The 55,776-nt window shown below is 70.9% G+C and carries 56 protein-coding genes, 1 tRNA gene, 1 pseudogene and 1 riboswitch (1 of these 59 running past the window's edge); of the genes and pseudogenes, 37 read left to right on the top strand and 21 right to left on the bottom strand.

From position 1 onward, the window contains the following. Positions 1-114: 114 nt before the first annotated feature. The 6 genes from BM424_RS08990 to rpmB form a co-directional block, all read right to left on the bottom strand. On the bottom strand, positions 115-1,602 hold the full coding sequence (locus BM424_RS08990; RefSeq protein WP_245775722.1) for a GGDEF domain-containing protein: 1,488 nt from the start codon (positions 1,600-1,602) through the stop codon (positions 115-117). A 59-nt stretch (positions 1,603-1,661) separates the two neighbouring features. Then, a complete protein-coding gene (bluB, locus tag BM424_RS08985) occupies positions 1,662-2,342 on the bottom strand; it encodes a 5,6-dimethylbenzimidazole synthase (RefSeq protein WP_093415738.1) in 681 nt (226 codons plus the stop codon). Between the two features lie 78 nt (positions 2,343-2,420). Then, on the bottom strand, positions 2,421-2,654 hold the full coding sequence (gene rpsR / locus BM424_RS08980; protein ID WP_425441982.1) for a 30S ribosomal protein S18: 234 nt from the start codon (positions 2,652-2,654) through the stop codon (positions 2,421-2,423). Beyond that, positions 2,651-2,956, bottom strand: coding sequence for a 30S ribosomal protein S14 (gene rpsN, locus BM424_RS08975; protein ID WP_093415268.1), 306 nt, complete (start codon positions 2,954-2,956; stop codon positions 2,651-2,653). Before rpsN ends, rpsR begins: the two co-directional genes overlap by 4 nt. A 136-nt stretch (positions 2,957-3,092) precedes the next feature. After that, a complete protein-coding gene (rpmG, locus tag BM424_RS08970) occupies positions 3,093-3,260 on the bottom strand; it encodes a 50S ribosomal protein L33 (protein ID WP_093415267.1) in 168 nt (55 codons plus the stop codon). Further along, complete coding sequence (rpmB, locus tag BM424_RS08965; protein ID WP_093415265.1) at positions 3,260-3,496, bottom strand: 50S ribosomal protein L28; 237 nt, start codon at positions 3,494-3,496, stop codon at positions 3,260-3,262. The genes rpmG and rpmB overlap by 1 nt, the downstream gene beginning before the upstream one ends. 97 nt (positions 3,497-3,593) lie before the next feature. Here rpmB and mrf point away from each other — a divergent pair, with 97 nt between their 5' ends. The 9 genes from mrf to BM424_RS08920 all read left to right on the top strand — a co-directional run bounded on the left by mrf (position 3,594) and on the right by BM424_RS08920 (position 11,829). Next, on the top strand, positions 3,594-4,820 hold the full coding sequence (gene mrf, locus BM424_RS08960) for a ribosome hibernation factor-recruiting GTPase MRF (RefSeq protein ID WP_093415264.1): 1,227 nt from the start codon (positions 3,594-3,596) through the stop codon (positions 4,818-4,820). After that, positions 4,817-5,068, top strand: coding sequence for a type B 50S ribosomal protein L31 (locus tag BM424_RS08955; RefSeq protein WP_093415262.1), 252 nt, complete (start codon positions 4,817-4,819; stop codon positions 5,066-5,068). The genes mrf and BM424_RS08955 overlap by 4 nt, the downstream gene beginning before the upstream one ends. Before the next feature lie 19 nt (positions 5,069-5,087). After that, entirely contained in the window at positions 5,088-5,240 is a 153-nt protein-coding gene (gene rpmF / locus BM424_RS08950) for a 50S ribosomal protein L32 (RefSeq protein ID WP_093415261.1), read from the top strand. 126 nt (positions 5,241-5,366) lie between these two features. Then, positions 5,367-6,062 carry a response regulator transcription factor gene (locus BM424_RS08945; protein ID WP_093415259.1) on the top strand — a complete coding sequence of 232 codons (696 nt, stop codon included), beginning with the start codon at positions 5,367-5,369 and terminating at the stop codon, positions 6,060-6,062. 11 nt (positions 6,063-6,073) lie between these two features. Then, a complete protein-coding gene (locus BM424_RS08940) occupies positions 6,074-7,501 on the top strand; it encodes a sensor histidine kinase (RefSeq protein WP_093415737.1) in 1,428 nt (475 codons plus the stop codon). A gap of 116 nt (positions 7,502-7,617) precedes the next feature. Next, complete coding sequence (locus tag BM424_RS08935) at positions 7,618-8,409, top strand: DeoR/GlpR family DNA-binding transcription regulator (protein WP_093415735.1); 792 nt, start codon at positions 7,618-7,620, stop codon at positions 8,407-8,409. Continuing rightward, positions 8,406-9,479 carry a galactose-1-phosphate uridylyltransferase gene (gene galT / locus BM424_RS08930; RefSeq protein WP_093415258.1) on the top strand — a complete coding sequence of 358 codons (1,074 nt, stop codon included), beginning with the start codon at positions 8,406-8,408 and terminating at the stop codon, positions 9,477-9,479. Before BM424_RS08935 ends, galT begins: the two co-directional genes overlap by 4 nt. 170 nt (positions 9,480-9,649) lie before the next feature. Beyond that, positions 9,650-11,056, top strand: a complete 1,407-nt coding sequence (locus BM424_RS08925) for a S1C family serine protease (protein WP_175547997.1) — start codon at positions 9,650-9,652, stop codon at positions 11,054-11,056. 272 nt (positions 11,057-11,328) lie between these two features. Next, entirely contained in the window at positions 11,329-11,829 is a 501-nt protein-coding gene (locus BM424_RS08920; RefSeq protein WP_093415733.1) for a MogA/MoaB family molybdenum cofactor biosynthesis protein, read from the top strand. An 87-nt stretch (positions 11,830-11,916) separates the two neighbouring features. Here BM424_RS08920 and BM424_RS08915 read toward each other — a convergent pair whose 3' ends face one another. Next, a complete protein-coding gene (locus BM424_RS08915) occupies positions 11,917-12,249 on the bottom strand; it encodes an antitoxin (protein ID WP_093415256.1) in 333 nt (110 codons plus the stop codon). 119 nt (positions 12,250-12,368) lie between these two features. Here BM424_RS08915 and BM424_RS28775 point away from each other — a divergent pair, with 119 nt between their 5' ends. Beyond that, positions 12,369-12,545 (top strand): hypothetical protein, encoded by a 177-nt coding sequence (locus BM424_RS28775; RefSeq protein ID WP_175547996.1) that lies wholly within the window; start codon positions 12,369-12,371, stop codon positions 12,543-12,545. 4 nt (positions 12,546-12,549) lie between these two features. Here the strand turns inward: BM424_RS28775 and mscL are convergent, their stop codons facing one another. The 4 genes from mscL to BM424_RS08895 all read right to left on the bottom strand — a co-directional run bounded on the left by mscL (position 12,550) and on the right by BM424_RS08895 (position 14,590). Continuing rightward, the gene (gene mscL / locus BM424_RS08910; RefSeq protein WP_093415255.1) at positions 12,550-13,020 is read right to left on the bottom strand and encodes a large conductance mechanosensitive channel protein MscL; all 471 of its coding nucleotides are present in this window, start codon (positions 13,018-13,020) and stop codon (positions 12,550-12,552) included. Positions 13,021-13,103: 83 nt separating this feature from the next. Then, positions 13,104-13,355, bottom strand: coding sequence for a hypothetical protein (locus BM424_RS08905; RefSeq protein ID WP_093415253.1), 252 nt, complete (start codon positions 13,353-13,355; stop codon positions 13,104-13,106). Positions 13,356-13,587: 232 nt separating this feature from the next. After that, complete coding sequence (locus tag BM424_RS08900; protein WP_093415252.1) at positions 13,588-13,899, bottom strand: FmdB family zinc ribbon protein; 312 nt, start codon at positions 13,897-13,899, stop codon at positions 13,588-13,590. Positions 13,900-13,996: 97 nt separating this feature from the next. Next, entirely contained in the window at positions 13,997-14,590 is a 594-nt protein-coding gene (locus BM424_RS08895) for a 5-formyltetrahydrofolate cyclo-ligase (protein WP_093415250.1), read from the bottom strand. Positions 14,591-14,627: 37 nt separating this feature from the next. On the opposite strand from BM424_RS08895, the gene BM424_RS08890 reads away from it, so the two are divergent. The 7 genes from BM424_RS08890 (at position 14,628) to BM424_RS08860 (ending at position 21,765) form a co-directional block, all read left to right on the top strand. Next, positions 14,628-15,530, top strand: coding sequence for a UTP--glucose-1-phosphate uridylyltransferase (locus tag BM424_RS08890; protein WP_093415248.1), 903 nt, complete (start codon positions 14,628-14,630; stop codon positions 15,528-15,530). Between the two features lie 61 nt (positions 15,531-15,591). After that, positions 15,592-16,815: a molybdotransferase-like divisome protein Glp gene (glp, locus tag BM424_RS08885; RefSeq protein ID WP_093415247.1), complete on the top strand. Its 1,224-nt coding sequence runs from the start codon at positions 15,592-15,594 to the stop codon at positions 16,813-16,815. Positions 16,816-16,821: 6 nt separating this feature from the next. Next, a complete protein-coding gene (locus BM424_RS08880; protein ID WP_093415245.1) occupies positions 16,822-17,487 on the top strand; it encodes a GNAT family N-acetyltransferase in 666 nt (221 codons plus the stop codon). A gap of 265 nt (positions 17,488-17,752) precedes the next feature. Then, complete coding sequence (locus tag BM424_RS08875; protein WP_093415244.1) at positions 17,753-18,679, top strand: gephyrin-like molybdotransferase receptor GlpR; 927 nt, start codon at positions 17,753-17,755, stop codon at positions 18,677-18,679. Positions 18,680-18,772: 93 nt separating this feature from the next. Continuing rightward, positions 18,773-18,845, top strand: a tRNA-Ala gene (locus BM424_RS08870). A 444-nt stretch (positions 18,846-19,289) separates the two neighbouring features. Then, positions 19,290-20,870, top strand: coding sequence for an FAD-dependent monooxygenase (locus tag BM424_RS08865; protein WP_342742603.1), 1,581 nt, complete (start codon positions 19,290-19,292; stop codon positions 20,868-20,870). 343 nt (positions 20,871-21,213) lie between these two features. Continuing rightward, the gene (locus tag BM424_RS08860) at positions 21,214-21,765 is read left to right on the top strand and encodes a hypothetical protein (RefSeq protein ID WP_093415241.1); all 552 of its coding nucleotides are present in this window, start codon (positions 21,214-21,216) and stop codon (positions 21,763-21,765) included. On the opposite strand, the gene BM424_RS29070 is transcribed toward BM424_RS08860, so the two are convergent. Continuing rightward, positions 21,651-23,564 (bottom strand): hypothetical protein, encoded by a 1,914-nt coding sequence (locus BM424_RS29070; protein WP_217649657.1) that lies wholly within the window; start codon positions 23,562-23,564, stop codon positions 21,651-21,653. The genes BM424_RS08860 and BM424_RS29070 overlap by 115 nt on opposite strands. A gap of 366 nt (positions 23,565-23,930) precedes the next feature. On the opposite strand from BM424_RS29070, the gene BM424_RS29065 reads away from it, so the two are divergent. Next, positions 23,931-24,425, top strand: coding sequence for a hypothetical protein (locus BM424_RS29065; RefSeq protein ID WP_217649656.1), 495 nt, complete (start codon positions 23,931-23,933; stop codon positions 24,423-24,425). A gap of 6 nt (positions 24,426-24,431) precedes the next feature. On the opposite strand, the gene BM424_RS08850 is transcribed toward BM424_RS29065, so the two are convergent. Next, positions 24,432-25,643, bottom strand: coding sequence for a glycosyltransferase (locus tag BM424_RS08850; RefSeq protein ID WP_217649655.1), 1,212 nt, complete (start codon positions 25,641-25,643; stop codon positions 24,432-24,434). Positions 25,644-26,044: 401 nt separating this feature from the next. On the opposite strand from BM424_RS08850, the gene BM424_RS08845 reads away from it, so the two are divergent. After that, positions 26,045-27,238: a glycoside hydrolase family 64 protein gene (locus tag BM424_RS08845; protein ID WP_093415238.1), complete on the top strand. Its 1,194-nt coding sequence runs from the start codon at positions 26,045-26,047 to the stop codon at positions 27,236-27,238. Positions 27,239-27,345: 107 nt separating this feature from the next. Beyond that, complete coding sequence (locus tag BM424_RS08840) at positions 27,346-28,155, top strand: NBR1-Ig-like domain-containing protein (RefSeq protein WP_245775719.1); 810 nt, start codon at positions 27,346-27,348, stop codon at positions 28,153-28,155. A 211-nt stretch (positions 28,156-28,366) separates the two neighbouring features. On the opposite strand, the gene BM424_RS08835 is transcribed toward BM424_RS08840, so the two are convergent. Then, on the bottom strand, positions 28,367-29,218 hold the full coding sequence (locus tag BM424_RS08835) for a helix-turn-helix transcriptional regulator (RefSeq protein WP_093415236.1): 852 nt from the start codon (positions 29,216-29,218) through the stop codon (positions 28,367-28,369). A 128-nt stretch (positions 29,219-29,346) separates the two neighbouring features. Here BM424_RS08835 and BM424_RS08830 point away from each other — a divergent pair, with 128 nt between their 5' ends. Together BM424_RS08830 and BM424_RS08825 are read left to right on the top strand one after the other, a co-directional pair. Then, positions 29,347-30,075, top strand: coding sequence for an SDR family oxidoreductase (locus BM424_RS08830; protein WP_093415235.1), 729 nt, complete (start codon positions 29,347-29,349; stop codon positions 30,073-30,075). Positions 30,076-30,222: 147 nt separating this feature from the next. After that, positions 30,223-31,230 (top strand): SDR family NAD(P)-dependent oxidoreductase, encoded by a 1,008-nt coding sequence (locus BM424_RS08825; protein ID WP_245775718.1) that lies wholly within the window; start codon positions 30,223-30,225, stop codon positions 31,228-31,230. Here BM424_RS08825 and BM424_RS08820 read toward each other — a convergent pair whose 3' ends face one another. Next, positions 31,231-31,773: a TetR/AcrR family transcriptional regulator gene (locus BM424_RS08820; RefSeq protein ID WP_093415233.1), complete on the bottom strand. Its 543-nt coding sequence runs from the start codon at positions 31,771-31,773 to the stop codon at positions 31,231-31,233. It abuts the gene before it with no gap. A gap of 295 nt (positions 31,774-32,068) precedes the next feature. Between BM424_RS08820 and lat the strand changes: the two genes are divergently transcribed. After that, positions 32,069-33,421 (top strand): L-lysine 6-transaminase, encoded by a 1,353-nt coding sequence (lat, locus tag BM424_RS08815; protein ID WP_093415231.1) that lies wholly within the window; start codon positions 32,069-32,071, stop codon positions 33,419-33,421. A gap of 49 nt (positions 33,422-33,470) precedes the next feature. On the opposite strand, the gene BM424_RS08810 is transcribed toward lat, so the two are convergent. Continuing rightward, positions 33,471-34,925: a dolichyl-phosphate-mannose--protein mannosyltransferase gene (locus tag BM424_RS08810; protein ID WP_093415727.1), complete on the bottom strand. Its 1,455-nt coding sequence runs from the start codon at positions 34,923-34,925 to the stop codon at positions 33,471-33,473. A 184-nt stretch (positions 34,926-35,109) separates the two neighbouring features. Here BM424_RS08810 and rsmI point away from each other — a divergent pair, with 184 nt between their 5' ends. The 13 genes and pseudogenes from rsmI to BM424_RS08750 all read left to right on the top strand — a co-directional run bounded on the left by rsmI (position 35,110) and on the right by BM424_RS08750 (position 50,309). Then, positions 35,110-35,946, top strand: coding sequence for a 16S rRNA (cytidine(1402)-2'-O)-methyltransferase (gene rsmI, locus BM424_RS08805; protein WP_093415229.1), 837 nt, complete (start codon positions 35,110-35,112; stop codon positions 35,944-35,946). A 185-nt stretch (positions 35,947-36,131) separates the two neighbouring features. Continuing rightward, entirely contained in the window at positions 36,132-37,928 is a 1,797-nt protein-coding gene (metG, locus tag BM424_RS08800) for a methionine--tRNA ligase (protein WP_093415227.1), read from the top strand. Further along, on the top strand, positions 37,928-38,761 hold the full coding sequence (locus BM424_RS08795; protein ID WP_093415225.1) for a TatD family hydrolase: 834 nt from the start codon (positions 37,928-37,930) through the stop codon (positions 38,759-38,761). The genes metG and BM424_RS08795 overlap by 1 nt, the downstream gene beginning before the upstream one ends. Before the next feature lie 294 nt (positions 38,762-39,055). Continuing rightward, positions 39,056-39,307, top strand: a pseudogene (locus BM424_RS08790) (transglycosylase family protein); the annotation flags it as partial. Between the two features lie 622 nt (positions 39,308-39,929). Further along, positions 39,930-41,426 (top strand): resuscitation-promoting factor, encoded by a 1,497-nt coding sequence (locus tag BM424_RS08785; protein ID WP_093415221.1) that lies wholly within the window; start codon positions 39,930-39,932, stop codon positions 41,424-41,426. Positions 41,427-41,526: 100 nt separating this feature from the next. Then, on the top strand, positions 41,527-42,396 hold the full coding sequence (rsmA, locus tag BM424_RS08780; RefSeq protein WP_175547995.1) for a 16S rRNA (adenine(1518)-N(6)/adenine(1519)-N(6))-dimethyltransferase RsmA: 870 nt from the start codon (positions 41,527-41,529) through the stop codon (positions 42,394-42,396). 174 nt (positions 42,397-42,570) lie between these two features. Further along, a riboswitch (SAM riboswitch) is annotated at positions 42,571-42,660 on the top strand. Between the two features lie 4 nt (positions 42,661-42,664). After that, a complete protein-coding gene (locus tag BM424_RS28770) occupies positions 42,665-42,808 on the top strand; it encodes a hypothetical protein (RefSeq protein ID WP_175547994.1) in 144 nt (47 codons plus the stop codon). Positions 42,809-42,902: 94 nt separating this feature from the next. Continuing rightward, positions 42,903-43,925: a methionine ABC transporter ATP-binding protein gene (locus tag BM424_RS08775; RefSeq protein WP_093415726.1), complete on the top strand. Its 1,023-nt coding sequence runs from the start codon at positions 42,903-42,905 to the stop codon at positions 43,923-43,925. Then, complete coding sequence (locus tag BM424_RS08770; protein WP_175547993.1) at positions 43,922-44,605, top strand: methionine ABC transporter permease; 684 nt, start codon at positions 43,922-43,924, stop codon at positions 44,603-44,605. Before BM424_RS08775 ends, BM424_RS08770 begins: the two co-directional genes overlap by 4 nt. 91 nt (positions 44,606-44,696) lie before the next feature. Continuing rightward, a complete protein-coding gene (locus tag BM424_RS08765; protein ID WP_093415216.1) occupies positions 44,697-45,503 on the top strand; it encodes a MetQ/NlpA family ABC transporter substrate-binding protein in 807 nt (268 codons plus the stop codon). Positions 45,504-45,826: 323 nt separating this feature from the next. Next, a complete protein-coding gene (locus tag BM424_RS08760) occupies positions 45,827-46,783 on the top strand; it encodes a 4-(cytidine 5'-diphospho)-2-C-methyl-D-erythritol kinase (protein WP_175548022.1) in 957 nt (318 codons plus the stop codon). Positions 46,784-46,802: 19 nt separating this feature from the next. Next, positions 46,803-48,587 (top strand): ABC-F family ATP-binding cassette domain-containing protein, encoded by a 1,785-nt coding sequence (locus BM424_RS08755; RefSeq protein ID WP_093415213.1) that lies wholly within the window; start codon positions 46,803-46,805, stop codon positions 48,585-48,587. A 66-nt stretch (positions 48,588-48,653) separates the two neighbouring features. Further along, complete coding sequence (locus tag BM424_RS08750; RefSeq protein ID WP_093415212.1) at positions 48,654-50,309, top strand: fatty acyl-AMP ligase; 1,656 nt, start codon at positions 48,654-48,656, stop codon at positions 50,307-50,309. 113 nt (positions 50,310-50,422) lie between these two features. Here the strand turns inward: BM424_RS08750 and pth are convergent, their stop codons facing one another. Beyond that, the gene (gene pth / locus BM424_RS08745) at positions 50,423-50,998 is read right to left on the bottom strand and encodes an aminoacyl-tRNA hydrolase (protein WP_093415210.1); all 576 of its coding nucleotides are present in this window, start codon (positions 50,996-50,998) and stop codon (positions 50,423-50,425) included. Between the two features lie 82 nt (positions 50,999-51,080). Continuing rightward, a complete protein-coding gene (locus BM424_RS08740; RefSeq protein WP_093415209.1) occupies positions 51,081-51,704 on the bottom strand; it encodes a 50S ribosomal protein L25/general stress protein Ctc in 624 nt (207 codons plus the stop codon). Positions 51,705-52,078: 374 nt separating this feature from the next. Here BM424_RS08740 and BM424_RS08735 point away from each other — a divergent pair, with 374 nt between their 5' ends. Continuing rightward, positions 52,079-52,684: a malonic semialdehyde reductase gene (locus BM424_RS08735; RefSeq protein WP_093415207.1), complete on the top strand. Its 606-nt coding sequence runs from the start codon at positions 52,079-52,081 to the stop codon at positions 52,682-52,684. Between the two features lie 236 nt (positions 52,685-52,920). Here BM424_RS08735 and BM424_RS08730 read toward each other — a convergent pair whose 3' ends face one another. The 3 genes from BM424_RS08730 to BM424_RS08720 all read right to left on the bottom strand — a co-directional run. Next, on the bottom strand, positions 52,921-53,892 hold the full coding sequence (locus BM424_RS08730; protein ID WP_217649654.1) for a ribose-phosphate diphosphokinase: 972 nt from the start codon (positions 53,890-53,892) through the stop codon (positions 52,921-52,923). 11 nt (positions 53,893-53,903) lie between these two features. Continuing rightward, on the bottom strand, positions 53,904-55,430 hold the full coding sequence (gene glmU, locus BM424_RS08725) for a bifunctional UDP-N-acetylglucosamine diphosphorylase/glucosamine-1-phosphate N-acetyltransferase GlmU (RefSeq protein WP_093415204.1): 1,527 nt from the start codon (positions 55,428-55,430) through the stop codon (positions 53,904-53,906). 238 nt (positions 55,431-55,668) lie between these two features. Continuing rightward, positions 55,669-55,776 carry the 3' portion of a GGDEF domain-containing protein gene (locus BM424_RS08720; RefSeq protein WP_093415202.1) on the bottom strand. Its footprint extends 1,623 nt past the window's final position, so 108 of the gene's 1,731 nt are visible here — the last part of the coding sequence; its start codon lies off the right edge, out of view — the gene reads right to left on this strand; the stop codon is at positions 55,669-55,671.

Raw genomic sequence — 55,776 nt, 5'->3', positions numbered from 1 at the left:
CCTGGTTCCTGGTTCCTGGTTCCTGGTTCCTGGGCGAGCGTGGGATCTTACCGTGCCGGGTCGCGGAATTCGCCGGTTCGGCGAGGGTCGGCGGGGGCGGCATGACGCTCGATCCTAGCCGGAGCCCGGGGCCTGACTCTCGGTCTCGACCCGGTTCCGGCCCGCGCGCTTGGCCTTGTAGAGGGCGATGTCGGCGGAGGCGAAGAGCTGGTCGAGGTCGCTGGGGCCCGCGGCGACGCCGATGCTGACCGTCGGCTTCTTCTCCAGCCGTCCCAGGACCAGCCGCCAGTCGTGGGCGTTGACGGCGGCGCGGATCCGCTCGGCGACCAGCGGGCCGGCTTCGCGGGAGTCCTCGGCGGCGTCGACCAGCAGGACCACGAACTCGTCGCCCGCCCACCGGCACAGCAGGTCACCGGCGCGGCACTCGCGGCGCAGCAGGTTGGCGACCTCCTGCAGCACCACGTCGCCCGCGGTGTGCCCGGCGAAGTCGTTGACGTCCTTGAACCAGTCGACGTCGAGCAGCACCAGCCACGGGATGCGACCGGCCGCGGCGGTGCGCTCCAGCAGCACCGGAGCCATCCGCTCCAGGCCGAGCCGGTTGGCCAGGCCGGTCAGCGGGTCGCGCAGCGCGGCCTCGCGGGCCGCCATCGCCATCCGCTGGGCCTGGGTGGCGACCCTGCGCTGCTCCAGCGCCTGGCCGAGGCCCTCCTTGAGGATGTCCACGGCCGCGAACGCGGCGGCCATCGCGCGGCGCAGCGCGGCGGCCTCGCCCACCGAGTCGCCGAGGCTGCGGCAGATCTCGGCGAGCTCCTGGGAGAACCGCATCATCAGCAGCGACTCGTGGATGTTCTCCGCGCCCTCCAGGGCGCGGCTGGCGTAGGTGCGGGCCTCGGTCAGCACCTGCTGGGAGCGCTTGATCTCGGCCAGCACCCAGTTCGCCATCGCCGAGGCGTAGATGTCGGAGGAGTCGCGGGCGAGCTTGAGCGACTCGTGCGCGATGCGCTCGGCCGTGTCCCACTCGCCCATGCCGGCCAGTGCGCGGGCCAGCACCGCGAGCGCGCTGCGCTTGACCCGGCCCGGCTTGGCCAGCGACTGCGCCTCCTCGCACAGCTCGCGGGCCGCGGTGAACTGGTGCGCGGCCTGGTCGGGGTGGGAGGCGGCGCGGAACACCCGCGAGATGCCCTCGCGGAGCTGGCAGTGCGCCAGCGTCGGCTGGTCACCGGCCTCGCGGGCGACCTGCACCGCCAGCGACATCAGGTCCATCGCCGGTCCGCGCCGGCCGATGCCCTCCAGCATGAACCCCAGCATGCTGATCGTGTGCGCGGCGGACCCGCCGCTCGGCGGCTGCGTGTCGAGCTCCGTCCAGCCGTCGGTGAGCAGCTCCAGCGCGAGCGGGATGCGGCCCAGCCGCCAGGCCAGCACCGCGCGGTGCACCAGCACCGTGGAGCGGACCCAGCGGGAGTCGACGAAGTTCGAGCCGCCCGCCAGCAGCTCGTCGAAGGCAGCATCGGCTCTGGTGAAGCGGCCTGCGTCGAGCAGTTGCCTCACCAGCCGGTCCTGGGCCGGGATGTGACCGGCCAGCGGTTGATCCTCCAGCTGCACCGCGACCTCGCCGTGAGCACGTCATCGTGTGCCGCCCGGACGAGCGGCCTCGTGCGAGGTTACCGGTTGCGACCACGTCCGTACGCTTCGTAGTGCACGACGTCCTCGAGCGGCATCCGCTGACGCCACCCGTGCCGTTCCAGATCCGGCGTGTCGGCGAGCTCGCGAACCGGCCCCACGCACAACCATGCCACCGGCCTGACCTCGCTGGGAACTCCGAGCAGCCGCCGGAGGAACTCCTCGCGGTAGAAGCTGACCCAGCCGACGCCGAGCCCTTCGGCGGTCGCGGCCAGCCACAGGTTCTGGATGGCCAGGCACACCGAGTACAGGCCCGCGTCGGCGATGGCGTGCCTGCCCAGCACCTGCGGCGCGCCGCGGTTCGGGTCGTAGGTGACGGCGATGCCCAGCGAGGACTCCACGATGCCCTCGACCTTGATCTTGCTGAAGGTGTCGGCCCGCTCGCCGTCGAGGCCGCTGGCGAACACGCTGCGCTCGGCGAGCACGTGCTCGCGGAACTGGCGGCGCGTGGAGGCGTCGCGGACCAGGATGAAGTCCCACGGCTGGGAGAGCCCGACGCTGGGCGCGGTGTGCGCGGCGGTGAGCACGCGGCGCAGCACCGGCTCGGGGATGTCGGCGCCGGAGAACTCGCGGCGGACGTCCCTTCTGCGGTTGATCACGTCGTAGAGCTCGGCGGCGGGGGCGGAATCGGTCAGGCCGGGGTTGTGTCCAGGGGTCTTCATCGCGATCAATGCTGCACGCCGATACCGGTCACCCGAGCCCAAGGTGACCGGTATCGCACGGTGTTCGAGCGGATCGCCCTATTTGTGGTGATAGGGGAGCAGCGCCATCTCGCGGGCGTTCTTGATCGCCTTGGCGACCTCCCGCTGCTCCTGGGCGGTCAGCCCGGTGACCCGGCGGGAGCGGATCTTGCCCCGGTCGGAGATGAACTTGCGCAGCAGCGTGACGTCCTTCCAGTCGACCTCGACGACGCCCTCGCGCTGCAGGAGGTTCGGCTTCTTGCGGCGTTCGGTGGGTCGGCGCACGGTGATCACCAGCTCGACTTGGTCACGCCGGGCAGTTCGCCGTTGTGCGCGGCCTCGCGCAGCCGCACCCGGGAGAGCCCGAACTTCCGGAAGTAGCCGCGCGGGCGTCCGTCGACGGCGTCGCGGTTGCGCACCCGGGTCCGGCTCGCGTTGCGCGGTTGCCGCTGCAGCTCCCGCTGCGCCTCGACCCGCGCCTCCGGCTCGGTCTCCGGCGAGGCGATGATCCGCTTCAGCTCGCCGCGCCGCTGCGCGTAGCGCGCGACGACCTCCTTCCGCTGCTCGTTCCGAGCGATCTTCGACTTCTTGGCCATGCCTTCCTCTCTGCGTCGTGCTCCCGACGTCCCCCGATCCGGCGACTCAAGTCGAATACCGGGGTTTTTGACCCGACGAAAACCGGGGTTTTTGACCGGTCGAAACCTGCGGTATTTGACCGGGGGAGGGGCGGGGTCAGCGTTCTTCGCGGAATTCGACGTGCTTGCGGGCGACCGGGTCGTACTTGCGGAGGCGGACGCGGTCGGGGGTGTTGCGGCGGTTCTTGGTGGTCACGTAGGTGAAGCCGGTGCCCGCGGTGGAGCGGAGCTTGATCACCGGGCGGGTGTCGGTGGATTTGGCCATCAGAAGCGTTCTCCTCGGGTGCGCATGTCGGCCACGACCGCGTCGATGCCGCGCTTCTCGATCGTCTTCATGCCCTTGGTGGACACCCGAAGGCGGATCCAGCGGTTCTCCGACGGCAGCCAGTAGCGCTTGGTCTGCATGTTGGGCAGCCAGCGGCGGCGGGTCTTGTGGTGGGAGTGCGAAACCTGGTTGCCGTAACCGGGCTTCTTGCCGGTCACCTGGCAGCGGACGGACATGACCTACCTCTCGATAACGACATCCATTTTCATCTGACTGCCGACCAGGGTAGCGTGTCGGCAGCGAAGATGAAAACCGTTGTCGATTGAGGTGGGGATGTTCACCGTTCCGTCCGAGCGGACGCCGCTGCTGCTGGTGGCCGGACTCCGCGAACCCCAGGTCGCCGAGGCGGCCGAGGCCGCGCGCCTGCGCGACCCGTCCGGCACCGCCCTGGTGCACGCCGACCTGCGCTCGGTCTCCGAGGGCGTGGTGCGCCGCGAGGTCCGGCACGGCGACCACGTCGACAGCCACGTCCTCGAACTCGCCCACGGCTGCGTGTCCTGCACCCTGCGCGAAGACCTCCTGCCGCTGCTGCGCAGGCTCGCCGCCGCCCCCGACGTCCGCCGCATCGTCGTCCGGCTCGACCCGGCGCTGGAACCCGAGGCGATCTGCTGGGCGCTGCGGCACGTCGAGGTCGACGGCAGGCCCCTGCTCACCGACGTCGTTGTCGAAGCCGTGCTGACCACCGTCGACCTCGCGACCTGGCTGCCGGACAGCCTCGGCGAGGAGGAACTCGCCGAGCGCGAACTCGGCGGCAGCGCCGACGACGAGCGGACCGTCGCGCAGGTGACCGTCTGCCAGGCCGAGTTCGCCGACGCGATCGTGCTCGCCGGGCAGGCCGAGGACCGCTGGCAGCGGGTCCGCACCGAAGCCGTGCTGGCCCGGCTCACCCCGACCGCCCCGCTGGCCCACCTCGACGACCTCGACGTGGACGCCCTGCTGGCGCGCGTGCCCGCCGACTCCCGGCGCGGCGAGGTCGACGGCCCGCACGGCCGGCTGCTGCGCGGCCAGCCGTCGCTGGACACCGATGCGGGCGTGGCCACCGTGCTGTTCGAGGAGCGCCGCCCGTTCCACCCCAAGCGCCTGCACGAGGCCATCGACCTGCTGCTGGACGGCGTGGTGCGCACCCGCGGCCGGTTCTGGGTGGCCAGCCAGCCCGACGACGCGCTGTGGCTGGAGTCCGCGGGCGGCGGGCTGGCCGTCGCGCACGCCGGCCCGTGGCTGGCGACCGTCGACGACTGGGACGGCCTGTCCGACGAGCGCCGCATGAAGGCCGCGCTGAGCTGGGATGACTACTACGGCGACCGGATGAACGAGCTCGTGGTCATCTCCTGCGACGCCGACCCGCACGAGATCGTCCGCGCCCTGCGCGAGGCCGTGCTCACCGACGACGAGCTGGCCGCGGGCGAGGAGGTCTGGGCCCGGTACCCGGACCCGTTCGCCGACTGGCGCGAAGAACCCTGCGCCGAACCCGCCGAATCCGAGCTGAAGGGAAACCAGTGAAACCCGACATCCACCCCCGCTACGAGCCCGTGGTGTTCCAGGACCGCACCACCGGCAAGGCGTTCCTGACCCGCTCGACCGCGACCTCCGAGGCGCGCATCGAGTGGGAGGACGGCAACACCTACCCGCTGATCACGATCGACATCACCGCCTACTCGCACCCGTTCTGGACCGGCAACCAGCGGGTGATGGACACCCAGGGCCGGGTCGAGAAGTTCCGTCGCCGCTACGGCGACCGCCGACGCTAATCGAGAGGAAGACAGAGAGATGGCCGTTCCGAAGCGGAAGATGTCGCGGGCCAACACCCGCCAGCGCCGTTCGCAGTGGAAGGCGAAGGCGCCCGACCTGGTGCCGATCGTCGTCGACGGCGAGCGGAAGCTGGTGCCGCGCGCGCTGATCCGGCACTTCCAGGAGAGGTGAGCGCCCCGGCGCGCGTCGTCACCACGCGTGACCGGCGCGCGCCGCTCCGGAGATCGCCGTCACCGCGACGCGCGAGGTGGAGGGGGTTCTCAGCTCGTTCTCAGGGCAACGGGTAACACTGTCCGCATGCGCATCCTCGTCGTCGACGACGATCGGGCCGTGCGGGAGTCGCTGCGAAGGTCCCTGCAGTTCAACGGGTACCAGGTGGAGCTCGCCGCGGACGGTCAACAAGCACTGGACCTGCTGGCCGACAACCGGCCGGACGCCATGGTCCTCGACGTGATGATGCCCCGGCTCGACGGTCTGGAGGTGGCGCGGCGGCTGCGCAGCACCGGCGACGACCTGCCGATCCTGGTGCTCACCGCCCGCGACGCCGTGTCCGACCGGGTCGCCGGGCTCGACGCCGGCGCCGACGACTACCTGCCCAAGCCCTTCGCGCTGGAGGAGCTGCTGGCCAGGCTGCGGGCGCTGCTGCGCCGCGCCACGCCGCCGGAGGGCGGCCCCGACGCCCAGCCCGCCGCGCTGCGCTTCGCCGACCTGGAGCTGGACCCGGGAACCCGCGAGGTCCGCCGCGGCGAGCGCTCGATCAGCCTCACCCGCACCGAGTTCGCGCTGCTGGAACTGCTGATGACGCACCCCAAGCAGGTGCTCACCCGCAGCAGGCTGCTGGAGGACGTGTGGGGCTACGACTTCCCGACCTCCGGCAACGCGCTGGAGGTCTACATCGGCTACCTGCGCCGCAAGACCGAGGCCGAGGGCGAGCCGCGGCTGATCCACACCGTGCGCGGTGTCGGCTACGTGCTCCGCGAGACGCCGCCATGATGGGCAATCCGATGACCGTTCCCGCGCCACCCCCGCCCGAGCTGGACGAACCGCCGCGGCCGAGCAGGCTGCAGCGGGTGTCGCTGCGCAACCGCGTCACCTGGCTGGCCGCGATGTGCGTGGCCGGTGCCGTGGCGCTGGTGTCGGTGGGCGCGTTCGTGACCGTGCGCGACAGCCTCTACCAGCAGCTCGATGACAACCTCACCGAGCGCGCGGTGGAGGCCGCCGAGGGTCCGCTGGTGCGCACCGCCGACCTCCAGCAGGTGCCGGTGGCGTTCTTCGTCGCCACCAACTTCAAGATCAACGTGCTCTCCGCCGACGGCACCGTGTTCGGGCCCGAGGAGCGGCCGCCGATGAGCGTGCTGGAGCTGTCGGTGGCCAAGGGCGAGGCGCAGCGCTCGCTGCGCACCGACAAGGCCAGCAACAGCCGGGTCGTCGCGGTGCCCACCGGGCGCAACGCGGCGCTGGTCATGTCGACCTCGCTGCAGCCCACCCAGGGAACGTTGGCGCAGCTCAGCGTGGTCCTCGTGGTGATGGGCGGCGCGGGCATCCTGCTCGCCGCGGCGGCCGGGACCGCGGTCGCGCGGGCCGGTCTGCGACCGGTGCAGCGGCTGACGGCCGCCACCGAGCGGGTCGCGCTCACGGGTGATCTGCGGCCGATCCCGGTCAGCGGTGACGACGAGCTGGCCCGGTTGACGGCCAGCTTCAACGGGATGCTCACCGCTCTGGCCGAGTCGCAGGAGCGGCAGCGCCGCCTGGTCGCCGACGCCGGGCACGAGCTGCGCACGCCGCTGACCTCGCTGCGCACCAACCTGGAGCTGCTGCAGGCCGCGGCCCGGCCGGACGCGCCGTCGCTGTCCGAGCAGGACCGGCGGGAGATGTTCTCCGACGTCCAGGCCCAGGTGGAGGAGCTGTCGGCGCTGGTCGGCGACCTGGTCGAGCTCGCCCGCGAGGACACGCCGCAGGCCGTGCACGAGTCGGTGGACCTGGTCGAGGTCGTCGAGCGCGCGCTGGGCCGGGCCCGGCGACGCGCCCCGCGCATCGAGTTCGACGTGGCGTTGAGCCCGTGGGTGATGATGGGCGATGCGACCGCGCTGGAGCGGGCGGTGCTGAACCTGCTGGACAACGCCGCGAAGTGGAGTCCGGAGGGCGGTCGCGTCCGGGTCGAGCTGCGGCCGGAGGACGGCAGCGGGAGGACGGTGCTGGAGGTCGCCGACAGCGGTCCGGGCATCGCCGAGGCCGACCGGCCGCACGTGTTCGAGCGCTTCTACCGCTCGTCGGTGGCGCGCACGCTGCCCGGTTCGGGGCTGGGGCTGTCGATCGTCAAGCAGGTCGCCGAGCGGCACGGCGGGTCGGTGCTGGCCGCCGAGGCGCCGGAGGGCGGTGCGCTGCTGCGCATGACGCTGCCCGGCAACTCTCAGCAAAACGAACAGCAATGAACATTTGATTCCATTTCAGGCGGCTGCTCCCCGGCTGCCGGTCCGGTATTCCGTCAGGTATTGTTTGGTTTTGTTGACTTGACGGCTGAAAGACGGCGCCCGGCCAGGGAGTGGACGTGCTCGCACGACAACGCCAGGAAGTGATCCTCGACGAGGTGCGGCGCACCGGCGCCGTCCAGGTCGGCGACCTGGTGCAACGACTCGGCGTCTCCGACATGACGATCCGCCGCGACCTCGACGCCCTGGCCCGCCGCGGCCTCGTCGAGAAGGTCTACGGCGGCGCGACCTCCACCATCGGCACAAGCACCGACGAACCCGGCTTCGAGGCCAAGTCCGTCCGGCAGCTCACCGAGAAGGAAGCGATCGCCGCGCTCGCCGCCGAGCAGATCCAGCCCGGCACCGCGATCGGCCTGTCCGCCGGGACCACGACCTGGACGCTCGCGCGCCAGCTCGACGAGATCCCGGACCTGACCATCGTCACCAACTCGGTCCGCGTCGCCGACGCCCTGCAGCAGCGCGGCCGCGTCGACCGCACCGTCGTGCTCACCGGCGGCGTGCGCACCCCGTCGGACGCGCTGGTCGGGCCGGTGGCCGTGCAGTCGCTGCGCTCCCTGCACCTGGACCTGGTGTTCCTCGGCGTGCACGGGATGGCGCCGCGCGCCGGTTTCACCACGCCGAACCTCAACGAGAGCGAGACCAACCGGGCCTTCGCCGAAGCCGCGGGCCGGTTGGTGGTGGTCGCCGACAGCTCCAAGTGGTCGACCGTCGGGATCTCGACGATCGTCGATTTCGACGAGGTCGATCTGCTGATCAGCGATCAGGGGCTGCCGCCCGAGGCGCGCGAGCTGCTGGGCGAGCACGTCGAGCTGCTGCTGGCCGACCAGCAGCCAACGGAGGAGGAAGAGTGAAGCGCACCGCGCGCCGCCTGGCCGACGGCCGGGAGATCATCTACTTCGACGCCGAGCCGGGCGCGAAGCGCACCGCGGAGGACACCCGCGAGCTGCCGCCCCAGGCGCCGGCGTCGGAGATGCGGCGTGATCCGCTGACCGGGGAGTGGGTGGGCATCGCCGCGCACCGGCAGTCCCGCACCTACAAGCCGCCGGCGGAGATGTGCCCGCTGTGCCCGAGCACCCCGGGACGGCCCAGCGAGATCCCGGAGTCCGACTACGACATCGTCGTGTTCGAGAACCAGTTCCCGTCGTTCGCGCAGGGCATCCCCGGTGAAGCGGGTGTCGTGGACGGGATGCCGATGGTGCCGGCCGCGCCCGCGCGGGGCCGCTGCGAGGTCGTCTGCTTCACCTCCGACCACAACTCCTCGTTCGGCGCGCTGAGCGCGCAGCGGGTCCGCGGCGTCGTCGACGTCTGGGCCGACCGCACCGCCGCGCTCAACGCGACGCCCGGTGTCGAGCAGGTCTTCTGCTTCGAGAACCGCGGCGAGGAGATCGGCGTGACGCTGCACCACCCGCACGGGCAGATCTACGGCTACCCGTTCGTCACGCCCAAGACCGCGACGATGCTGCGCGTCGCCGAGGAGTACTTCGCCGAGCACGGCACGCACGTCATGGGCGACGTGCTGGCCGCCGAGCGCGCCTCCGGCGAGCGGGTGCTGGTCGACTCCGAGCACTGGACGGCGTTCGTGCCCGCGGCCGCGCGCTGGCCCGTCGAGGTGCAGATCGTGCCGCACCGCCAGGTCCCCGACATCGTCGCGCTCACCGACGCCGAGCGCGACGACTTCGCCACCACCTACCTGGACGTGCTCGGGCGCCTGGACCGGCTCTACGACAAGCCGCTGCCCTACATCGCCGCCTGGCACCAGGCCCCGGTCAGCACCGGCCGCGACCTGTCGTGGCTGCACCTGGAGCTGTTCTCGGTGCTGCGCAGCGCCGACAAGCTCAAGTACCTGGCGGGCTCGGAGTCGGGCATGGGTGTGTGGATCAACGACGCCACCCCGGAGCAGATCGCGGCCCGGCTGCGCTGAGCACCGCCCGGACCGGCCGTCCCGCGCGGCCGGTCCGGGCGGAAACTCCGTCCCGTTCTCGCCTTTCGGGCGGTTCGCCGGGGTGGGTGAGAACGATCATGGCGACTTATCATGCGGGGCCACAGCCAGATCTCAGGCACTTCTCAGACGCCCGGAGCACAGTGGGAGCCATGACCGAACACACCCCGGAATTCGGCGACAAGCCGGAAGAGCCGAAGCCGAGCGGAGAAGGCCTCGGCGCGGGCGATACCCCTCAGTCCGGGGTGCCGTCCCAGCAGCCGAACGCCGCCTCGGCGCAGCAGCCGTCGAACCAGGGAGTCCAGCCCGGTGCGGCGAGCCAGCCGACGCAGCCCACCCAGTACCAGCCCGGTGCCCAGCAGCAGCCGGGCGCGTACGGCCAGGACCCCTACGCGCAGCAGCACCCGTACGGCGTGCCCCCGCAGCAGACCCAGCAGTTCGCGCAGCAGCCCTGGTACACCTCGGGCCAGGCGACGCAGCAGAAGAAGTCCGGCCGTGGCCTGGCCACCGGTGTGGCCGTGCTCGCGCTGGTGTGTGGCCTGGTCGGAGGCGGTGTCGGCGGCTTCGTCGGGCACCAGCTCGCCGGTGACACCAGCAACGGGGCCAGCGCGCTCGACGAGTCCAAGCCCGCGCGCAGTGCCAGCACCGCCCCGCAGGGGTCGGTGCAGCAGGTCGCGCAGAAGGTCCTGCCGAGCGTCGTGCAGATCCAGATCTCCAGCGCGCAGGGCTCCGGCGAGGGCTCGGGCATCGTGCTCAGCAGCGACGGCCTCATCCTCACCAACAACCACGTCGCCGAGGGCGGGCAGGGCGGTCGGCTGACCGCGCTGTTCCACGACAACCGCACCGCGCCGCTGCGCGTGGTCGGCACCGACCCGAACTCGGACCTGGCGGTGGTCAAGGCCGACATCACCGGGCTGACCCCGGCCGAGCTCGGCCGCAGCGACGACCTGCCGGTGGGGTCGCAGGTCGTGGCCATCGGCTCGCCGTTCGGCCTGTCCGGCACCGTGACCAGCGGCATCGTCAGCGCCAAGGACCGCCCGGTGCGCGCGGGCGGCGAGTCCGGCAGCCAGGACACCGTCCTCAACGCGCTGCAGACCGACGCCGCGATCAACCCCGGCAACTCCGGTGGCCCGCTGGTGGACATGGACGGCCGCGTGGTCGGCATCAACTCCGCGATCTACAGCCCCGGATCCGGCCAGGAGCAGGCCGGTTCGGTCGGGCTGGGCTTCGCGATCCCGATCGACCAGGCCCGCCGGATCGCCACCGAGCTCAAGGAGACCGGCTCGGCCAGCCAGAGCACGCTCGGCGTGATGATCACCAACGCCCCCGACCGGCCCGGTGCGATGGTCCGCCAGGTCACGCCCAACGGCCCGGCCCAGCAGGGCGGTCTCCAGCCGGGCGACGTGATCACCAAGCTCGACGACCGGTCGATCCTCGACTCGGACGCCCTGGTCGCCGCGGTCCGATCGCACAACCCCGGTGATCGCGTGAAGATCACCGTCGCCGGCCCCGGCGGTGAGCGCACGGTCGACGTGACGCTCATCGGCCAGAAGGGCTGACCCCCGATCGCGTCGGCCGAGTTCCCGCAGCCCCATGCCCCCTTCCTGTGCGGCTGCGGGACCGGCCGACGTGTCCACCTGCTCGCCCGTCCTCACGCGACGACGCCCGGAGAACCCGCAGGGCGGCGAGGGCGGTTGTGAAGACGAAGAACCCCCTGGGGAGGACCATGTCCGACAAGACCCGCACCGCGACCGGCATCACGCCGAAATTGGTGGAGCTCACCGACTCCTTTGACCTGACCGAACCCGACCTTGGCACTACGGTTACCGGCATGGAACGCAGCGCGCAGCGGCTGGGGCGGGCTCTGGTGGTCGTGGTGGACGACCGGATCGCCCAGGGCGAGCAGGAGGACAACATCGGTCCGCTGGTGACCGAGTTGCTGGAAGAGGCCGGATTCATCGTCGACGGAACCGTCGCGGTGGCCGGGGAAACGGTGGACATCCGCAACGCGCTGAACACCGCGGTGATCGGCGGCGTCGACGTGGTGATCACGGTCGGCGGCACGGGCGTGTCGCCCCGGGACGTCACCCCGGACGCCACCGCCGGCGTCCTGGACCGGCCGGTCCCGGGCATCGCGGAAGCGCTCCGCGCCTCCGGGCTGGCCGCGGGAGCGGTCGACGCCGGGGTGTCGCGCGGGCTCGTCGGGGTCTCCGGCAGCACGTTGGTGGTGAACCTCGCCGGTTCGCGGGCCTCGGTCCGCGACGGCATGGCGACCCTGACGCCGCTGGTGGCCCACGTGATCGAGCAGCTCTCGGGGCTCGACACCCCGTGAGCTAGGTCCCGACGACTCCTCGAGGGGGAGAACCAGAAGAGCGGTGGCGGTTCCCGCGTGGGGAACCGCCACCGCTCTTCTCGTCGATCAGCTGGGCTTCGAACCGCCTGCGGGGTCGTCCGGGCCCTTGTTCTGCGAACCGTTGGACCCGGTTCCGGGGTCGTCCTTCGCGGCGGAGTCCCCGTTGCCGGGGTTGCCGCTGCCGGAGCCACCGCTGTCGGAGTCCCGCTTGAGGACGCCCTCGACCTTGCCGCTCACCGACTCGATCTGGTCGTGGTACTTGCCGCCGGTGGCTTTGTCCAGGCTCGACTTGGCGGCGTCGAGCCCTTTGGCGGCGTTGGGGCCCGCCTTCTCGGCGAGTTCCTCGGCCTTGCCCTTGGCTTGGCCGGCCAGCTCCTTGGCCTTGTCCAGGAAACTCATCGCAGCCTCCCTGCGTCGTTGTCTCCCGCGACGGCGAGATACGCACTCACTGTAACCGATTTCACACTCGCTGAGACCGGTTCGTGCGAGAGCCACCGCGATCGAGGCAGGATGGACGGGTGACCAGCGAATCCCCCGAGAAGAAGGCCGAGCGCGACCGGCGCCGCAGGCTCGCCGAGATCTTCGGCGACGTGCTGCCGGAGACGACCTCGGACGATCGCCCCGAGCCGTCCGGGGAGAGCACCCGCGAGAGCTGGTACCGCGAGAACCGGCCCCCGCACCACGACGCCCGCTAGGGCATCAGTTGCGCGAGGCGGCGCTGCTGCCGTTGCCCGCCGTGGTCTTCTCCTCGGTGCTGGCCAGGCCCTCGATGTGCGGCAGGCCCTGCTCGGCGCGCAGCAGGTTGCGGATCTCCAGCAGCAGCTCGACGTCGGTGGGCTCGGACTGGCCCTCTTCCTTGCCCTTCTTGCGGCGCTCGGAAATCTTGTTCATCGGGAGGACGAACAGGAAGTAAACGACGGCGGCCGTGATGAAGAACGTGATCACCGCGTTGATGACCGCGGCGAAATCGATCGTCGACGCCTTGTTGCCCGCCACGATCTCGATGCTCAAACCGGTGACGTTGCCACCGCCGGTGGCGGCGATCAGCGGCTTGATGATGCTGGTGGTGAAGGCGGTGACCAGGGCGGTGAAGGCGCTACCGACGACCACCGCGACGGCGAGGTCGATGATGTTGCCGCGCATCAGGAAGTCCTTGAATCCCTTGAGCACGCTGGAACTCCTCTCGAAGAAATGCGGGTCCGGAATTTCCGGATCGATGATCGCGCCGTTTCTCGCCGCCGATCGGCGCGGTTTCAGGCACTGCGGGGCAGCGTAACGGTAGTTGAATCGTGGAAAGTCGTTGCCGACGCTAAATGCTCACCCGTTCGGGTTACTCCTGTGGCGATGTCCACATCCGTGTGCCTCTGCCCGAGGGCGAGGACCAGCGCCAGCAGCAGGAGGGCCGCGGCCGCCGTTCGGCGCAGCCACAGCGCGTTGCGCCTGGTCAGCAGCGTCTCGCGCAGCCGGTCCAGCGGCGTGGGGTCGAGCCCGGAGCGTGCGGGCATGGCGCTCCTCCCTCGAGCGTTCGGCGGAGATCGGGTGCGTCCGAAGGTAGGGACGCGCGTGCCGACGGGGGAAGGGGCGAGAGCGAATCTGTGGAGCAACCCGCTGCCTGTGGACAACTCCGCTCACCCCTGCGGATGAACGAGGACGCCCCGGGTGCGGAATTCGGACTTTTCGCGCGCACGACAAAGCCGCCGGCCACCTCGCGAGGTGACCGGCGGCGAAGGAGTGCGATCAGGAAGCCGCGGCGGTGGTGCTGCTCGACGACCCCGAAGACGACGAGCTCGACGACGAGGAGCTGGACGAGTCCGAGGAGGAGCTCGACGAGGAGCTCGACGACGACGAGCTGGTCGTGCTCGACGAGGACGAGGAGCGGTTGTCGGTGCGGTAGAAGCCGCTGCCCTTGAACACGATGCCCACGGCGTTGAACAGCTTCCGGAGTCGACCCTGGCACTGCGGGCACTCGGTGAGGGAGTCCTCGCTGAACGACTGCACCTGCTCGAATCGATGGTCACATTCGGTGCAGGCGTACTGATATGTGGGCACGGCCGCGAACCTCCGAAATCTGGGCTTGGCACTCAAGCTACGGGAGTGCTAACCCGATAATGCTAGATCACAGGTGTCCAGTGCAAACAGCGCTACGTCACACCGGCAGCCGCACGACCCCGCGCGAGGGTGTGACGACGCTGGTCATCCGCACGTCGTGGTCCTCACCGGGCAGCGAGGGGACGAACTCGGAATCCCGCACGACGCCCAGCAGCTCCGCCGCCGGATCGCGCAACGGCAGCGACCGGTCGTAGTGACCGGCCCCGCGGCCCAGCCGGACGCCCTGGTGATCGATGCCCAGCGCTGGGACGAGGATCACCTCGGCGCGGGCGATCGCCTCCGCTCCCAGCCGCTCGCCCGCGGGTTCCAGCAGGCCGAACGTCGCCGGTTCCAGCGAGTCCGGGCCGGTGTACTCGGCCCAGTCCAGCGGCTGCCCGCGTCGCACGATCGGCAGCAGCACCCGCAGCCCGGCCTCGCGCAGCACCGCCGGGAGATCGGCGCCCGGCTCCGGCCCGACCGGCACGTACGCGGCGACGACCTCCAGCTCACGCCGCTTCAGCCAGTCCAGCGCGCTCGCCAGCAGAGCCCGGTCGTCGGCCTGCCGGGTTGGTTCGTCCAGTTCGTCGCGCTGGCGCAACAGTCGGCTCCGCCAGTCCGCTTTCGACGTACAGAATTCATCCAGTGAGCTCACGGGTTCACTCTAGGTTTGACCGATAAGCTGCGGCGTCATGAGCAGCCCGACGAGCACGCCGACCGCGTTCCGGACCGCCATCGTGCCGGCGGCAGGCCTGGGAACCAGGTTCCTGCCCACCACCAAAGCCGTGCCCAAGGAGTTGCTCCCGGTCGTGGACACGCCCGGGATCGAGCTGGTCGCCACCGAGGCGGCCGAGGCCGGAGCCCAGCGCCTGATCATCGTCACCTCGCCGGACAAGGGCGCTGTCGCCGACTACTTCCAGCCCAACCCGGAGCTGGAGCAGACCCTCAAGGCCCGCGGCAAGGACGACCTGCTGGCCAAGGTGCACCGGGCGTCGGAGCTCATCGAGGCCGAGACCGCGCTGCAGGAGAAGGCCCTCGGGCTGGGGCACGCGGTCGGCTGCGCCGAGGACTCGCTGGGCGAGGACGACGACGCGGTCGCCGTCCTGCTGCCCGACGACCTCGTGCTGCCGACCGGGGTGCTGAAGCGGATGGCCGAGGTCCGCGCCCAGCACGGCGGCAGCGTGCTGTGCGCCTTCGACGTGCCCCGCGAGCACATCTCCGCCTACGGCGTCTTCGACGTCGCCGACACCGACGCCGACGACGTCAAGATCGTCAACGGGATGGTGGAGAAGCCGGCCGCGGCCGACGCGCCGTCGACGCTGGCCGCCGCCGGCCGATACCTGCTGGACCGGGCGGTCTTCGACGCGCTGCGGCGCATCGAGCCCGGCGCCGGTGGCGAACTTCAGCTCACCGATGCCGTAGCGTTGCTGATCTCCGAGGGACACCCGGTTCACGTCGTGGTCCATCACGGTGGGCGACACGACTTGGGAAATCCTGGCGGTTTCCTGAAAGCTGCGGTGGACTTCGCGCTAGCGGATCCCGAGTACGGGCCGGACCTGCGGGACTGGCTCGCCGAGCGGATCGACAGAAGCTGATGCCGAACGCCGGGTAGGCCCACCCCGGCACCGGTTGAGGAGCGGGGAAGAGGCGACAGCCATGAGGTCAGTGGACGAGCAGCTGGCGCGCGTGCTCACGGCCGCCGTCCGGCCCGCCCCTGTTCGGGTGGCGATCTCCGAGGCGCAGGGACTGCTGTGCGCCGAGGAGGTCGTGGCCGAACGGGCGCTGCCCGGATTCGACCAGGCCGCGGTCGACGGCTACGCGGTGCGCAGCGTCGACGTGCAGTCGGCAGCCGAGGAGTCCGTGGTGCTGCCGGTGGTCGGGGAGATCCCAGCCGGATCGCGACAGCCGCGCAGGCTCCAGCCCGGTCAGGCGGTGCGGGTCGCCACCGGCGCCCCGCTGCCCACCCTGGCCGACGCCGTGGTGCCGCTGGACTACACCGACCAGCACCCGGCCAAGATCACCGTCGAGCAGCCGGTCCCGTCCGCCGCGTTCGTCCGGCGCACCGGGGAGGACGTGCAGACCGGCGACGTCGCCGTCCGCCGCGGCGCGCCCATCGGCTCGGCGCAGGTCGGCCTGCTCGCCGCGGTCGGCCGGGACAAGGTGCTGGTGCACCCGCGTCCCCGCGTGTCGATCATCTCGCTGGGCGACGAGCTCGTCGACGTCGACCGCACGCCCGGCCAGGGCCAGGTCTACGACGTCAACTCCTACGCGCTGTCCGCGGCCGCGCGCGACGCCGGCGCCGAGGTCACCCGCGTCGGCATCGCCAGCAACGACCCGCGCAGGCTGCGCGAGGTCGTCGAGGGACGCCTGCTGCTGTCGGAGATCGTGGTCATCGCCGGTGGCGTCGGCGGCACCGCGGGTGGCGACGTGCGCTCCGCGCTGGCCGACCTCGGCTCGCTCGACGACGACCGGGTCGCGATGCAGCCCGGCTCGGTGCAGAGCTTCGGGCGGCTCGGCCCGGATGAGATCCCCACGTTCGTGCTGCCCGGCAACCCGGTCAGCGCCCTGGTGGTCTTCGAGGTCCTGGTCCGGCCGCTGATCCGCTCCGCGCTGGGCAAGGAGAACCCGCACCGCCGCAGCGTCTCCGCCGAGCTGCTCTCGCCGATCACCGCGACCAAGGCCCGTCGCGGGTTCCTCCGCGGCCAGCTGCTGCGCGACCCCAAGAACGGCTCCTACCTGGTGCAACCGCTGGGCACCTCCGGTTCGCACCTGCTGGCCTCGCTGGCCGAGGCGAACTGCCTGATCGTCGTGGACGAGGACATCACGGAGGTCGCGGCGGGCGAGGACGTGCAGGTGCGGTTCCTCTCGCAGCGTTCGTGAGCCGGGATGCAGCCCACCGACGCTGATGGGTTCCCGATCGGCCGCCACCCGGGCTGGCCGGCGCGGCTCGGTCCGCTGCGCACCGCCCGCGGTGTGGTGGCGCTGCGCCCGCCCCGGCTGCGCGACGGCGGGATCTGGAGCCGCACGCGACTCCAGGACCGCGACTACCTGCAGAAGTGGGAGCCGACGACGCTCGGCGGCTGGCGGGAGCGCAACGCGGCCGCCGCCTGGCCCGCCCAGTGGGCGGCGCTGCGCGGGATGGCCCGGCGCGGTCAGGCGCTGCCGTTCGCGATCACCGTCGACGGCGAGTTCGCCGGGCAGCTGACCATCGGCAACGTGGTGCGCGGCGCGCTGCGCTCGGCGTGGACCGGCTACTGGGTGGCCAGCAGGCTCGCGGGCGGGGGAGTGGCGCCCGCGGCGGTGGCGCTGGCCGTGGACCACTGCTTCGGCCCGGTCGGGCTGCACCGGCTGGAGGCCACCGTCCGGCCGGAGAACGAGCGCAGCATCCGCGTCCTGGAGAAGTCGGGCTTCCGCCGCGAAGGGCTCTTCCAGCGCTACCTCGACGTCGCCGGGGCCTGGCGGGACCACTACGTCTACGCGCTGACCATCGAGGAGATGCCCGACGGCGCGGTCACCCGGCTCGTCCGCTCCGGCGGCGCCACCCGTTTCTAGCGGCTGAGATCGATCGCACAACCGCGGCGCCGACCTGCGCCGATGCGGCGCGGATTGCTCCGAACGGTCGCCTGATCGAGCGCATTCGGCGGTAAGGAATCCGACACGCCGGTGTCGATGGTGCGCCCGACCGCTCCGCTCGTGCGGTTCTGTAGTCCGAGGTGCACCTGTTGCGCGGCGTGGCTGCGAGACACGAGTGGCCGATGTGACTAGCGTGGCGATCGCAGATCTGTGCACTGCCGGTGGCCAGGGGGAGGTGGCGACGATGCCGAGCTCATTGATCTTCGCTGCGCTGGCGGCGGCCTGGTTGGTCGTCCTGGTGCCCATGTTCGCGCGCCGCCGGCAGGAAGTGTCCAAGACCACCGATTCCGCGCTCGCGGCCCGAGTCGTGCGGCGCGGCAGTGATCGGCGACCGGCGAGATCGGAAGCCGCGACAACCGACAGGGTGGAGGTCGGGATGCCTGAACCCGGGCTGGACGTCGACGAGCAGGACGTGGACGAGACCGTCGAGGAGCACGACGAGGACTGGCGTCCCGTCAACAGCGAGGACGTCCGCGCCGGGCGTCGCTACCGGCCGGGCCGGGGCGGCTACGACCCCGAGGCCGCGGCGCTCGTCGCCCGCGCCAAGTACGCCCGCAGGCAGCGCATCGTGCTCACCATGCTGCTGCTCGCGGTCACCACCGCGCTGCTGGCCGCCCTGCTGTGGCCGGTCCTGTGGTGGGGGCACGCGCTGGTCGACCTGTCACTGGTCGGCTACCTCACCTACCTGCGCCGCCAGGTCCGCATCGAGGAGGACATCCGCGCCCGCCGCCTCGCCCGCATCAACGGCGAGCGCGAGCTCGACGAGCAGGAGCTGGACGAGGCCGGGCACGACGAGCGCGACGACTACCGCGACGAGGACTACCGGGACGGCGACCACCGCGACCGGGACTACCGCGACGGCGACTACCGGGACGACTACGACGACTACACCGGTGACCCCGAGTTCGACGAGCTCGACGAGTTCGTCGAGGACTACGAGGACGAGATCGAGGCCGAGCGCAGGCCCGAGCCCGTCTCCGCCCAGGACCGCGCCGCCGACATCCGCCCCGTCGTCCCCGGCGTCCGCGTCGAGATCGACGACGAGGACCCCGTGTTCGACGAGCTCGACGAGCGCACCTGGGAGCCCTACCGCAGGGCCGCCGGGGAGTGACCGACCGGAAAAGAGGGGGTGCTGCAAGAGCCCCCGGAGGCTCTTGCTAAGCTTTCCCCACAACAAAGCCGGAGGGTCCGACTCACCGGTCGAGGGGCTGTAGCGCAGTTGGTAGCGCGTCTCGTTCGCATCGAGAAGGTCAGGGGTTCGATTCCCCTCAGCTCCACGCCGCGATTGGAAACGCCCTGCTCACGCAGGGCGTTTCGCTTTATCGCTCTGTCATGATTTTGGGGGAGCGACTCCCCCAAGCCCCCTACGGTGCGGTGGCCGCTCGGGGAGGGCTCCTCACTTGAGCGTCGTTCCCGGCCTGCTCAGTGACCAGCGATTGACTCGGGGCGAGTTGTGTCCGCGGAATGCGCGGACCTGCTCGTCCCGATGTGTTAGTTGCGGGGGCCGAGCCCCCGCAGGCCCCCACGGTGCGGTGGCCGCTTGGCGTCGGCTCCTCTCGTTGAGCGCCGTTCCCGGCCTGCTCAGTGACCAGCAGTCCGCTTTCCGCTGGCTTTTCCTGCTTCCCTCGCCTTTCCTTGCTGTTCTTTGCTTTTCTTCGTTTTGGTTTGGTGCTTTTCTGGATCTTTCTGGTTGTGTCCTGGCTCGGGTCGGGAGGATCGTGATGGCGGTGTCAACCGAAACTCCTGGGATGTCTGGGATGTCCGGGTCTTCTCCTGCTGATTTCGATGTGGTCGTTGCTGGGGGAGGGCCTGTGGGCTTGATGTTGGCTGCGGAGCTTCGGTTGGGTGGGGCCTCCGTCGTGGTGGTGGAGAGGTTGACCGAGCCCTCCACCGGGCTCAAGGCCGGGACCTTGAACCGGCCCAGCATCGAGGCGCTTCACCGGCGCGGTCTGCTGCCCGCGCTCCGGCGTGCCCAGCAGCAGGACGAGTGGTTCGTCTCGTTCCTCTCCGGAGGGGAGGGCGGCGAGCGGGCGCTGCCGAGGTTCGCCGGCCACTTCGCCGCGATCCCGCTCAGCGAAGCGCTCCTCGACGACTCCGATCCCGAACTCTCCGACCTCCACCCGCTCGACCTGGTCGCCCTGGTCCACCAGAAGCGGATCGAGGAGATTCTCGCCGAGCACGCCGCGGCTCTCGGGGTGGAACTGCGCCGGGGCGTGGAGCTCACCGATTTCGCCGAAGACGCCGACGGCGTGACCGTCGAGACCAGCGACGGACCAGTCCGGTGCGGATGGCTCGTCGGCTGCGACGGCGGCCGGAGCGAGGTCCGCAAGCGCGCCGGATTCGACTTCCCGGGAACCGAACCGGAAATCACCGCCTACCACGCCGTCGCCGACATCACCGGGACGCAGGACCTCGGCGTCGGCTGGCAGGTGAGCCCGACCGGCGTCTACATCAACGACCCGGCGCGCAGGAGGATCACCACCATCGCCTTCGGCGGTGCCCCCGCGGAACGTCACGCGCCCGCCACCGCCGACGAGCTGCGGGCCTCGATCCGGCACGTGACCGGCGCCGACGTCACGATCAACGCGATCACGAGCCTCACCCGGTTCACCGACAACGCCAGACAAGCCACGACCTACCGGCGGGGCAGGGTTCTCCTCGCGGGCGATTCCGCCCACGTCCACTCGCCGTTCGGCGGGCAAGGGCTCAACCTCGGCCTCGGAGACGCCGTGAACCTCGGCTGGAAACTGGCCGCGACCGCGCGCGGAACGGCGCCCGACGGGCTGCTCGACACCTACACCGCTGAGCGGCACCCCCTCGGCGCGTGGGTGCTGGACTGGACGCGCGCCCAGATCGCGCTGATGCGCCCCGAACCGCACGCCCGCGCGCTGCGCCAGGTGGTCGGGGATCTCGCCGGGACCACTGACGGCACCACTCACCTCGCGAAGAAGATCGCCGGCATCGGCCAGCGCTACGACCTCCCCGGAGACCACCCGCTGGTCGGTGCCGGCGTTCCCGACTACGACCTCGCCGACGGTTCCCGGCTCAGCGACCACGTGCACGACGGCAAAGCGCTCCTGCTCGACCCCGCGGGCTCGTTGCGGGACGCCGCCGAGGCCTATCGCGACCGCATGCGGACCATCACCTCCGCTCCCCGCGGAGACGACGTCCCGGCGGCCGTTCTCGTGCGTCCCGACGGCTTCGTCGCGTGGGCGGGCGAACCGGACCGCGACGCGGTGAACGCGGCGTTGGAGACCTGGCTCGGTGCGCCGTTGGACGTCGGTCCCGGGAATCGTGTGTGAAACCGAGAAGACGAATCAAGATCGCTGTTCATGTTTTCGATCTCGGTTCGTCCGAAACGTGCGGATTTTTGTGGTGGATTCACGTTTTCGCAGGTCGTGATCACTCGTTCGGGGATCATGGTCGGTCTCGCGGAGCGGATCTTCCGCGAGGTTTCACTCTCTAATCGAGTTAGTTCGTCCAAACACGGGCCACGACACTGGCTTCGCATCTGGGGATGCTCCACTTCGGACGAATGTGGGGCGCTTGTTCCTGCGACCGAGCAGGTTTCGCTCCGGACATCGCGGATGTGACGCGCGGACGCCGTTGTCGTGACCCGGCGCTTGCGGAGAGAGGGCGTGCCGGATGGGAACGAGGAACAAGAAGGTCCTGTGGGCCCTGGTGGCCCTGGTCGTCGTCCTGGCCGGAGTGGGCGGCTGGATGCTGCGGTCCGGCGGGCCGATCAGCGCCTCCGGTTCCAACCCCGTGCCCGTCGGGACGCCGACCATCGTCTCGACCAGCGAGCTCGAAGACCTCGCCGGTCAGCACTACCCGCTCTACTGGGCGGGCGAGCGCCCCGACACGAAGATCGAGGTCACGGTCACCAGGAAGAACGCGATCTTCGTCCGGTACCTGCCGCAGAACGTCCCCGCCGGTGATCCCGGCCAGTACCTCACGGTCGCCACCTACTACGCCATCAACGGCTACGAGGCGTTGCGCGGTGCGCAGGAGGACATGGCCGACGTCGCCGAAGCCGAGGACGGCGCTCTCATCGCCGTCTTCCACAACCGGTCTCTGTCGACCTACTTCTCGTTCAAGAACGGGGGATTCCAGACCGAGGTCTTCTCGCCGATGATCGGCGAGTCCAAGCAGCTGACCGACAACGGGACGATCAAGATCGTCGGCGGTGACTCGTGAGTCGTCGCAGGGCGGCTCGAGCGCGCCGCACCGTCGACATCGTCGTGAGCTCCACCGCGGCGATCGTCGCGGTGTTGAGCACTCCTTCCTCCGCGCTGGCCGTCGCCGGTCCCGAACAGCCCTGGTTCGGCGTGGGTCCGGCCGGGGTGGAAGGACCGGTGTTCGGCGAGCCGGGGTCGGCGACCGCGACGGCACTGCCGTCCGCTCCTTACTCCGGCCCGTCCGGTCCGGAAGGAGCGCAGGGCCCGCAGGGCGCGGACGGTGCGCAGGGCGCGCAAGGACCAGCCGGAGGGCCGCGCGGCCCGCAGGGCGCCACCGGTGCTCAGGGCGGGACCGGGGCGCCGGGGGCCGTTGGCCCGCAAGGCGAAACCGGTGCTCCCGGCGTCGCGGGTCCGGCCGGACCGCCCGGGCCCCAGGGAGCCGAAGGAGCGCAGGGCCCGGCGGGAGAACCGGGCACGGGCGAGCCGGGACCTCAGGGCCCGCAGGGCGCCGACGGCGCGATGGGCCCGGCCGGTCCGCAAGGAGCCGACGGCGCGGCGGGTCCCGCAGGCCCGCAGGGGCCGCAGGGCGACACCGGTGCCCAAGGACTCCCGGGCGCGACCGGTCCCGCCGGTCCGCAGGGCGCCGATGGTGCGCCGGGTCCGCAGGGTGCCGACGGTGCCCCTGGCGCTCCCGGTGTTCAGGGACCGCAGGGCGAGATCGGTCCTGCGGGCCCGGCGGGTCCTGTTGGTCCGCAAAGCGCTGATGGTGCGCCGGGCGCTCCCGGTGCGCAGGGGCCGCAGGGCGACGTCGGTGCCCAGGGCCCCGCCGGTCCACAGGGGCTGACCGGTGCGCAGGGACCCATCGGCCCGCAAGGCGTTCCCGGAGCCGACGGCGCAGCCGGTCCGCAAGGCCCGCAGGGCGACGTCGGCGCCCCAGGTCCGCAGGGTGCTGCGGGCCCGCAGGGTGAGGTCGGTCCGGCTGGTCCTGTCGGTCCGGCGGGTCCGCAGGGTGCCGATGGCGCTCCGGGTGCTCAGGGTCCGCAGGGTGATCCTGGTCCGCAGGGTGCTGCGGGCGCGCCCGGTGCGCAGGGCGCTCCGGGTCCGCAGGGCGAGATCGGTCCGGCTGGGCCTGCCGGTCCGGTGGGTCCGCAAGGTGCCGATGGTGCTCAGGGCGCCGCGGGGCCTCAGGGCGCTCCCGGTGCTCCGGGTCCGCAAGGCGAGGTCGGCCCAGCGGGTCCGCAGGGAGCTGACGGTGCTCCGGGAGCGCAGGGGCCGCAGGGTGATGTTGGTCCGGCGGGTCCGCAGGGCGCGGTCGGTCCGGTGGGTCCGCAGGGCGCCGATGGCGCCCCGGGTGCGCAGGGGCCGCAGGGCGAGGTCGGGCCGGTGGGTCCGCAGGGTGCTGACGGTGCTCCGGGTGCGCCTGGCCCGCAGGGAGATCCGGGTCCGCAGGGTGCCCAGGGCGCTCCGGGTCCGCAGGGTGAGATCGGTCCCGCTGGTCCTGCCGGTCCGGCGGGTCCGCAGGGGCCGCAGGGTGATCCTGGTCCTGCGGGTCCGCAAGGCGCTGCGGGTCCGCAAGGTGAGGTCGGCCCGGCGGGTCCGCAGGGTGCTGACGGCGTTCCGGGTGCGCCTGGGCCGCAGGGAGAGCCCGGTCCGCAGGGCGCTGCGGGTCCGCAAGGTGAGGTCGGTCCCGCTGGTCCTGCTGGTCCCGCGGGCCCGCAGGGTGCGGATGGTGCTCCGGGTGCTCAGGGGCCGCAGGGTGATCCTGGTCCGCAGGGTGCTGCGGGTGCGCCCGGTGCTCAGGGCGCCCCTGGTCCGCAAGGCGCGATCGGCCCGGCTGGTCCTGCCGGTCCGGCGGGGCCTCAAGGTGCTACCGGTGCGCCCGGTGCTCAAGGCGCTCCCGGACCGCAGGGTGCGGCGGGTGCTCAGGGAGCACCGGGTCCGCAGGGCGCTGCTGGTGCGCAGGGAGCTCCGGGTGCTCAGGGCGCTCCGGGCGCCCAGGGGGCCGCGGGGCCGCAAGGTCCTGCCGGTCCGCAGGGTGCGACGGGCCTGCCCGGACCGGCGGGACCGCAAGGCGCCCAGGGTGCTCAGGGCGCCCAGGGGCCCGCCGGTCCGCAAGGCGCGGCGGGGGCTCGCGGTGCTCAGGGGGCGGTCGGACCCCAAGGGCCCGCCGGCCCGCAGGGTGACGTGGGTCCTCAGGGCGCCACCGGTGCGCAGGGTGCGCAAGGACCGCAGGGAGCTCCGGCTCCGGCGGTCGGTGGGTACCTCTACACCACGTCCACGGCCGGCAACGCGGCGAACTCGATCGTGCCCATGTCCACCCTGCAGGCGCCGTACGGATCCGGTGTGACGCTGAACAGCAACGGCAGCGTGACGTTGGCTCCGGGTGTCTACACGGTCGACTACACGTTGCAGGGCGATCCTTCCGGTACCGGGACCGTGCAGTCGGAGCTCGTTTCGGCCTATCTCAACTGGAACGGGGCCGAACTGCAGGGATCGCGGGTGAAGTCGACGACGGCTACCACCGCAGGCCTGGAGGGGCAGGTGTCGAACACGGTCACCATCAACGCCACCGCCGGCGGGACCGTGTCGCTGATGAACGGTGCCGTGGCGATGACGCACAACTCCACCCTGGCCGGAATCGTGGCGAGCATGAACATCCACCAGGTGCTGGCCTACTGATCCCGCTCAGCAGAGAAGCGGCCCCCCTTGGCGGGGGCCGCTTTTCACTGCCAGCAGGTTCGCGTCGACGTAGGAGATGTCGTGGGCCGCGTCGAAGTCGGTGGGGTAGTAGGTGCGGATCCCGCTGACCTGGAAGCGCATCGGATTGCCGGGGAAAGCGTGGTCGCGGCGCTCGGCCTGGGTGAGGTACCAGAAGCTGTTGGCGTTCCAGAACGACACGTGCGTCGGGTCCTGGAACGCGCCGCGCCCGTCGGTGCTCGGCGTGGTCGTGAGCACCAGGCCGCCGTGCGCGAGGACCCGGTAGCACTCGGCGAAGAAGGCGCCGCGATCGGAGATCCGCTGCAGGAGGTCGGTCGCGACGATCACCCCGACCGAGTCGTCGGCGTGCGGCAGCACCGGCCGGGCCGGGTCGATCTCGAGCTCGTCGGCGCCCGGCTCGACGGCGCGGCCGGTCCACGAGCGGGTGTGCAGGTCGAGCGCCGCCAGCCCGGACCGCTTCGCCCACGCGATCGCCAGCCTCCGCACGCCGCGGTGGTACCGGGCGACGGTGTCGTCCTGGATGAGCCGGTTGATCCGCTGGTCCCGCTGGGTGTTGCCCTGGTGCATCCGCTGCAGGTACAGGCATTTCGGGATGCGCCGGAACTCGCCGATCTCGTAGAGCCGCATCATCAGGTCCTGGTCGTCGAGGACCTCCAGCGAGGCGTCGTAGCCGCCGACCCGCTCGTAGGCGTCGCGGCGGAACGCGCGCACGTGGTTGGGCGCGTACCAGATGTAGCTGACGTTGTGCGGGCTCGGTTCCAGCGCCAGGCAGCGGTCGAGCGGTTTGCCGTCGACGTCGACCGGCTCGTACTCCCAGCCCATCGCCGGGTTGAACCGCTCCTGCCGGGCCGAGCCGTCGGCGTTGATCTCCGCGAAGTCCGAGTACACCAGCACCGCGGCCGGATCGGCCTCGAAGGCGGCGACGACCTCGGCGAGGCAGGTGGGGGCGAGCAGATCGTCGTGGTCGAGCTCGACCAGGACCTCGCCGGTGGCCAGCGCGCACGCCTCCCGCTTGATCGCGCCGACGTGCCCGGTCGCGGTGCCGCGCAGGACGCGGATCCGCGGGTCCGGTTCCGGCGGGGACCACTCGGCGGTCCCGTTGAGCAGCACGACCCACTCCCAGTCGGTGTGGGTCTGGGCGAGCACCGTGCGGTGGCACTCGTCGAGGTAAGTCGGCACGTGGCTGGCTGTGAAGACCGTCGCTCGCACCAGCGGATGCTCGCACGAGGTCGCCGGGAAGATCGTCGCGACGCGCGTGCGGAGCGGCGCGCACCGCCCGATCGAGGAACCGGCCCCTTTTCACCGGGCACGTAAATCGGTAGTGTTCGGTTCACCCGAGAAAATCCCGGATTTTCATCCCGGGTCCGGCCCCGCGTTCCCATTTTTCTGTCGAATTGTGGCCCCGGGTATTGCGCGAGAAACCGTGAATGTGCGGTTGCTTTCAATAATGTTCAGGTGTGATTGTTTCGCTCCAATTGGGGGTATGGAAGGGGTGGTTCAGACCGGCAGACTTCGGGATCGATCACGAGAGAGGATCGGCTGCCCAACGTGGTGGTCTCGTTGTCTCTGGAGGTATCCACATGGTTTCTCGCCGGCGGTTTCTCGGTTATTCCGCTGCGGCCCTGACGGCGCCGTTCTGGGCTCAGGCGATCAGCGCTCCGTTCGCTTCCGCGGCTCCGGAGAGCATGAAGTTCGTGCTGCAGAACAACTCCGGCGGTCCGGCCAACGCCTACATCGCCGGATTCTCGGACGCCGAGAAGAAGGCCGTGTTCATCAAGGCGGACGGCACCCCCTACTTCCCCGAGGCGGGCGGCCCCGAGCCGACGCCCATCGGTGACGAGGTCGCGATCCCGGTCGACGGCACCGTCGAGGTCACCGTGCCGCGGATGTACGGCGCGCGGGTGTACTACTCGCTCAACGACACCCTGGAGTTCCAGGTCGTGCAGGGCGCCGACGGCACCACTTCGGTCGTGCACCCCAACTTCGTCTCCAGCGAGGACCCGAACTTCGGCAAGGACTGGACGTTCGCCGAGTTCACCCTCAACGCCGAGCAGCTCTACGCCAACATCAGCTACGTCGACTTCGTCGCGGCGCCGATCGGTCTGCACCTGACCACGACCGGCAGCGGTGAGCAGAGCGTTCCCGGCATGTCGACCGGTGGCATGGACAAGGTCGCCGAGGCCCTCAAGGGCATGGGCGGCAACTGGGCCGGCCTGGTGCAGGAAGCCGACGGCCGGGTCGTGCGGGTGCTCAACCCGAACCACCGCGCCGCCGACTTCGAGGGCTACATGGAGCCCTACGTCGACGAGGTCTACGCCAAGTACGCGGGCGAGTCGCTGTTCGTCGACACCCAGCGCGAGGACCTGGGCATCATCGAGGGCAAGGTCGAGGGCGAGGAGCTGGTGTTCGGCTCGGAGCGCTTCGCCAAGCCGTCCTCGGTGGACATCTGGGGCTGCAACAGCGGTCCGTTCGCCAACAACCCGGAGAGCGACTCGCAGGAGCGCCTGGCGATCGTGCCGCGGCTGGCGGCGGCGTTCAACCGCACGACGCTGCTGATCAACCCGAACCAGCCGCACGAGGAAGACCCGGCGACGTTCTACCAGAACGACATCACCAACCACTACGCCCGCGTGGTCCACGAGAACCTGCCCGACGGCAAGGGTTACGCGTTCGCCTACGACGACGTGAGCTCCAACGCCGGCGAGGACCACAGCGGCAAGGTCAACGCCGGTGACCCCGAGGTCTTCACGCTGACCCTGAACGCGCTGCGCTGACCGAGAGCCCGATCCCGGGCGGTTCAGCGGGAACGGCGGCCGATCCACGACGTGGGTCGGCCGCCGTCGTGCTCGGGGGCGAGCGGCGTTGCGCAAGAATGCTCGACGTGGACGATTCTGTGCGCGGGGACGACGCGGCGCGCAAGCGAGGCCGCAAGCAGCAGCGGCCGGACCCGCAGGAGAGCCCGATCGCCGAGTTCGCCTGGCGGTTGTGCGAGCTGAAGGAATCCGCGGGCGACCCGTCCTACGACCGGATGCGCACCGAGTTCGGCGCGATGGCCTCCAAGTCGGCGCTGTCGGCGGCCGCGCGGGGCAAGGACCTGCCGTCCTGGGAGACGACGTGGGAGTTCGTCCGCAGCCTCGCCGTCGGCGTGCTCGGCCAGGACGCCGAGACCGCGCGGCGGGAGTGGTCGGCGCGCTGGGAATCGGCGCGGACCGCGGGGGAGCCCGCACCCGCCGAACCTCCGGCGCGGCGACCGTCGTGGTGGACGTGGCCGGTCGCGGGGGTTGTGGCGGTGCTCGTCGTGGCGGGCGCGGTCTGGTGGGCGTGGCCGGAGGAGCGCCCGATCCCCGGTGACGCGTCGCTGATGCTCAGCGAGACCGTCCCGGACGGCACCGGGTTCGCCGCGCGCGAGACCTTCGTCAAGACCTGGGAGGTCCGCAACGTCGGCCGCGAGCCGTGGAGCGGCCGCTACCTCGCGCAGGTCTTCCGCGAGGGCGACGCCGCCTGCACCGCTCCGCAGCGCGTCTCGGTCGGCGAGGTCGCTCCCGGCGAGACCGTCCAGCTCGCCGTGCCGGTGTTCACCGGCGAGAAGCCCGGCCGCTGCAAGATCGGGTGGAAGATGGTCGACGAGGACGGTCGCGAGTACTTCCCGAAGGACCTCCGTCCGGTCTTCTTCGACATCCGGGTCCGGTGACGTCCGGCTCCGGTCCTGACCGCGGGACTCCCCGACACCCCCGGTCGGCCGGGGAGTCCCGCTCGGTCACCACCCATGTTGCTCACTCGAACGGGTGAAGATCCACAGATCAATGGGCAGGTCTTCCCCGCAAGCCAATTCCGGATGTCTCCGCAGGTCACAGCATTGACCAACCGCAGTCCTGGCCAAAGATCGGCCCGCCTCGGTGGGGTCAGGACGGGTCCGGGGTGAGGGATTGGGTGCCGAGGACGCCGAGGAGGTCGAGCTTGTCGGCCGAGTCGGTGCCGACGGCGGGGGTGAACCACAGGAGTCGCTGCCGGCAGTCCTCGCTGACCAGGTTCAGGCAGTTGACGTCGATCGTGCCCAGCTCCGGGTGCACCAGCCGCTTGCGCTCGTCCCGCCGGACGGCGATGTCGTGCCGGGCCCACAGGTCCGCGAACTCCGGGCTGCGGTGGAGCAGGTCGTCGACGAGCTCGCGCGCCTCCGGGTCGTCCGGGGCGCGGCGGGCGACGGCGGCGCGCAGGTCGGCGACGAACGTCCACGCGTGGTGCGGGTGGTCCTCCTCCGGGTACAGCGCTCGCGAGCCCGGGTCGGTGAACCAGCGGTGGACGAAGCTCGCCCGCATCCCCGTCTCCGGCACCTTCGGCCCGAGCAGCGCCACGGCGAGGTCGTTCTGCACCAGCGTCACGTGCAGATCGGTGATGACCTGGGCGGGCGTGCCGGACAGCCGGTCCAGCAGGTCGAGCATCCCCGGGTGCACGTGGGCCGCCGACCCGCCGCGCAGCGGCAGCGGCCGTCCGGCCAGCGCGTAGAGGTGGTCGCGCTCGTCGCGGGTGAGCCGCAGCGCGCGGGACAGCGCGGCCAGCATCTGCTCGGACGGCTGCGCGCCACCGCCCCGCTCCAGCTCGATGTAGTAGTCCACCGAGGCCCCGGTGAGCTGCGCGACCTCCTCGCGGCGCAGCCCCGGCACCCGCCGCCGCGGCCCGGTGGGCAGGCCGACGTCCGCGGGCCGGATGCGGTCGCGCCGCTTCTTGAGGAAATCGCCGAGCTCGCCCAGGTTCACGTCGTCCAGTCTCCGCCGGTGGCGCGGGGCTGAGCCAGGGGACGGTGGCCCCCGGGTCGGTGGCGACTGGTTGGCCTCGGGGTTCCGGCGCAGGGTGGGTGCAGGTCACCGAACGAGAGGGAACACGCATGACTCGCACTGCCATCGTCACCGGCGGTTCGCGCGGCATCGGCCGCGAGATCGTCACCCGGCTCGCCGCCGACGGATTCGCCGTCGTCGCCGGGTACGCGGGCAACGAGGAGCTCGCCACCGAGGCCGTGGGGGAGGTGCGGGAGTCGGGCGGTCGCGCGATCGCCGTGCGGGCCGACGTGGCCGACGAGCGCGCGGTGGCGGCGATGTTCGACGCGGCCGAGGCCGAGTTCGGCGGGGTGGACGTGGTCGCGCACGCGGCCGGGAAGATGGTGCAGTCCACCGTCGCCGACCTGGACCTGGCCGACCTCGACGAGGTCTACCGCACCAACGTCCGCGGCACCTTCGCCGTCGCCCAGCAGGCGGCCCGGCGGTTGCGCGACGGCGGCGCGCTGATCACCTTCTCGAGCTCGGTGGTCGCCCTGGCCTTCCCGGCCTACAGCCCGTACACGGCGACCAAGCGCGCGGTCGAGGCGATGACGATGGTGCTGGCCCGCGAGCTGCGCGGCCGCGACATCACGGTCAACACCATTGCCCCCGGCCCCACGGCCACCGACCTGTTCTTCGAGGGCAAGACCCAGGAGACGATCGACCGCCTCGCCGCCCAGCCCCCGCTCGAGCGCCTCGGCACCCCCGCCGACATCGCCGCCGCCACCGCCTTCCTCGCGGGCCCCGACGGCCGCTGGATCAACGGCCAACTCCTCCGAGCCAACGGCGGCATCATCTGATCCCCGGGTCAAATCCTGCGGTATTCGACCGGTCGAAAACCGCAGGATTTGACCGGTCGAATACCGCGGTTTTTGACCCGAGGTCGGGGGTCGAGAGGTGGGTAGGGTGTAAGTCAACGGTGTTGACTTGTTGGGTTGGAGGGTTCCGTGGGTGAGGTGCTGAGCGGGAAGAGCACGGTGGGGGCCTGGTTGGCGCACCCGGAGGGAGGGGCGTTGATCCGGGAGATGCTGGCTGCCGCCGGGCAGGAGCCCGAGGCGTTGGCGCCGGTGAGCGGGTTGCCCTTGGAGCAGCTGGTGGAGCTCAGCCAGGGGGCGTTGAGCCGGGAGGCCGTGGACGAGCTGGTGCTGCGGGTCAACGGGGGTGTGCTGCCCGAGGACGACGCCGTCGCGTCCGGGTGGCGGGAGCGGATCGTGCCCGGGCGCTTCGACGGCAAGACCGTCATCGTCACCGGGGCCGCGTCCGGGATCGGCCGGGCCACCGCCTCGCGGATCGCGCGGGAGGGCGGACGGGTCGTCGCCGCCGACATCAACGCCGGGTCGCTCGACGAGCTCACCGCCGAGCTGCCCGGCGCGGTCGCGGTGGCCGGGGACATCTCGCAGGCCGCCGACGTCGAGCGGATCGTGGCCGCCGCGGGCGAGCGGATCGACGGGCTGGCCAACGTCGCCGGGGTGATGGACGACTTCAGCCCGCTGCACGAGCTCGACGACGCCACCTGGGAGCGCACCTTCCGGATCAACGTCGACGGGCTGATGCGGCTGACCCGGGCCGCGCTGCCGTCGATGCTGGCCGCGGGCGCGGGCTCCATCGTCAACGTCGCCTCCGAAGCGGCGCTGCGCGGCAACGCCGCCGGCGTCGCCTACACCGCCTCCAAGCACGCGGTCCTCGGCCTCACCCGCAACGCGGCCTTCATGTACGGGCCGTCGGGCATCCGGGTCAACGCGGTCGCCCCGGGCGGCGTGGCCACCGGCATCGGCTCGTCGATGGGGGAGATGTCGGAGTTCGGCCGCGAGCGCACCGGCGGGTTCATCGGCCTGATGCCGCCGGTGGCGACCGCGCCGCAGCTGGCCGCCTCGATCACGTTCCTGCTCAGCGACGACGGCGTGAACCTCAACGGCGCGATCCTGCCCTCCGACGGCGGCTGGTCGGTGCAGTGATCACGGCGTGAGCAGCCGCTGCAGCAGAGCGCCGTAGCGCTCGACCAGCCCGTCCCGGTCGGCGGCCAGCCGCTGGTCGCCGACCACCCACAGCGAGTACAGCAGCCCGCCGACCAGGGCCGCGGCCGAGCGGGCGCGGTCCTCGGCGTCGTCGCCGCCCATCCGCACCCGCAGCGGCTGCACGAACGAGGTCTCGTGGGTCTCGCGCAGCCGCGCGGCGATCTGCGGGTGGCCGCTGCCCTGCACCATCGCGAGGTAGATCGCGCGGGTGCGGGCGTCGGAGTCGAGCAGCACCTCGACGAACCGGGCGCCCAGCCGCTCCAGCGGCACGTCCAGCAGCGGTTCGTCGTCGATGCTCAGGTGCATGGTGTCCAGGAACAGCAGTTCCTTGCTGCCGAAGTGCCGGATCACCAGCGCCGGATCGGTGGCCGCCCGCGCGGCGATGTCGCGGACCGAGGTGTCGGCGTAGCCGCGCTCGGTGAACAGCCGGGTCGCGGCCTCGCGGATCGCCTCGCGCGTCTGGGAACCGGACCTCCTGGCCATGCCGCCGAGGATATCCGGACGATCTCCGCCGGCCCGGGCCAGGAACCGGGCGTGGTGACCTGCTCGCGATGGCGGCCGGAGACCGGCGAGGAGAAGCCGGTCTACCTCTTCGGCGGCCTCGGCCGGGCCTGACACCGCGAATTCTTCCGCTCCGGGGGATCCGTGGCCCCCGAGCCGAAGAATATCTTTCGTTCATTCGGACGATCAGCTGAAGTATCTTGCTCGATCAACGGACTTCTGTGTAATTCTTGTTGTGTGCGCGAGACCCGCGCCCACGCAGCCGGGAGGCCGAATCATGACCGCTCAGCACGAGACCGTTTCGACCGCAGTCCCCGCCCCGCGCGCCGGAGCCGACCCCGTGACCGCGCTGAAAGCCCAGGTCACCGGCGACCTGATGGACATCGTCGTGGACCTCGACGCCGGTGACGGCTGCCGGCTCCGCGACGTGCGCGACGGCACCGACTACCTCGACATGACCATGTTCTTCAGCTCCGCACCGCTCGGGCACTCCCACCCCGGCCTGCGCACCCCGGAGTTCGAAGCCGCGCTGGTCCGCGCCTCGCGGGTCAAGCCGTCCAACCCCGACTTCGCCACCGAGGAGCAGGCCCGCTTCGCCGAGACCTTCCAGCGGGTCGTCGGCATCCCCGAGCTGCCGCTGCTGTTCTTCATCGACGGCGGCACGCTGGCCGTGGAGAACGCGCTCAAGGTCGCCTTCGACTGGAAGACCAAGGTCAACGCCCGCCGCGGGATCGCCGTGCGCGGCAGCCGGGTCCTGCACCTGGAGAAGGCCTTCCACGGCCGCAGCGGGTACACGCTGTCGCTGACCAACACCGACCCGTCGAAGATCCGCGACTACCCGATGTTCGACTGGCCGCGCATCCCCAGCCCCGCCGTCGAGCCCGGCGAGCGGTGGGACGTCGCCGACCTGCTGCCCGAGGAGGTCCACGCGCTGGAGGCCGCCGAATCCGCGCTGCGCCGCTACGGCGCCGAGATCGCCTGCTTCGTCTACGAACCCGTCCAGGGCGAGGGCGGCGACCGGCACCTGCGACCGCAGTTCCTGCAGGCCGTGCAGCGGTTGTGCGTCGAGCACCAGGTGCTCACCGTCGCCGACGAGGTGCAGACCGGCGCGCTGACCGGTCGGGCGTGGGCGCACCAGGCGCTCGGGCTCGAACCCGACCTCGTCGCCTTCGGCAAGCGGATGCAGGTCTGCGGCGTCATGGGCGGTCGGCGCGTCCTCGACGTGGCCGACAACGCTTTCCGCGAACCCAGCCGGATCAGCTCCACCTGGGGCGGCTCGCTCACCGACATGGTCCGCGCGACCCGCATCCTGGAGATCATCGAGGCCGAGGACCTGTTCGCGCACAGCCGTGCGATGGGCGAGCTCCTGCTCGGCGAGCTCCGCGACCTCGCGGCCGAGTTCCCGCGCCTGGTCCACTCACCGCGCGGTCGCGGCCTGATGTGCGCCATCAGCTTCCGCGACCCCGAGCAGCGCGCCCGGGCCCTGGCGATCGCCCGGGACGATCACCGGACCCTGTTCCTCCCGTCGGGCCCGGACTCGCTGCGCGCCCGGCCGCCGCTCACCGCCCGCCCGGAGGAGATCCTCGACGCGGTCGCGGCCCTCCGGAAGACCCTCACGTCCCTGACCTGAGCCGACCGGACGCGCGCGGAGCCCGGCGCCGGGCTCCGCGCGCGCCGGATCAGCGCCAGGACGGCAGCCAGAGCTCGGCCTGCCAGTGCTCGTGGGTGATCGGGTCGCCGTTGAGGACCGGCCACAGCCAGATGAAGTTGGCGACCACCAGTCCGATGTAGAGCGACACCGCGAGCAGGCCGGTCTTGCGGCGCTCGTAGTGGTCCTCGACCGTGCCCAGCACCTGGCCGAGCACCAGAACGATCCCCAGCACCAGGAACGGGACCAGGGGAGTGGCGTAGAAGTAGTACATCTGCCGCGCCAGGTTCGTGAACCACGGCAGGTACCCGGCGCCGTAGCCGACCAGCACCGCCGCGTAGCGCCAGTCCAGCCGGAACACCGCGCGCCACAGCGACCAGGCCGCGACCGGCAGCGCCAGCCACCACATCGCCGGGGTCCCGATCAGCATCGTCGCCTGCACGCAGCTGTTGCGGCCGCAGCCCGGCATCCCCGACTCGTAGTAGTAGAGCATCGGGCGCATGCCCATCGGCCACGCCCACGGCTTCGACTCCCACGGGTGCGGCGTCGCCGGGGTGGTCAGGTGCGTGTGGAAGTCCAGCACGTTGAGCTGGTAGTACAGCAGCGACCGCAGCGCGTCCGGCAGGCCGTTCATGCCCACGTCGTCGTTGAGCAGCACCGCGTGCCGGTCGGTGGCGGTCTCGCTGGCGAACCAGCCCGACCAGGTCGCGAAGTACAGCAGCAGCGGGATGCCCACCAGCGCCCACAGCGCCGGGGCGGTGTCGCGCACCAGCGCCGCCCGCCACGGCCGCCGCACCCCCGCCGCGCGCCGGGCCAGCGCGTCCCAGAACACGCTGAGCAGGCCGAACGCCATGATGTAGTAGATGCCGTTCCACTTGGTCCCGCAGGCCAGGCCGAGCATCAGCCCGGCCCCGAAGCGCCACCAGCGGAAACCCAGCGCAGGCCCCCAGGTCGCCGGGTCGAGACGGCCGTCCGAGCAGACCTGCCACAGCCGCTCGCGGACCTGGTCGCGGTCGACCAGCAGGCAGGAGAACGCGGCGAGGATGAACAGCGCCTGGAAGATGTCGAGCATCCCCACGCGCGACTGCACGTGGCTGAGCCCGTCGCAGATCAGCAGGATCCCGGCCAGCGCGCCGAGCAGCGTCGAGCGCGTCATCCGGCGCGCGATGCGGATGATCAGCAGCACCATCAGCGTGCCGAACAGGGCCGCGATGAGCCGCCAGCCCCACGGCGTGTAGCCCAGCAGCCACTCGCCGATCGCGATCATCTGCTTGCCGACCGGCGGGTGCGCCACCAGCTCGTAGCCGGGGTTGTCCTCGTAACCGCCGTTGCGCAGCATCTGCCACGCCTGCGGGACGTAGTGCTTCTCGTCGAAGACCGGCGTGCCCTCGTCGGTCGCCCGGCCGAGGTCCCAGAACCGGACCAGCCCGGCGACCAGGGTGATCACCAGCGTCACGATCCACGCGCGCTTGCGGTCGGTGGGCATCGAGGTGTCCAGCAGCGGCAGCGGGTCGGTCTCGCCCGGCCGGTGAGCCGCCGGTGCGCGGCCTACCTGGACGAGTTCGTCGGCACCGCCGAACCTGCGGACTGGGACGCTCACACCGTCGATCGTAAGGGGCAGGCACGCCTCGACCGGGGCACGCCCCGCGACCGGCCTACGCTGTGCGGTCATGGACTCCGGCACCCTGCTCCTCGCCGCCACCCCGCTGGGTGATGCCCGCGACGCCTCCGCACGCCTGGTCGAGGCCCTCGGTTCCGCCGAGGTGGTGGCCGCCGAGGACACCCGCCGGGTGCGCAACCTCGCCAGCGCCCTGGGCGTCGCCCCCGAGGGCAAGGTCGTCAGCTACTACGAGGCCGTCGAGTCGGCCCGCGCGCCGATGCTGCTCGACGCGCTGCGGGACGGGAAGTCCGTGCTGCTGGTGACCGACGCCGGCATGCCCAGCGTGTCCGATCCCGGCTACCGGCTGGTGTCGGCGTGCGTGGCCGAGGGCCTGCCGGTGACCTGCCTGCCCGGGCCGTCGGCGGTGACCACGGCGCTGGCGGTGTCCGGGCTCCCGTCGGACCGGTTCTGCTTCGAGGGGTTCCCGCCGCGCAAGCCCGGGGACCGGCGGAAGTTCTTCGGGCGGCTGGCCGCCGAGGAGCGCACCAGCGTGTTCTTCGAGGCCCCGCACCGGCTCGCCGACGCCCTCGCCGACGCGGTGTCGGTGCTGGGCGAGTCGCGGCGGGCCGCGGTGTGCCGCGAGCTCACCAAGACCTACGAGGAGATCAAGCGCGGCACCCTCGGCGAGCTGGCCGAATGGGCGGCCGACGGCGTTCGCGGTGAGATCACGGTGGTCCTGGCCGGAGCCGAGCAGGCCGCCCCGACCGACCCGGCGGAGCTGGTCGGCCGGGTCGAGGAGCGGGCCGCGGACGGCATCCGGTTGAAGGACGCCGTCGCCGAGGTCGCCGAGCTCGCGGGAGTCCGCAAGAAGGAGCTCTACGACGCGGTCCTCGCCGCGCGGAAGTGACGCCCGGAGGGTTTCGGTGGCACTTCGCCGCGTGCGGGAACGTGCGGGCGTTTGCCCAGGATGGGGACAGTTTTAGCCATAATTAACCGGGCATAACGGACTTTGATCATGGGTGATTATGGCTAAAACTGTCCCCTGCCCCCGCGCGGTCACGCGAGAGAAGCGGCCGACTACCCTTGAACACCATGAGTGCCTCTGTGTTGACGGCTGTGGCCTGGCCTTATGCCAACGGTCCGCGTCACATCGGTCATGTCTCCGGCTTCGGTGTGCCTTCGGACGTCTTCTCCCGCTACCAGCGAATGGCCGGCAACCGGGTGCTCATGGTCTCCGGCACCGACGAGCACGGGACCCCGATCTCGGTCCAGGCCGAGAACGAGGGGCTGACCACCCGCCAGCTCGCCGACAAGTACAACCGGGTCATCACCGAGGACCTGCAGGGACTCGGCCTGTCCTACGACCTGTTCACCCGCACCACCACCGGCAACCACTACAAGGTGGTGCAGGACCTCTTCCTCGCGCTGCACCGCAACGGCTACGTGCTGCCCAAGACCACGACCGGCGCGATCAGCCCGTCCACCGGCCGCACGCTGCCCGACCGCTACATCGAGGGCACCTGCCCGATCTGCGGTTACGACGGCGCGCGCGGCGACCAGTGCGACAACTGCGGCAACCAGCTCGACCCGGCCGAGCTGAAGAACCCGGTCTCGCGGATCAACGGCGAGAAGCCCGAGTTCGTCGAGACCGAGCACCTGTTCCTCGACCTGCCCTCGTTCACCGAGTCGCTGGGCACGTGGCTGTCCACTCGCGACGGTTGGCGCCCGAACGTGCTCAAGTTCGCCCAGAACCTCGTCGAGGACATGCGCCCGCGCGCGATCAGCCGCGACCTGGACTGGGGCGTGCCGATCCCGCTGGACGGCTGGCGCGACCAGCCGATGAAGCGCTTCTACGTGTGGTTCGACGCCGTCATCGGCTACCTGTCGGCCAGCGTCGAGTGGGCGCGCCGCACCGGCGACGCCGACGCCTGGAAGCAGTGGTGGACCGACCCGTCGGCCCAGGGCTACTACTTCATGGGCAAGGACAACATCACCTTCCACGCCCAGATCTGGCCGACCCTGCTGATGGGCCACAACGGTCAGGGCGACAAGGGCGGTGAGGTCGGTCCGTTCGGCGAGCTGAACCTGCCCGACGAGGTCGTCTCCAGCGAGTTCCTCACCATGAGCGGCTCGAAGTTCTCCACCTCGCGCGGCACGGTCATCTACGTGCGCGACTTCCTGCGCGAGTTCGGCCCGGACACCCTGCGCTACTTCATCTCGGTGGCCGGTCCCGAGAACACCGACACCGACTTCACCTGGGACGAGTTCGTCCGCCGCACCAACTTCGAGCTGGCCAACGAGTGGGGCAACCTGGTCAACCGGTCCATCTCGATGGCGGCCAAGAACAACGGCGCCGTCCCGGCCCCGACCTCCCCGGCCCCGGCCGACGAGGAGCTCAAGGCCCAGTCCCGCGCCGCGTTCGACACCGTCGGCGCCCACCTGCGCAGCTCGCGGTTCAAGGCGGCCTCGCAGGAGGCGATGCGGGTCGTCTCGGCGGCCAACAAGTACCTGTCCGACCAGGAGCCGTGGAAGCTCAAGGAGGACCCGGACCGCCGCGACGCCGTCCTGCACACCGCGCTGCAGGTCGTCTCGGACGCGAACACGCTGCTCACGCCGTTCCTGCCGCACTCCGCGCAGAAGGTGCACGAGCTGCTGGGCGGCACCGGCGTGTGGGCGGCGCAGCCGGAGATCCGCGAGGTCGACGACCTCGACGACGCCTCGCTGTCCTACCCGGTGCTGATGGGCGAGTACGCCGCCGAGCAGGCCAAGTGGGAGTCCACCGAGATCGAGGTGGGCCGCCCGCTGAACAAGCCGAAGCCGCTGTTCGCCAAGCTCGACGCCGAACTCGGCGAGACCGGCCCGGAGTGGGCCCCGATCCAGCAGGACTGATGGGCAAGAAGACCTCCCGGAACGAGCTGCCGCCGGTGCCCGAGGCGCTGGCGGCAGCCGCCGTCGACTCCCACACCCACCTCGACGCCTGCGGCGCCAAGACCGCCGAGGACGTCCGGGCGATGGTCGACTGCGCGCAGGGCGCCGGTGTCGGCCGGGTCGTCACCGTCGCCGACGACCTCGACTCGGCCCGCTGGGCCGTCGAGGCCGCGACCTGGGACGAGCGGGTGTTCGCCGCCGTGGCGCTGCACCCGACCCGCACCAAGGACTTCGGCGACGAGGAGAAGGCGGCGCTGGAGGAGCTCTCCGCGCACCCGCGCGTGGTGGCCATCGGCGAGACCGGCCTGGACTACTACTGGGACTACTCGCCGCCGGAACCGCAGCAGGAGGCGTTCCGCTGGCACATCGACCTCGCCAAGCGGACCGGCAAGCCGCTGATGATCCACGACCGCGAGGCGCACGACGACGTCCTGCGCATCCTGGACGAGGAGGGCGCCCCGGAGACGGTGGTGTTCCACTGCTTCTCCGGCGACGCCGAGTTCGCGAAGTCCTGCGTTGCCAAGGGATACGTGCTCTCGTTCGCCGGCACGGCGACCTTCCGGAACGCCAAAAGCCTTCGTGAGGCGGCCAAAGCGGTTCCGCTGGAGCAGATGCTGGTGGAGACCGACGCGCCGTTCCTGACCCCGCACCCCTTCCGGGGACACCCCAACCAGCCGTACTGCGTCAATTACACCCTTCGTGACCTCGCCGACCTCCGCGGCATGAAGGTCGATGAGCTGGCCGTAGCCACCACCGCCACGGCCGAGCGAGTCTTCGGCCTCGAACGAGGGTAATCACACCCCTGTAGTCCGCCACGCTGCGATTCCTGGTAAGCGATGCTCAGGATCGTCCGCTTGCGGTCCGCACGCCGACTTCTACCGTCCACTGTGGAAGCCGGAACGGGGGACACCCCGAACTCCGCCGGGGTTTCCCGGTGGAGGTCCTCCAGACCGGACCATCGGTTGTGAGGATGCACAGTGGAGTTCCATAGATTCACGAAGTGGACTGTGGCGGCTGCTATCGCTGTCAGCGGTAGTGCCCTGGTCGCGGTGGCCCCGAACGCCGCGGCAGCCCCGACCGACGATCGAGCCGCGGTGTGGGACCGGCTCGCCGGGTGCGAATCCGGTGGTAACTGGTCCGCGAACACGGGCAACGGTTACTACGGCGGCCTCCAGTTCAGTCGCAGCACCTGGGCCGCCTACGGAGGAGAGCGGTACAACCGCTATCCGCACCGCGCATCGCGGGAGCAGCAGATCGAGATCGCCGAGCAGGTGCGCGCCGACCGCGGTGGTTACGGCGCCTGGCCTGCCTGCTCGCGGAAGCTCGGCCTGCCGCGATGACGTGAATTCGCCTCAATACCGCGAATGATCGTCGCGAGGGAACCGCGGTTCCCTCGTGCGAGGGGAGGGGAGGTCCGGCCCGGGTGCGCGCAGCGCCCGGGCCGGACCGGTGCGCCGGGGCGTTTCCGCTGGCCCGAGCCCCGGTTTGATCAAGGAATCGCAGCTCGCGAGGCCGTGTTATATGTCACGCAAGGGGTTCGAGCGCTGGCTAACGAATCCTGCAGGTGCCCCCCGAATGGACTAATTTTTCCCGATCTTGACTACAGATCGTGTTGGGTTGCTCGGCATTCCGGGGTTACTGGACTCACATGTCCGAATCAGGTGCTTGGCGCCCCCGCATGATCACGGTAGAGTCTCGGCCCCGTAACCGATGACATCCAGTCATGGGGAACGCCCGTTAGTCTCGCCGGTGTACGTCGGGGAAGTCCGCGGTGAGCTCGTCCGAGCTCGTCGGGGCTAGGCGGCAATTGGCTTGCGGGAGTCGGATACAGACACGAAGCACGAAGGTTGCGCGCACGCGACGAACGAGAGGGGTTGAGCGAGGAGACATGAACTCGCCCAACGGTTCTCACGTTCTCCACGTCGCGGACGCGACTTTGCGCCTTCGGGAGGTAACGACCCTGTGAACGGACGTGGCGAGCCCAGCCATGCCGGTTTCGCGACCCCGCGGAACGACGGCTACTGGGCCGATTCCTTCGATGCGGCGACCGACTGGTTCACCCCGGTCCAGCCGACCGCGCAGCAGACCGCGGTAGGCCTGCTCGACCGCCCGGACCAGCAGTGGTCCGAAGAGCACCCGAGCTTCCCGCCCGGTGGCTTCGAGATCACCGCGCAGGACGTCTACGACGTGCTCGGCCCCGACGCCGAGGACGTGCTGGCGACCGCCGAGATCGACGTGGACGAGGTCATCCGGCTGATCAACGCCGAGACCACCGTCCTGCCCCCGATGGACTTCCTCGAGGCGATGCCCGAGGGCGACGCCGCCGGTGCGCTGCCCCCGCAGCAGGTCGCCGAGGGCATGACCGCCTGGAAGCGCCGCTTCCTCAAGGGCGCGGTGGCCGGTGTGCTGCTGTCGCTGACCGGCACCGGCGGCGCGGCCGCCGCGATGGACAAGTCGGTCACGGTCGAGGTGGACGGTCAGGAGAAGACCGTCAGCACCTACGACAACACCGTGGGCGAGGTCCTGGAGGACCAGGGCATCACCGTCGGCCCGCACGACGCGCTGAGCCCGTCGCCGCAGGCCGAGGTCGGCCACGGCGAGACCATCACCCTCGACCGCGGTCGCCTGATCAAGCTCAACGTGGACGGCGACGTCCGCGAGGAGTGGGTCCGCTCGGTGACCGTCGAGCAGGCCCTGCGCCAGCTCGGCGTCAACGCCGACGGCGCCGTCCTCAACGCCGACCGGAACATGCCGGTGCCCGAGCAGGGCATGGAGCTGTCGGTCCGCACCAAGAAGGACATCACCCTCATCGACGGCGGCGGTGCGCCGAAGCAGCTGAGCACCACCGCGGCCAACATCGATGAGCTGGTCAAGGAGCAGAAGCTCAAGCTCGGCCCGGACGACAAGGTCACCCCGGGCTCCGACGCGAAGCTGGTCACCGGCGCCGAGGTGCGCATCGACCGCACGCAGAGCTCCGTGGTCAGCGTGACCGTGCCGATCCAGCCGCCGGTCCGCGAGATCGTCGACAACTCGATGTTCAAGGGCGAGGAGCGGGTCGAGTCTCCCGGCGAGGCCGGCGAGAAGATCCAGTTCACCCGGGTCACCAAGGTCAACGGTGACGAGTCCGGCCGCGAGGTCGTCGACGAGAAGGTCACCAAGCAGCCGGTCGAGAAGGTCGTCCGCGTCGGTGGCAAGCCCGCGCCCAACAGCGGTGTCTGGGACAAGCTCGTCCAGTGCGAGGCGACCGGCAACTGGGCCATGAACAGCGGCAACGGCTACTACGGCGGGCTGCAGTTCGACAAGTCCACCTGGGACGCCTACGGCGGCGACCAGTACGCCCCGTACCCGCACCAGGCCAGCCGCGAGCAGCAGATCGCGGTGGCCGAGAAGGTCCGCGCCGCCCGCGGCGGCAGCTACGGGGCCTGGCCGTCCTGCTCGTCGAAGCTCGGTCTCGACTGAGCTGAGATCGCTTTCCTGGAGGCACCCGCCGACTTCGGCGGGTGCCTTCTTGCATCACCCCCGCTGACCTCGCGAAATCGGCGCGGGTAGGTTCATCGGCGTGGATGAGCAGGGGGCGTCTTTGCTGGGACCGGCCGACGTGCGTCGGCTGGCCGACGAGCTCGGCATCAAGCCGACCAAGAAGCTCGGGCAGAACTTCGTGCACGACCCGAACACGGTGCGCCGGATCGTCTCGGCCGCCGAGGTCGGCGCGGACGACGTCGCGCTGGAGGTCGGCCCGGGGCTGGGCTCGTTGACGCTCGCGCTGCTCCCGGCCGCCGGTGCCGTCACCGCCGTGGAGATCGACCCGGTGCTCGCCGAGCGGCTGCCGCGCACCGCGCGCGAATTCGCGCCGCGGCTGGCCGACCGGCTGACCGTGCTGCCCGCCGACGCGCTGAAGGTGCGCGCCGAGGACTTCCCGGAGCCGCCGACCGCGCTGGTCGCCAACCTGCCCTACAACGTCGCCGTGCCGGTCGTGCTGCACCTGCTCGCCGAGCTGCCGAGCCTGCGGCACGGACTGGTCATGGTGCAGTCGGAGGTCGCCGAGCGGATGGCCGCCGAGCCCGGCAGCCGCGTCTACGGCGTGCCGAGCGCGAAAGCGGCGTGGTACGCCGACGTGCGCCGCGCGGGACCGGTGCCGCGCAAGGTGTTCTGGCCGGTGCCCAACGTCGATTCCGGGCTGGTCGCCTTCGAGCGCGTCGACCCGCCGTCCAGCGCGGCGCGGGAGGACGTCTTCCGCGTGGTGGACGCCGCGTTCGCGCAGCGGCGCAAGGCGCTGCGGGGCGCGCTGTCCGGCTGGGCCGGTTCGGCGGCGCGTGCGGAGGAGCTGCTGCGCGCGGCCGGGGTCGATCCGATGGCGCGCGGGGAGCAGTTGCGGATCGCCGATTTCGCCCGGATCGCGGAGGTCGCGTCCACCGGCTCGCCGAGCTGAACCACTCGTCCGGCGGCTTGCGCACACGCGCCGCGACATCACCGAGGGTGATCAAAACACCACCCCGCGCGGAAAAATTCCCGCTCCACCAGGTATGTGATCTGTCAAACGATTTCGGTCTGTGACGGCTATCAGCTTGCGCCTGACCCTGTCGATGGGGTCTACTATTCGGGAAATCCATCCCGAGCGGCCGAGAGACCTGGCTTGTTGACGCCGCAGCAACCACCCGACGCGGGCAGGTGCTAACGCCAGGACCGATGGAGTAGCTGTGGATTCCAACGCGCGGTTAGCGAACCTGCCTGCCTCCGGCGACGTCCGGTTCGAGGTACCCCACATCCGGGAACTGCTCACGCAGCGGCGGGTCATCGACCACGGGCGGCGCACGACCTGCGCCTGTCGTCGCGAGATGTGACCCGGTCCTCTTCCCCTTTTTCCTTCCCGAGAAGTTCCCCCTGGCTGCTGCCCGAACGCGGGCGCGGCCGTCGCGAGCTGATGTGGAGCAGATCGTGATCTCTGTTGAGAACCTGACCAAGTCCTTCCAGCACAACGGCAGCACCGTTCGCGCCCTCGACGGCGTGTCCATGGAGGTCAACCCGGGTTCGGTCGTCGGCGTGGTCGGCCCGAGCGGCGCGGGGAAGTCGACCCTGGCGCGGTGCATCGCGCTGCTGGAGAAGCCCGACAGCGGCGCCATCCGCGTCGACGGCACCGACCTGGTGTCCCTGGACGGCAAGGCCCTGCGCGCCGCGCGCAGGCAGATCGGCGTTGTGCCGCAAGGGGATTCGCTGCTGCGCCAGCGCACCGCCGCCGGCAACGTGGCGCTGCCGCTGGAGGCCGCCGGCATCGGCGGGCCGCAGCGCCGCCAGCGCGTCGGCGAACTCCTCGACCTGGTCGGGCTGACCGACAAGGCCTCCGTGTACCCCGACCAGCTCTCCGGCGGGCAGCGCCAGCGGATCGCGGTCGCCCGCGCGCTGGCCGCCAAGCCCTCGGTGCTGCTGGCCGACGAGCCGACCTCCGCGCTGGACCCGTCCACCACCGACTCGGTGCTGACCGTCCTGGACCGCGCGCGGGCCGAGCTCGGCGTCACCGTCCTGGTGGTCACCCACGACATGGCGGTGGTGCGCAAGCTCGCCGACGACGTCGCGGTGCTGGAGGACGGCCAGGTCGTCGAGCAGGGCAAGGTCCTGGACCTGGTCGCCGAACCCACCAGCAGGATCAGCGGCACCCTGCTGCCCGAAACGGACCAGGCCGACCAGCTGCGCCCGACCTCCGGCCGCCACGACGTGGTCGCCGAGGTCGTCCTGGTCGGCTTCGCCGCCGTGGGAGCGCTGCTCCCCGAGGCCTCCAACCGGTTCGCCGTCGACCTGGCGATCCTCGGTGGTGGCCTGACCCGCCTCGGCGACACCCCGGTCGCCAAGTTCAAGATCGGCCTCACCGGTGAGCGTTCCGAGGCGGCGCTGAAGTGGATGATCGATCGGGACGCGCACGTTCGGCGCGCCCCGGTGAGCGTTGACGGAGTTGCTGCTGCGTGACTGATGTGACCCCCTGGTCGGAGGTCGGCGAACTACTGGGCGAAGCAACGCTCGAAACGCTTTACATGGTGCTGGTGGCGACCGCGCTGGCCGTGGTCGGCGGGTTGCCGCTGGGTGTGCTGCTGCACCTGACCTCACCGGTCGGGCTGAACCCCAAACCGGTGCTCAACAAGGTGCTCGGCGTGATCGTGGACGTGGTGCGCTCGGTGCCCTTCGTGGTGCTGCTGGTGATCCTCGCGTCGTTCACCCGGCTGCTGATCGGAACCTCGATCGGCAGCAGCGCGGTGATCGTCCCGCTGACCATCGGCGCGATCCCGTTCTTCGCGCGGCTGACGCAGAACGCGCTGCGCGAAGTCGGGTTCACCGTCGTCGAAGCCGCGATCACGACCGGATCCAGCAGGCTGCGGATCGTGTGGACGGTGCTGCTCGGGGAAGCCCGGGCGGCGCTGGTCGGCGCCGTCGGCGTCACCGCCGTGGCGCTGATCGGCTACGCCGCGATGGCCGGTGCCATCGGCGGCGGCGGGCTGGGCTCCACCGCGATCCAGGACGGCTACCAGGGCTACGACGACCGGATCCTGTGGGGATCGGTCCTGGTCCTGGGCGTGCTGGCCTTCGGGATGCAGCTGATCACCGACCGCACCGCCAAGCTCGTCGATCGCCGGCGCACCGCCGCCGGCTGACCAACCCCGTTCGAGCGCACCCGTCTCACGAGGACGGTGCGCTACCCCTTCCTGCCTGAAAAACCAGGCTCGTACCGAAAGGACGCACGACATGCGTGTGCGCTTCGCCGCACTCCTCGCCTCCGCCGGAGTGCTGCTGGCCGCCTGCGGTGGTGGTTCCGCCGCCGAAGACCCCAACGCCCCGCTGCGGATCGGCGTCAGCCCGACCCCGCACGGCGAGATCCTGCAGTACGTCGACGACAACCTGGCCGAGCAGGCCGGGATCGACCTCGAGATCGAGAAGTTCGACGACTACAACCGGCCCAACGAGGCCGTCGCCCACGGCGAGCTCGACGCCAACTACTTCCAGCACCAGCCCTACCTGGACGAGTACCGCAAGCAGCGCGGCGGCGACTTCGCCTGGGTCACGCCGGTGCACCTGGAGCCGCTGGCGATGTACTCCAAGCAGGTCAAGTCGCCGGCCGAGCTGCCCGACGGGGCCGCGGTGACGCTGTCCAACGACCCGGCCAACCAGTTCCGCGGCCTGAAGCTGCTGGAGCAGGGCGGGCTGATCAAGCTCAAGCCCGACGCCGGCGTCGGCACCCGGCTGGACGCCGCGATCGCCGAGAACCCGAAGCACCTGCAGCTCAAGGACCTCTCCCCGGACCAGCTGCCGCGCTCGGTCGACGACGCCGCCGCCGCGGTGGTCAACGGCAACTACGCGATCAAGGCGAAGCTGACGAACCCGCTGCTGGTGGAGAACGCGCAGGGCAACCCCTACGCCAACGGCCTGGTCACCACCCCGGCCCTGGCCAAGGACCCGCGGATCCTCAAGCTCGCAGAGCTCCTCCGCAGCCAGCAGGTCAAGGACTTCATCAACCAGAAGTGGGGCGGCGTCGCCGTCGTCCCCGCCTCCTGACCCGCGGAGCGACCCGCGGAGCGACCCGCGGGGTGACCCGAATACGGCCGTAATCGGACCCCCGATTACGGCCGTATTCCGTTCCTCCACCCGGGGAAGACCCGATTACCGCCGTAATCCGCCACCGGAATACCGCCGTAATCGGGTACCGGAATACGGCGGTAATCGGGTGCCGGATTACCGCCGGAATCGGGGGCCGGATTACGGCGGTAATCGGGGGAGACCGTCGGGTTGATCGTGGGTGAGCCGGGGTTCGGGGGCGGTGTGCGCAGGGAAGTGGGCGGTGGGGTTCTCCGGGCACGTAGGCTCTTGGTGTGCTCTCCGTGGTTCCTACACCGATCACCGTCCGCGTCCCGGCGAAGGTGAACCTCCACCTCTCGGTGGGTGACGCGCGTCCGGACGGCTACCACGAGCTGGTCACCGTCTTCCAGGCCTTGTCGCTGACCGACGACCTCACGGTGCTGGCGTCCGACGAGCCGGTCCTCGAGGTCCAGGGCGAGGGGGCGGACTCCGTGCCCACCGGCCCCGAGAACCTCGCGTGGAAGGCCGTCCGGCTGCTGGCCGAGCACAGCGGCCGCGACCCGGAGGACCCGGGCCTGCGCATCTCGATCAACAAGGGCATCCCGGTCGCCGGCGGCATGGCCGGGGGCAGCGCCGACGCGGCCGCCGCGCTGCAGGCCGTCAACCAGCTGTGGCGGCTGGAGCTCGGCCGCGACGAGCTCAGCGAGCTCGCCGCCCAGCTCGGCAGCGACGTCCCGTTCTCGCTGCAGGGCGGCACCGCGCTGGGAACCGGGCGCGGCGAGAGCCTCGTGCCCGTGCTGGCCCGCCACACCTTCCACTGGGTCATCGCCCTCGACAAGGAGGGCTTGAGCACTCCCGGCGTCTACGGCGAGCTCGACCGGCTCCGCGCCGACAACGGCAACGGCCGGATCGGCGAGGTGGAGCCGCTGCTGGAGGCGCTGGCCTCCGGCGATCCCCGGCAGCTCGCGCTGCTGCTGGGCAACGACCTGCAGGCCGCGGCGGTCTCGCTGCGCCCGAACCTGCGCCGCACGCTGCGCGCGGGCGTGCAGGCGGGCGCGCTGGCCGGGATCGTCTCCGGCTCCGGCCCGACCTGCGCCTTCCTGTGCACCGACGCCGAGGAGGCGGTGCGGGTGGCCGCGGAGCTCTCCGGTGCCGGCGTGTGCCGCACCGTCCGGGTCGCGCACGGTCCTGTGCCGGGGGCGAAGGTCCTCTCCGAGGAACCCGCCAACCGCCCCACCCCGCCCCAAGTCCACGCGTGACGGAGTAGTCGAAAACTCGATGGTCAACCTGGTCAACCTGGAAACGGTCAGCAAGTCCTACGGCGTGCGCCCGTTGCTCGACGGCGTCTCGCTGGGCGTGTCGGACGGCGAGCGGATCGGCGTCGTCGGCCTCAACGGCGGCGGCAAGACGACGCTGCTGGAGGTCCTCGCGGGGCTCGCCGAACCCGACGACGGCCGCGTCTCGCAGTCCCGCGACCTGCGGATGGCCGTGGTCACCCAGCGCACCGAGCTGCCCGAGGGTGCCACCGTCCGCAACGCCGTGCTCGACCCGCACGGCTTCACCGCCGAGCACGAGTGGGCCGCCGACGCGCGCGTCCGGTCGGTCCTGAGCGGGCTGGGCATGACCCGCCTCGGCCTGGACACCCCGGTCGGGGACTTCTCCGGTGGCGAGCGCCGCCGGGTCGCGCTGGCCGCCGCGCTGGTGCGCGACCTGGACCTGCTGGTGCTCGACGAGCCCACCAACCACCTCGACGTCGAGGGCGTGCGCTGGCTGGCCGATCACCTGCTGGAGCGCAAGTGCGCCCTGGTGATCGTCACGCACGACCGCTGGTTCCTCGACACCGTCTGCAACCGCACCTGGGAGGTCGTGGACGGCAAGGTCGAGCAGTACGAGGGCGGCTACGCGGACTGGATCTTCGCCCGCGCCGAGCGCGCCCGCATCGCCCAGGCCACCGAGGAGCGCAGGCAGAACCTGGCCCGCAAGGAGCTCGCCTGGCTGCAGCGCGGCGCCAAGGCCCGCACCTCCAAGCCGCGCTACCGGGTGGAGGCGGCCGAGGCGCTGATCTCCGACGTCCCGGAGCCGCGCGACACCGTCGAGCTGCTGGCCTTCGCCAAGCGCCGGCTGGGCAAGACGGTGCTGGAGCTGGAGGACGTCGACCTGCGCATCGGCGACCGGGCGCTGCTGGAGAACGTGACCTGGCGGATCGGCCCGGGCGACCGGATCGGTCTGGTCGGCGTCAACGGCTCCGGCAAGACCACCCTGCTCAAGCTGCTGGCCGGGGAGCGCGAGCCGGACGCGGGCAAGCGCACCGAGGGCAAGACGGTGCGGATGGCGCACCTGACCCAGGAGCTGCACGACCTGCCCGGCGAGTGGCGGGTGCTGGAGGCGATCGAGAACGTCGCCAAGACCGTCACCCTCGGCAAGTACGAGCTGTCCGCCTCGCAGCTGGGGGAGCGGTTCGGGTTCGGCAAGGGCAGGCAGTGGACGCCGGTCGGGGACCTCTCCGGCGGCGAGCGGCGCCGGTTGCAGCTGGCGCGGCTGCTCATGGCCGAGCCGAACGTGCTGATCCTCGACGAGCCGACGAATGACCTGGACATCGACACCCTGCAGCAGCTGGAGGACCTGCTCGACACCTGGCCGGGCACGATGATCGTGGTCTCGCACGACCGGTACCTGGTCGAGCGGGTCTGCGACAGCGTGTTCGCGCTGTTCGGCGACGGCAAGCTCACCCACCTGCCCGGCGGCATCGACGAGTACCTGCGGAAGCGGCACTCGCTGCTGGCGGCCGAGAGCAGCGTCGGCAAGCAGGCCGGTGACGCCGCCCCGGCGTCGCGCAGCGGCCTGTCGGGCGCGGAGGAGCACGCGGCGCGCAAGGAGCTCGCCCGGTTCGAGCGGCAGCTCGACAAGCTCGCCAAGCGCGAGTCCGACCTGCACGAGAAGCTCGCCGAGGCCGCCACCGAACCGGAGCGGCTGGCCGCGCTCAACTCCGAGCTCCAGTCGCTGCACCAGGAGAAGGACGACCTGGAAACCCGCTGGATGGAGCTCGCCGACCAGCTCGGGTAGCGGTCCGCTACCCGCACCGCTACGGAAAAGGAGCCCCGACAGGCCCCACTGCGTAAGCTGCGTCACATGAGTCGGTTCGTGGAGACCTTGGTGGCGTCGGCCCGGCGGAACTCCGGGGAGGGAGCTCGCGGCCTCACCACCGGAGAACCCGAGGAGCCCCGGTTCCGCACGTGGGCGCAGGTGCACGACGAAGCGCTGCGGATGGCCGGCGGACTGGGCGATCAGCTCCGGCCCGGCACGGCCGTCGCGATCCTCGCCGCCGATCCCGGCCTGATCGGGCCCGCCGTGCAGGCGGTGTGGCTCGGCGGCGGCAGCGTGACGATGCTGCACCAGCCGACCCCGCGCACCGACCTCGGCCACTGGGCCGAGGACACGCTCAAGGTGCTGTCGATGATCGGCGCGCGGCTGGTGCTGCTCGGCCCGCCGTTCGAGCAGCTCGGCGGGGTCCTGGAGGACAACGGCATCGCCTACCGGAACCTCGCGGGGCTCGCCGACGCCGACACCGCTCCGCTGCCCGCGCCCGTCGAGGTCGACGAGGACGCGACCGCGCTGCTGCAGCTGACCAGCGGCTCCACCGCCGACCCGAAGGCCGTGCGGATCACCCACCGCAACCTGCACGCGAACCTGCGCGCGATGGTCACCGCCGCCGAGCTCGACCCGGAGCGGGACGTGGCGGTGTCGTGGCTGCCGCTGTTCCACGACATGGGGATGGTCGGCTGCCTGACCGTGCCGATGGCGATCGGGATGTCCACGGTCAAGGTGACGCCGTCGGACTTCTTGGCCGGACCGCTGCTGTGGCCGAAGCTGATCAGCAAGTACCGCGCCACGGTCACCGCCGCGCCGAACTTCGCCTACGCGGTGGTGGGGCGCCGGATGGCGCGCACCGACGAGGAGTTCGACCTGTCGAGCCTGCGGTTCACGCTCAACGGCGCGGAGCCGATCGACCCGGCCGCCGCGCAGGAGTTCACCGACGCGGGCGCGCGGTTCGGGCTCGCACCGGACTGCATGGTGTGCGCGTTCGGCATGGCCGAGGCGACGCTGGCGGTGTCGTTCGCGCCGCTGCGGCGGGGCGTGGAGACGGACTCGGTCGACGCGGAGTCCCTGGAGAAGCGGCACGTGGCCGAGCCGGTCGATCCCGGCACGCCGCGGGCGCGTCGGTTCGCGCTGCTGGGGCGTCCGCTGCCCGGCTTGGAGGTCGACGTCGTCGACGACGACGGGCGGGTGCTGGGCGACCGGCAGGTCGGGCGGCTGCGGATCCGCGGCGAGGCCGTCACCCCCGGCTACCTCACGGTGGACGGGCCGCGGGAGGTGCAGGACGCCGAGGGCTGGCTGGACACCGGCGACGAGGGGTACCTGGCGGACGGTCAGGTGGTGATCTGCGGGCGTCGCAAGGACGTGATCATCATGGGTGGCCGCAACATCTACCCGGTCGACATCGAGCGCGCGGCCTGCGAGGTCCCGGACGTGCGGGCCGGCAACGCCGCGGCGGTCCGGCTGGAGGCGGGGAGCAGGCGCGAGCGCTTCGCGATCGTCCTGGAGTCGAAGCGGGCGGGCTCGGAGGAGGCGGAGAAGGCGCTGCGCAAGGAGGTCGTCTCCCGCGTCGTCGACGTTGTCGGCGTGCGCCCGGCGGAGGTCGTCGTCCTCCCGCCCGGGACGTTGCCGAAGACCCCTTCGGGGAAGCTCCGCCGCGCGGCCACTGCGGAGCTGGTGCCGGGTCACTAGCGGACAGTTTTAGCCATAATTGTCCCGACATTTCGGGCATTGATCATGGGTAATTATGGCTAAAACTGTCCGGTGCCCGGGAGGGCTCCCGACAGGAGGTCAGCGACGGGACGTCAGTGGAACTCGTTCTGGGCGGCTTCGAGACCCTTGGTGACCAGGGCTTCGGTCGCGTCCGCGCAGAGATCGATGAAGTAGGCGAGCTCCTTGTGCTCGACCGTCGAGAAGTCCTTGAGCACGTAGTCGGCCGGATCCATCCGGCCCGGCGGGCGGCCGACGCCGAAGCGGACCCGCAGGTAGTCGCGGGTGCCCAGGGACTTCGAGATCGAGCGGAGGCCGTTGTGGCCGTTCTCCCCGCCGCCCTTCTTGATCCGGATCGTGCCGAACGGCAGGTCCAGCTCGTCGTGGATGACGATCAGCGACTCGGGCGGGGTCTTGAAGAACTTCACCGCCCCGGCGACCGGGCCGCCGGAGAGATTCATGAACGAACGCGGCTTGACCAGCACCGACCGGGACCCGGACAGGCGTCCCTCGACGGCGTCGGCACCGGACTTGTGCGACTTGAACTTGCCGCCGATGCGGGCGGCGAGCTCGTCGGCGACGAGGAAGCCGATGTTGTGCCGGTTGCCTTCGTAGCGCGGACCGGGGTTGCCCAGCCCGACGATCACAGAAACCGCGTCCGCAGTGGTCACGGAAGTAAGTCTCCCTCAAGCGGAGGCACGCCCCGCGCCGCCCCGGCTGGGGGCGGCGCGGGTGCGCCCGACGTCGTCAGGCTCAGGCCTCTTCGGAGGACGCTTCCTCGGCGGACTCCGCGGCCTCGCCCTCGCCCTCGGCGGACTCCTCCTCCATGGAGGCGGCGGCCTCGGTGATGTTGACGATCATGGTCTCCGGGTCGGACACCAGGGTGGTGCCCTTCGGCAGCTGCAGGTCGGAGGCGTGCAGCTGGGTGCCGATCTCGGCGCCCTCGATCGACAGCTCGATCTGCTCCGGGATGTGCAGGGCCTCGGCCTCGACCTCGACCTCGGTGAGCTCCTGGCTGACCAGGGTGCCCGAGGCGGCGTCACCGGTCACCACGACCGGGACGTTGACGGTGACCTTCTCGCCGCGCTTGACCAGCAGCAGGTCGACGTGCTCGATGTAGCCCTTGATCGGGTGGGCGGTGATGGTCTTGGTCAGCGCGAGCTCGTCGCCCGAACCCTGGACCTCCAGCGTCAGCACCGCGTTGTGGCCGTTCTCGCGGACCGCGCGGGCGAACTCGACGCTGGGCAGGGACAGGTGCTTCGGGTCGGAGCCGTGGCCGTAGAGGACCGCGGGGATCTTGCCGGCGCGGCGGGTGCGGCGGGCCGCTCCCTTGCCGAACTCGTTGCGCTGCTCGACTGCGATGCGTACCTCGGACACGGTGGTGCTCTCCTTGATGACGTCGGGCGGAACGTGAGTTGTTCGCTGGCCTGCGGCGGTGGGGCGCGCTTCTGGAGGGATCGACGGGCGCCGGTGGAAAAGCGGCACCAGGGAGTGCGCGACATCAGTGCGCCGGAGGAGAACCCTGACCGACCATCACCGTGCCACCGCGCCGATCACGCCGGGCGGACGTCCCGACCTCGCCGAGGCAACCCGAACAGTCTAAACGGTGCCTGCATAGCCGTTTTCGCACGGGTGGATCCCCACCCGATCGGTGACTCGGATTACACGCGGGCGAGCGCGGAAATCGTTGAACGGTCACGGATGTTGCGGTGGGGTGGACAGACCTCGTCCCCCGTCCCAGGAGTGATCCGATGACCGCGACCCAGTCCGAGCTCGTGCTCGACCAGCAGGCCCAGGACCTGCTGTTCCGCGAGGCCCGCACCGCCAACACCTTCAGCGACGAGCCCGTCACCGACGAGCAGGTCCAGGCCATCTACGACCTGGTCAAGTGGGCTCCGACCTCGATGAACCAGCAGCCGCTGCGGGTCGTGCTGGTGCGTTCCGCCGAGGCCAAACAGCGCCTGCTGCCGCACCTGATGGAGGGCAACCGGGCCAAGACCGAGCAGGCTCCGCTGGTGGCGATCCTGGCCGCGGACACCGAGTTCCACGAGAACCTGCCGAAGGTCTTCCCGCACAAGCCCGAGGCCAAGGACATCTTCGCCGACCCCGGTTTCCGGGAGCAGAACGCGAAGCTGAACGCGACGCTGCAGGCGGGCTACTTCTTCCTCGGCGTCCGCGCCGCCGGCCTGGCCGTCGGCCCGATGACGGGTCTCGACGCCGCCGGCATCGACGCCGAGTTCTTCCCCGAGGGCACCCACCGGACGCTCATGGTCGCCAACATCGGCAAGCCCGGCGAGAACCCCTGGATGGACCGGCTCCCCCGCCTCGACTACGACGAGGTCATCACCACCCTCTGACCCCGGCGGGGGGACAGTTTTCATGAAAACCTCCCCCACCCACGATCACGGAAGTTTTCATGAAAACCTCCCTCCCCGTGGGGACGGAGGGTCCCTGCGGACTCCCGTGGTGGGGAAGTTTTCATGAAAACCGTCCCGACTCGGGATCACGGAAGTTTTCATGAAAACTTCCCCCACCTCGAGACGACGAGAGGCCCCGGTCCAGATGGACCGGGGCCTCTCGCGTGGGTGGACCGTCAGGCGCGGCCGTCGAAGAGGCTGGTGACCGAGCCGTCCTCGAAGACCTGGTGGATCGCCTCGGCGACGAGCGGGGCGATCGACAGGACCGTCAGGTTCTCGAACCGGCGCTCCTCCGGGATGGGGAGCGTGTTGGTCAGCACGACCTCCTTGGCGCCGCAGGACGACAGCCGCTCCACGGCCGGGCCCGACAGGACGGCGTGGGTGGAGGCGATGATGACGTCGCTGGCACCGGCCTCGAGCAGCTGCTCGGTGGCCTTGGTGATGGTGCCGCCGGTGTCGATCATGTCGTCGACCAGCACGCACAGCCGGCCCTCGACGTCACCGACGACGCGGTTGGCGACCACCTGGTTGGGCTTGCTGGGGTCGCGGGTCTTGTGGATGAACGCCAGCGGCGTGCCACCCAGGTCGTCGGCCCACTTCTCGGCGACGCGAACACGACCGGAGTCGGGGGAGACCACGGTGATGTTCTGGTCGGTGTAGGTCTCGCTGATGTAGCTGGCGAGCAGCTTCTGCGCCATCAGGTGGTCCACCGGACCGTCGAAGAAGCCCTGGATCTGGTCGGTGTGCAGGTCCACGACCATGATCCGGTCGGCGCCCGCGGTCTTGAACAGGTCCGCCATCAGCCGCGCCGAGATCGGCTCGCGGCCCTTGTGCTTCTTGTCCTGCCGCGCGTAGCCGTAGAACGGGATGACCACGGTGATGCGCTTGGCGCTGGCGCGCTTGAGCGCGTCCACCATGATCAGCTGTTCCATGATCGCGTCGTTCAGCGGCGTGCAGTGCGACTGGATCACGAAGGCGTCGCAGCCACGAACGGACTCGTCGTAGCGCACGAAGATCTCGCCGTTGGCGAACTGGTACGCGGCCTGGGGCGTGACCGTCACGTCGAGCTGCTTGGCCACCTCCTCGGCAAGTTCCGGGTGGCTGCGGCCGGAGAAGAGCTTGAGGCTCTTCTTCGGGGTCGCAGACATGGCACTCACGGTCATCGTCCCTCCCCGTTCGACGTCTCTGCGTCATCGGTCGGTTCATCGCCCATAGCCCGCTGGGCGGCCTGGTCGGCGGCGGTGCCCGGGCGGCGCCTGGCCACCCAGCCATCGATGTTGCGTTGCCTCCCGCGGGCGACCGCCATCGCGCCCGGGGGGACATCTTGGGTGATCACCGAACCGGCGGCGGTGTAGGCGCCGTCGCCGATCTCGACCGGTGCGACGAACATGTTGTCGGCTCCGGTGCGAGAGTGGGATCCGATCTTGGTGTGATGCTTGTTCACACCGTCGTAGTTGACGAACACGGTGGCGGCGCCGATGTTGGACTGCTCGCCGATCGTCGCGTCGCCCACGTAGCTCAGGTGCGGCACCTTGGTGCCGTCGCCGATGCTGGCGTTCTTGGTCTCGACGAAGGTGCCGATCTTGCCCTTGGTGCCCAGCGAGGTGCCCGGCCGCAGGTAGGAGAACGGGCCGACGCTCGCGTTCGGGCCGATCTCCGCGCCCTCGCCGTGGGTGCGCACCACCGAGGCGCCGGGGTGGATCGTGCAGCCTGCCAGCGTGGTGTCCGGGCCGACGGTCGCGCCCTCGCCGACGGTGGTGCCGGCGCGCAGCTGCACGCCCGGCTCCAGCGTCACGTCGCGGGCCAGCGTCACGTCGCAGTCCAGCCACACCGTGGCCGGGTCGACGACGGTGACGCCCTCGCGCATCCAGCCGGTGACCAGGCGGCGGTTGAGCTCGGCGCCGAGCCGGGACAGCTGCACCCGGTCGTTGACGCCCTCGACCAGCCACGGGTCGGCGCAGATCAGAGTGCCGACGCGCAGCCCGTCGCCACGCGCGATGGACAGCACGTCGGTGAGGTAGAGCTCGCCCTGGGCGTTGTCGGTGGACAGCCGCTTGAGCGCGCCGGTGAGGACCTCGGCGTCGAAGGCGTAGACCCCGGAGTTGATCTCGGTGATCTCGGCCTGCTCGGGCGTGGCGTCCTTCTGCTCGACGATGCCGGTGACCTGGCCGTCGGCGTCGCGGGTGATCCGCCCGTAGCCGGTCGGGTCGTCGACGACCGCGGTGAGCACCGTGACGGCGTTGCCGGTGCCCGCGTGCTCGTCGAGCATCGCGCGCAGCGTGTCGGCGTCGAGCAGCGGCACGTCGCCGTAGCTGACCAGCACCGTTCCGGTGAGCCCGTCGGGCAGCTCGGACAGGCCGCAGGACACGGCGTGCCCGGTGCCCAGCTGCTCCTCCTGGACGGCGGTGGTGACCGGCCGGCCCAGCGCGCCGGCGACCGAGCTCAGGTGCTCGGCGACGGCGTCGCGGCCGTGCCCGAGCACGACGACCAGCTGATCCGGATCGACTCCTGCGGCGGCGCGAACGGCGTGCTCGACGAGGGGGCGCCCGGCCAGCCGGTGCAGCACCTTCGGTGTCGCCGATCGCATCCTGGTGCCCTCTCCGGCCGCCAGCACCACGGTGCTGACCGGATCCGGATGCGCAGCAGCGCGCTGAGAGGAGGGCTGGGCGGTGTCGCCCTGGAGCATCAGCGCTCTCCCTTGATCTCTAGATGCGGCCTGCCGAGTCCGGAGTCCCGGCGCCGGCCGACGTGCCTGTTGCGTCCAAGCGGGTGAAGGGTAACCGGACCGGTCGCCCCGCACCTCCGGCGCCCCTGCCCTTCCGGCAGCAGCGCCGATGGTACCGCCGTTCGGACGTTCCGATGCGGACGAAACGGGCCTCTAGCTGGGCCGATGTGATCTTGCCCCGATGTGTTGACAGGGGTGTTCAGCGCGCGTCCGGCGGGATCCAGACGGCTTGATCGATCTCGGAGGGCTGCTCGACCGGGGGAGGTTCGGCGGGGTCGTTGACTCCGGAGAGTGCTGTGACGCGGTT

Origin of the sequence: Saccharopolyspora flava (assembly GCF_900116135.1) — a bacterium.
Classification (GTDB): Bacteria; Actinomycetota; Actinomycetes; order Mycobacteriales; family Pseudonocardiaceae; genus Saccharopolyspora; species Saccharopolyspora flava.
The sequence above is the reverse complement of the archived record's forward strand: the minus strand, read 5'-3'. Positions and strand labels throughout refer to the sequence as shown.

What these genes read in the sequence shown, in the direction of transcription:
- bluB (WP_093415738.1), bottom strand. Translation starts at nt 2,342, where the DNA reads ATGAAGACCCCTGGACACAACCCCGGCCTGACCGATTCCGCCCCCGCC.
- rpsN (WP_093415268.1), bottom strand. Translation starts at nt 2,956, where the DNA reads ATGGCCAAGAAGTCGAAGATCGCTCGGAACGAGCAGCGGAAGGAGGTC.
- rpmG (WP_093415267.1), bottom strand. Translation starts at nt 3,260, where the DNA reads ATGGCCAAATCCACCGACACCCGCCCGGTGATCAAGCTCCGCTCCACC.
- rpmB (WP_093415265.1), bottom strand. Translation starts at nt 3,496, where the DNA reads ATGTCCGTCCGCTGCCAGGTGACCGGCAAGAAGCCCGGTTACGGCAAC.
- mrf (WP_093415264.1), top strand. Translation starts at nt 3,594, where the DNA reads ATGTTCACCGTTCCGTCCGAGCGGACGCCGCTGCTGCTGGTGGCCGGA.
- rpmF (WP_093415261.1), top strand. Translation starts at nt 5,088, where the DNA reads ATGGCCGTTCCGAAGCGGAAGATGTCGCGGGCCAACACCCGCCAGCGC.
- BM424_RS08945 (WP_093415259.1), top strand. Translation starts at nt 5,367, where the DNA reads ATGCGCATCCTCGTCGTCGACGACGATCGGGCCGTGCGGGAGTCGCTG.
- BM424_RS08940 (WP_093415737.1), top strand. Translation starts at nt 6,074, where the DNA reads ATGACCGTTCCCGCGCCACCCCCGCCCGAGCTGGACGAACCGCCGCGG.
- BM424_RS08925 (WP_175547997.1), top strand. Translation starts at nt 9,650, where the DNA reads ATGACCGAACACACCCCGGAATTCGGCGACAAGCCGGAAGAGCCGAAG.
- BM424_RS08920 (WP_093415733.1), top strand. Translation starts at nt 11,329, where the DNA reads ATGGAACGCAGCGCGCAGCGGCTGGGGCGGGCTCTGGTGGTCGTGGTG.
- BM424_RS08915 (WP_093415256.1), bottom strand. Translation starts at nt 12,249, where the DNA reads ATGAGTTTCCTGGACAAGGCCAAGGAGCTGGCCGGCCAAGCCAAGGGC.
- BM424_RS08905 (WP_093415253.1), bottom strand. Translation starts at nt 13,355, where the DNA reads ATGCCCGCACGCTCCGGGCTCGACCCCACGCCGCTGGACCGGCTGCGC.
- BM424_RS08890 (WP_093415248.1), top strand. Translation starts at nt 14,628, where the DNA reads ATGAGCAGCCCGACGAGCACGCCGACCGCGTTCCGGACCGCCATCGTG.
- glp (WP_093415247.1), top strand. Translation starts at nt 15,592, where the DNA reads ATGAGGTCAGTGGACGAGCAGCTGGCGCGCGTGCTCACGGCCGCCGTC.
- BM424_RS08880 (WP_093415245.1), top strand. Translation starts at nt 16,822, where the DNA reads ATGCAGCCCACCGACGCTGATGGGTTCCCGATCGGCCGCCACCCGGGC.
- BM424_RS08875 (WP_093415244.1), top strand. Translation starts at nt 17,753, where the DNA reads ATGCCGAGCTCATTGATCTTCGCTGCGCTGGCGGCGGCCTGGTTGGTC.
- BM424_RS08865 (WP_342742603.1), top strand. Translation starts at nt 19,290, where the DNA reads ATGGCGGTGTCAACCGAAACTCCTGGGATGTCTGGGATGTCCGGGTCT.
- BM424_RS08860 (WP_093415241.1), top strand. Translation starts at nt 21,214, where the DNA reads ATGGGAACGAGGAACAAGAAGGTCCTGTGGGCCCTGGTGGCCCTGGTC.
- BM424_RS08845 (WP_093415238.1), top strand. Translation starts at nt 26,045, where the DNA reads ATGGTTTCTCGCCGGCGGTTTCTCGGTTATTCCGCTGCGGCCCTGACG.
- BM424_RS08830 (WP_093415235.1), top strand. Translation starts at nt 29,347, where the DNA reads ATGACTCGCACTGCCATCGTCACCGGCGGTTCGCGCGGCATCGGCCGC.
- BM424_RS08820 (WP_093415233.1), bottom strand. Translation starts at nt 31,773, where the DNA reads ATGGCCAGGAGGTCCGGTTCCCAGACGCGCGAGGCGATCCGCGAGGCC.
- lat (WP_093415231.1), top strand. Translation starts at nt 32,069, where the DNA reads ATGACCGCTCAGCACGAGACCGTTTCGACCGCAGTCCCCGCCCCGCGC.
- BM424_RS08810 (WP_093415727.1), bottom strand. Translation starts at nt 34,925, where the DNA reads ATGCCCACCGACCGCAAGCGCGCGTGGATCGTGACGCTGGTGATCACC.
- rsmI (WP_093415229.1), top strand. Translation starts at nt 35,110, where the DNA reads ATGGACTCCGGCACCCTGCTCCTCGCCGCCACCCCGCTGGGTGATGCC.
- metG (WP_093415227.1), top strand. Translation starts at nt 36,132, where the DNA reads ATGAGTGCCTCTGTGTTGACGGCTGTGGCCTGGCCTTATGCCAACGGT.
- BM424_RS08795 (WP_093415225.1), top strand. Translation starts at nt 37,928, where the DNA reads ATGGGCAAGAAGACCTCCCGGAACGAGCTGCCGCCGGTGCCCGAGGCG.
- BM424_RS08765 (WP_093415216.1), top strand. Translation starts at nt 44,697, where the DNA reads ATGCGTGTGCGCTTCGCCGCACTCCTCGCCTCCGCCGGAGTGCTGCTG.
- BM424_RS08755 (WP_093415213.1), top strand. Translation starts at nt 46,803, where the DNA reads ATGGTCAACCTGGTCAACCTGGAAACGGTCAGCAAGTCCTACGGCGTG.
- BM424_RS08750 (WP_093415212.1), top strand. Translation starts at nt 48,654, where the DNA reads ATGAGTCGGTTCGTGGAGACCTTGGTGGCGTCGGCCCGGCGGAACTCC.
- BM424_RS08735 (WP_093415207.1), top strand. Translation starts at nt 52,079, where the DNA reads ATGACCGCGACCCAGTCCGAGCTCGTGCTCGACCAGCAGGCCCAGGAC.
- BM424_RS08730 (WP_217649654.1), bottom strand. Translation starts at nt 53,892, where the DNA reads ATGTCTGCGACCCCGAAGAAGAGCCTCAAGCTCTTCTCCGGCCGCAGC.
- glmU (WP_093415204.1), bottom strand. Translation starts at nt 55,430, where the DNA reads ATGCTCCAGGGCGACACCGCCCAGCCCTCCTCTCAGCGCGCTGCTGCG.